This is a genomic window from Variovorax sp. GW821-FHT10B04 (assembly GCF_059415645.1).
The window spans coordinates 1-56,145 of record NZ_JBWKNQ010000020.1; the positions used below are offsets into that span (position 1 = coordinate 1).

Genomic DNA, 56,145 nt, shown 5'->3' on the forward strand with positions numbered 1-56,145 from the left:
GAAGGCCTGCGCTTCGCCATTCGCGAAGGCGGCAAGACCGTCGGCTCGGGCGTCGTGGCCAAGGTCCTCGCTTAATTGGTTTCCGGAGGGGTATAGCTCAATTGGCAGAGCGTCGGTCTCCAAAACCGAAGGTTGTAGGTTCGATTCCTACTGCCCCTGCCACCTGACGGTGGTGAAAAAAGAACTCACCGGCCTCTCCGGTGAGGCCAAAAAGGCCCGTCGCAACCCGACGGGCTTCGGCGTCTCCAGAAGACGCATTGAATTCAGGGCCGCTATGGCCGCAGGAACTTGCCCAAGATGGCTGCATCTCAAATCGAAACCGTGAGCACCGGGGCCGACAAGGCCAAGCTGGCCGCATCCGTGGTGTTGGCGGTGGGCGCCATCGTGGCGTACTACCTGCTGGCACGCCAAGGTTCGTTGGCGCAGTGGGCTGCGTTGCTGGTGCTTCTGGCCCTCGCGGTGGGTACGTTCGCGAGTTCCGAAAATGGCCGGCAGCTGTGGGCCTTCGGTCGTGATTCCTGGCGTGAAGTTCGCAAGGTTGTCTGGCCGAGTCGCAAGGAGGCCATCCAGATGACGGCCTACGTGTTCGCCTTCGTGGCGATCATGTCGGTATTCCTCTGGCTGACCGACAAGACGCTCGAATGGGTGTTTTTTGACCTCATTCTGGGCTGGAGAAAATAATGACTGACGAAGCTGTCGAAGTAACGTCCGAGACCAATCCGCTGCTGGCGCCTGCATCCAATCCGGATCTGCGCTGGTACGTGGTCCATGCGTATTCCGGCATGGAAAAGGCGGTTGAGCGCAACATCACCGAGCGCATCAATCGCGCGGGCATGCAGGACAAGTTCGGCCGCATCCTCGTGCCAACCGAGGAAGTCGTCGAAATCAAGAATGGCCAGAAGCGTACGACCGAGCGTCGCTTCTTCCCGGGCTACGTGCTGGTCGAAATGATCATGGACGACGAAAGCTGGCACTTGGTGAAGCACACCAACAAGGTGACCGGCTTCGTCGGTGGCGCCAAGAACCGTCCGGCCCCGATTTCCCAAAAGGAAGTCGAAGACATCGTGAACCAGATGCAGCAAGGCACCGAAAAGCCGCGCCACAAGGTCGAGTTCATGGTCGGCGAGTTCGTGCGTGTCAAGGAAGGTCCTTTCACCGACTTCAACGGCACCGTTGAGGAAGTCAACTACGAGAAGAGCAAGGTGCGCGTGTCGGTCATGATTTTTGGTCGCGCAACGCCCGTCGAGCTCGAGTTCAGCCAGGTCGAAAAGACCTGATCCAGTTTTTCGACGAAGTTCGGGTAACGGATTTCGTCTTTGGTTCCTTGCCTCCCGACTCGGCAAGGAGCGTCACTCCAGAGTCGTCAACCCCCGGGGAGCCCTGGCGAATGCCGAGGCGTCATCACCCGCAAGGAGTAAGTCATGGCGAAAAAAATCGTCGGCTTCATCAAGCTGCAAGTGCCAGCTGGTAAGGCCAATCCGTCACCGCCGATCGGTCCCGCACTGGGTCAGCGCGGCCTGAACATCATGGAGTTCTGCAAGGCGTTCAACGCCCAGACCCAAGGCGTCGAGCCGGGTCTGCCGCTGCCGGTGGTCATCACCGCGTTCGCGGACAAGAGCTTCACCTTCATCATCAAGACGCCGCCGGCGATCACCTTGATCAAGAAGGCCATCAAGCTGGACAAGGGCTCGGCCCGTCCGCACCTCGACAAGGTCGGCAAGATCACGCGCGCACAGCTCGAAGAGATCGCCAAGACCAAGATGAAGGACCTGACGGCAGCCGATCTGGACGCCGCAGTTCGCACCATCGCCGGCTCTGCCCGTTCGATGGGCGTCAATGTGGAGGGCGTGTGAGATGGCAAAGCTGACCAAGAAGGCCAAGAGCCTGCAAGGCAAGGTGGACACCACCAAGCTGTATCCGCTCGCTGATGCGATCGGCCTCGTGAAGGAAGCCGCCACCGCCAAGTTCGATGAGTCCATCGACGTGGCCGTGCAACTCGGCATCGACGCGAAGAAGTCGGACCAGGTCGTTCGTGGCGCCGTCGTGCTGCCCAACGGTACCGGCAAGACCAAGCGCGTCGCCGTGTTCGCCCAAGGCGCCAAGGCTGAAGAAGCCAAGGCTGCTGGCGCCGACATCGTCGGCATGGATGATCTGGCTGCGATGGTGAAGGCTGGCGACATGCCCTTCGATGTCGTGATCGCTGCACCGGACGCCATGCGCGTCGTCGGTACGCTGGGTCAGATCCTTGGCCCGCGTGGTTTGATGCCAAACCCGAAGGTCGGTACGGTCACCCCGGACGTCGCCACGGCAGTCAAGAACGCCAAGGCCGGCCAAGTGCAGTTCCGCGTCGACAAGGCCGGCATCATCCACGGCACGATCGGTCGTCGTTCGTTCGACACCGACAAGCTGCAGAGCAATCTGGCCGCACTGGTCGATGCGCTGGTGAAGGCCAAGCCTGCAACGAGCAAGGGCGTGTACCTGCGCAAGGTCGCTGTGTCGTCGACCATGGGCCTCGGCGTTCGCGTCGACACCCAGACGATCGCATCGGCCTGATGAGAATTTGCCGTACCCCTCGGGGCGCGGCGATGTGGTGGGCCGGCGTGGCTCCGTCGCAAGACGGAAAGCGCGTCGGGCCATCCAAGACCGCTGGCGTGCAGTCCGCTGCACTTAATCGAATTCCTCGTGAATTCACCAGCGCAGATGGCGATCCCGCTGCAAGGAATCTTGTTTCCGAAACAGTTGGTCGCTGCATGAAGCGTGTCTCGAGGCTTCGGCCGAAGGACACATTAAAAGGAGTAGACCTTGAGTCTGAATCGCAGTGAGAAAGAAGCGGTCATCAGTGATGTGACCAGCCTCGCCGCAAAAGCTCAAACGCTCGTGATGGCGGAATACCGTGGTATCACGGTGGCTGACATGACCAAATTGCGCAATGTCGCGCGCAGCCAGGGCGTGACGCTCAGCGTGTTGAAGAACACGCTGGCACGCCGTGCTGTCGCAGGCAGCGCATTTGAGATCGTCGGCGACCAGATGACCGGTCCGCTGATCTATGGCTTCTCCGAAGACGCTGTGGCCGCCGCCAAGGTGGTGGCCGATTTCGCGAAGACCAACGACAAGTTGGTGATTCGCGGTGGCGCATTCGGTGGCAAGGCCCTGGACGTCGAAGGCGTGAAGCAACTGGCCAACATCCCTTCCAAGGAAGTGTTGCTGGCGCAATTGCTGGGCTTGTTGCAATCCCCGATCTCGCGCACGGCCCGTGTTCTGGCCGCGCTCGCCGAGAAGCGTGGTGGTGGCGAAGCACCGGCCGAGGCTCCGGCCGAAGCGCAAGCAGCCTGATGGCCTTGCGTTTGAATATTTCAACCCAATTGTTAGGAAACAAAAATGGCATTCGATAAAGACGCATTTCTGACCGCGCTCGACAGCATGACGGTCCTGGAACTCAACGACCTGGTCAAGGCCATCGAAGAGAAGTTTGGCGTGAGCGCCGCAGCGATGTCGGCTCCCGCAGCTGGCGGTGGTGCTGCTGCTGCCGTGGTCGAAGAGAAGACCGAATTCAACGTCGTGCTGGTGGAAGCCGGCGCGAACAAGGTTTCGGCGATCAAGGCCGTGCGCGAAATCACCGGCCTGGGCCTCAAGGAAGCCAAGGACCTGGTGGAAGCCGCTCCCAAGGCTGTCAAGGAAGGCCTGTCGAAGGCTGACGCTGAAGCTGCCAAGAAGAAGCTGGAAGATGCCGGCGCCAAGGTGGAACTGAAGTAATTCAGTCCCCCTCGAGGGCTGGAGGTGCCTGAAAAGGCCCTCCAGCCTTTGCCGCTTTCAGAGCGCACCCAAAAGCTGGTTCGATTCCGGTTTTCCTGCAGGCCTTCAAGCCAGCGGAAAAGCGAGAACCGAGACGATTTTTGAGTGTCTTCTGACCCCGACTGCAGAAGACCCCTTGGTTCGGGTGATGTGCAATGCATCACTGTCCGCCAACGGCTGGTAGTGGCCAGCCGCCAAGCAGTGGCGCGAGAGCGTTGCTGACAAGTCGCTGAAGATCTCAAGCACCGGAGCTCTCATGGCCCAAACGTCCACGTACAGTTACACCGAACGCAAGCGCATCCGAAAGAATTTCGGTAGCCGCGACAGCGTCGTTGAAATCCCCTACCTGCTGCAGATGCAGAAGGACGCGTACACCGCGTTCCTGCAAGCTGGCATTGCGCCCCAGAAGCGGACCATCGAAGGCCTGCAGGCCGCGTTCACCGCGGCTTTCCCCATCGTCTCGCACAACGGTTTTGTCGAGATGAAGTTTCTCGAGTACAACCTCGCGAAGCCTGCGTTCGACGTGCGTGAATGCCAGACCCGGGGCCTGACCTTCGCGTCGGCCGTGCGTGCCAAGGTTCAGCTGATCATCTATGACCGTGAATCGTCGACCTCGCAGTCGAAGGTGGTCAAGGAAGTGAAGGAGCAAGAGGTCTACATGGGCGAAGTGCCGCTCATGACCGACAAGGGCTCGTTCATCATCAACGGTACCGAGCGCGTCATCGTGTCGCAGCTGCACCGTTCGCCGGGCGTGTTCTTCGAACACGACAAGGGCAAGACCCACAGCTCGGGCAAGCTGTTGTTCTCGGCTCGCGTGATTCCCTACCGCGGTTCGTGGCTCGACTTCGAGTTCGATCCGAAGGACATGCTGTACTTCCGCGTGGACCGTCGCCGCAAGATGCCGGTCACGATCCTGCTGAAGGCCATCGGCCTGAACCCGGAATCGATCCTGGCGAACTTCTTCGTCAACGACAACTTCCGCCTGATGGACAGCGGCGCGCAAATGGAGTTCGTCTCCGAGCGCCTGCGCGGCGAAGTCGCGCGCTTCGACATCACCGACAAGTCGGGCAAGGTCGTTGTCGCCAAGGACAAGCGCGTCACCGCACGCCACACGCGTGAGCTGGAGCAGGGCGGCACGACGCACATCAGCGTGCCGGAAGACTTCCTGGTCGGCCGCGTGGTTGCGCGCAACATCGTCGACGGCGATTCCGGCGAGATCCTGGCCAAGGCCAACGACGAGCTGACCGAAGCGCTGCTGAAGAAGCTGCGCACGGCAGGCGTGCAGGACATCCAGGTCATCTACACGAACGAACTGGACCAGGGCGCATACATCTCGCAGACCCTGCGCATCGACGAAACGGTCGACGAATTCGCCGCCCGCGTGGCCATCTACCGCATGATGCGTCCCGGCGAGCCGCCGACGGAAGACGCGGTGCAGGCCCTGTTCCAGCGCCTGTTCTACAACCCGGACACGTACGACCTGTCGCGCGTCGGCCGCATGAAGTTCAACGCCAAGGTCGGTCGCGACGAATCGACCGGCCCGATGGTGCTGTCCAACGAAGACATCCTGGCCGTGGTCAAGATCCTCGTCGATCTGCGCAACGGCAACGGTGAAGTCGACGACATCGACCATCTGGGCAACCGTCGCGTGCGCTGCGTCGGCGAACTGGCCGAGAACCAGTACCGCACCGGCCTGGCTCGCATCGAGAAGGCCGTCAAGGAACGTCTGGGTCAGGCCGAGCAAGAGCCGCTGATGCCGCACGACCTGATCAACTCCAAGCCGATTTCCGCGGCGCTCAAGGAGTTCTTCGGTGCGTCGCAGCTGTCGCAGTTCATGGACCAAACGAACCCGCTGGCCGAAATCACCCACAAGCGCCGCGTGTCGGCTCTTGGCCCGGGCGGTTTGACCCGCGAACGTGCCGGCTTCGAAGTGCGCGACGTGCACGTGACCCACTACGGTCGCGTGTGCCCGATCGAAACGCCTGAAGGCCCGAACATCGGCCTGATCAACTCGCTGGCACTGTACGCACGCCTGAACGAGTACGGTTTCATCGAAACCCCGTACCGTCGCGTGGCGGACGGCAAGGTGACCGACCAGATCGACTACCTGTCGGCCATCGAGGAAGGCAAGTACGTGATCGCGCAGGCCAACGCTGCGCTCGACAAGGAAGGCCGTCTGACGGGTGACCTGGTGTCGGCTCGCGAACAGGGCGAATCCACGCTGCTGAGCGCCGAACGCGTGCAGTACATGGACGTGTCGCCGGCGCAGATCGTGTCGGTGGCTGCTTCCCTCGTGCCGTTTCTGGAGCACGACGATGCGAACCGCGCACTGATGGGCGCCAACATGTCGCGTCAGGCCGTGCCCGTGCTGCGTCCCGAGAAGCCGATGGTCGGCACCGGGATCGAGCGCGTGGCTGCGGTGGACTCGGGCACCGTGGTCACCGCGACCCGCGGCGGCGTGGTCGACTATGTCGACGCGACCCGCATCGTGGTGCGCGTGAACGATGCCGAAGCGACGGCCGGTGAAGTGGGTGTGGACATCTACAACCTCATCAAGTATCAGCGTTCCAACCAGAACACGAATATCCACCAGCGCCCGATCGTCAAGCGTGGCGACCTGCTGGCCAAGGGTGACGTGATCGCCGACGGCGCATCGACCGACCTCGGCGAAATCGCCATCGGCCAGAACATGCTGATCGGCTTCATGCCGTGGAACGGCTACAACTTCGAAGACTCGATCCTGATCTCCGAACGCGTCGTCGCCGAAGACCGCTACACCTCGATCCACATCGAGGAACTGGTGGTCATGGCCCGCGACACCAAGCTGGGTGCCGAGGAAATCACCCGCGACATCCCGAACCTGGCCGAGCAGCAGCTCAACCGCCTGGACGAGTCCGGCATCATCTACGTCGGCGCCGAAGTGCAGCCGGGCGATACGCTGGTGGGCAAGGTCACGCCGAAGGGCGAGACCACGCTGACGCCGGAAGAGAAGCTGCTTCGCGCCATCTTCGGCGAGAAGGCTTCCGACGTGAAGGACACCTCGCTGCGCGTGAGCCAGGGTTCGCAAGGCACCGTGATCGACGTGCAGGTCTTCACCCGCGAAGGCATCACGCGCGACAAGCGCGCCCAGCAGATCATCGACGACGAACTCAAGCGCTTCCGCCTGGACTTGAACGACCAGCTGCGCATCGTCGAAGCCGACGCGTTCGACCGGATCGAGAAGCTGCTGACCGGCAAGGCCGCCAACGGCGGCCCGAACAAGCTGGCCAAGGGCACCAAGCTCGACAAGGCCTATCTGTCGTCGATCGAGAAGTTCCACTGGTTCGACATCCGCCCGGCGGAAGACGAAGTGGCTTCGCAGCTCGAGTCGATCAAGAACTCGCTGGAGCAGACGCGCCACAGCTTCGACCTCGCGTTCGAGGAAAAGCGCAAGAAGCTCACGCAGGGCGACGAGCTGCCCGCGGGCGTGCTCAAGATGGTCAAGGTGTACCTGGCCGTCAAGCGCCGCCTGCAGCCTGGCGACAAGATGGCCGGCCGTCACGGCAACAAGGGTGTGGTGTCCAAGATCGTTCCGGTCGAAGACATGCCGCACATGGCCGACGGTACGCCGTGCGACGTCTGCCTGAATCCGCTGGGCGTGCCTTCGCGGATGAACGTGGGTCAGGTGCTGGAAGTGCATCTGGGCTGGGCCGGCAAGGGCATCGGTCAGCGCATCGGCGACATGCTCCAGGCCGAAGCGAAGATCGCAGAACTCCGCGCCTTCCTCGACAAGCTCTACAACGGCGCCGGCCGCAAGGAAGACCTGAGCAAGCTCAGCGACACCGACGTGATCGAGATGGCCAAGAACCTGTCTGCGGGTGTGACCTTCGCAACGCCGGTGTTCGATGGCGCGACCGAGGAAGAGATCAGCGGCATGCTGCAGCTCGCCTACCCGGAAGAGATCGCCAAGCTCAAGGGCCTGACCGAGACGCGCACGCAGGCCTACCTGTACGACGGCCGCACCGGCGACCAGTTCGAGCGTCCGGTCACGGTCGGCTACATGCACTTCTTGAAGCTGCACCATCTGGTGGACGACAAGATGCACGCGCGCTCGACGGGTCCGTACTCGCTGGTCACGCAGCAACCGCTCGGCGGCAAGGCCCAGTTCGGTGGCCAGCGCTTCGGGGAAATGGAAGTGTGGGCGCTCGAGGCCTACGGCGCGGCTTACGTCCTGCAGGAAATGCTGACGGTGAAGTCCGACGACGTGCAAGGCCGTACCAAGGTGTACGAGAGCATCGTCAAGGGCGAACACTCCATCGAAGCCGGCATGCCGGAATCGTTCAACGTGCTGGTCAAGGAAATCCGTTCCCTTGGCCTGGACATTGAACTCGAACGTTCATAAGCAGAAAAGGAAAGAGTCACATGAAGTCTTTACTCGACCTGTTCAAGCAATTCACGCCGGATGAGCATTTCGATGCCATCAAGATCGGCATGGCTTCGCCCGAGAAGATCCGTTCGTGGTCTTTCGGCGAGGTGAAGAAGCCCGAGACGATCAACTACCGCACTTTCAAGCCCGAACGCGACGGCCTGTTCTGCGCCAAGATCTTCGGGCCCATCAAGGACTACGAATGCCTGTGCGGCAAGTACAAGCGCCTGAAGCATCGCGGCGTCATCTGCGAGAAGTGCGGCGTTGAAGTCACGCAGACCAAGGTGCGCCGCGAGCGCATGGGCCACATCGACCTGGCTGCGCCCTGCGCGCACATCTGGTTCCTGAAGTCGCTGCCGTCGCGCCTGGGCCTGGTGCTCGACATGACGCTGCGCGACATCGAACGCGTGCTGTATTTCGAAGCCTACGTGATCACCGATCCGGGCATGACCCCGCTGAAGAAGTTCGGCATCATGTCCGAGGACGACTACGACGCGAAGCGCAAGGAATTCGGTGACGAATTCGTCGCCAAGATGGGCGCCGAAGGCATCAAGGACCTGCTCGAAGGCATCGAACTCGACAGCGAGATCGAACGCCTGCGTGGCGACCTGACCGGTTCCGAAGTCAAGGTCAAGAAGAACTCCAAGCGCCTCAAGGTGCTGGAAGCCTTCAAGAAGTCCGGCATCAAGCCGGGCTGGATGGTGCTGGACGTGCTGCCCGTGCTGCCGCCGGACCTGCGTCCGCTGGTGCCGCTGGACGGCGGCCGCTTCGCGACCTCCGACCTGAACGACCTGTACCGCCGCGTCATCAACCGCAACTCGCGTCTGCGCCGCCTGCTGGAGCTGAAGGCTCCGGAAATCATCGCGCGCAACGAAAAGCGGATGCTGCAGGAAGCCGTCGACTCGCTGCTGGACAACGGTCGCCGCGGCAAGGCCATGACGGGCGCCAACAAGCGTGCACTCAAGTCGCTGGCCGACATGATCAAGGGCAAGTCGGGTCGTTTCCGCCAGAACTTGCTGGGCAAGCGCGTCGACTATTCGGGTCGTTCGGTCATTACCGTGGGCCCGACGCTCAAGCTGCATCAGTGCGGTCTGCCGAAGCTGATGGCGCTCGAATTGTTCAAGCCTTTCATCTTCTCGCGCCTCGAAGCCATGGGCATCGCGACGACGATCAAGGCCGCCAAGAAGGAAGTCGAATCCGGTACGCCGGTGGTCTGGGACATCCTGGAAGAGGTCATCAAGGAGCACCCGGTCATGCTGAACCGCGCTCCGACGTTGCACCGTCTGGGCATCCAGGCCTTCGAACCCATCCTGATCGAAGGCAAGGCGATCCAGCTGCATCCGCTCGTCTGCGCGGCATTCAACGCCGACTTCGACGGTGACCAGATGGCCGTCCACGTGCCGCTGTCGGTCGAAGCGCAGATGGAAGCCCGCACGCTGATGCTGGCCTCCAACAACGTGCTGTTCCCGGCTTCGGGCGAGCCGTCGATCGTGCCGTCCCAGGACGTGGTGCTGGGTCTGTACTACACGACCCGCGACCGCATCAACGCCAAGGGCGAAGGCCTGATCTTCTCCGACATCGGCGAAGTCCAGCGCGCGCTCGACGCCAACGTGGTCGAACTCACCGCCAAGGTGGCCGTGCGCATCACCGAGTACACGAAGAACAAGGAAACCGGCGAATTCACGCCGTCGACCTCGCTCGTGGACACGACCGTGGGCCGTGCGCTGCTGTCCGAGATCCTGCCGAAGGGCCTGCCGTTCTCCAACCTGAACAAGGCGCTGAAGAAGAAGGAAATCTCGAAGCTCATCAACGTCTCGTTCCGCAAGTGCGGTCTGAAAGAGACCGTGGTGTTCGCCGACAAGCTGCTGCAGAACGGTTTCCGTCTCGCGACGAAGGCCGGTATCTCGATCGCCATCGGCGACATGCTGGTGCCTGCCGAGAAGCACGGCATCATCGAGCGCTCCGCCAAGGAAGTGAAAGAGATCGAACAGCAGTACGTGTCCGGTCTCGTGACCTCCGGCGAGCGTTACAACAAGGTCGTGGACATCTGGGGCAAGGCCGGCGACGAAGTGTCGAAGGTCATGATGGCCAAGCTGTCGAAGCAGCGCGTCATCGACCGCCACGGCAAGGACGTCGAGCAGGAATCCTTCAACTCGATCTACATGATGGCCGACTCCGGTGCCCGCGGTTCCGCGGCCCAGATCCGCCAGGTGGCCGGCATGCGGGGCCTGATGGCCAAGCCGGACGGCTCGATCATCGAGACCCCGATCACCGCGAACTTCCGCGAAGGTCTGAACGTGCTGGAGTACTTCATCTCCACCCACGGTGCCCGTAAGGGTCTGGCCGACACCGCGCTGAAGACCGCGAACTCGGGTTACCTGACGCGCCGCCTGGTCGACGTGACGCAGGATCTGGTCGTGATCGAACAGGACTGCGACACCCACCAGGGTTCGATGATGCGCGCCATCGTCGAAGGCGGTGAAGTGATCGAGTCTCTGCGCGACCGTATCCTGGGCCGTACTGCGGCCGAGGACGTGCTGCACCCCGAGAACCGTTCGGTGCTGCTGAAGTCCGGCGAGATGTTCGACGAAGACAACATCGAGGAGCTCGAGGCGCAAGGCGTCGACGAGGTCAAGGTGCGTACGGCGCTGACCTGCGAAACCCGCTTCGGCATCTGCGCCAAGTGCTACGGCCGCGACCTGGGCCGCGGCGGCCTGATCAACATCGGCGAAGCCGTCGGTGTGATCGCTGCCCAGTCCATCGGCGAACCCGGCACGCAGCTGACGATGCGGACCTTCCACATCGGTGGCGCGGCATCGCGTGCAGCCATCGCATCCAGCGTCGAAGCCAAGTCGAATGGTTCGATCGGCTTCAACGCCACGATGCGCTACGTGACCAACAGCAAGAACGAGCTGGTCGTCATTTCGCGTTCGGGCGAAATCGTGATCCACGACGAGCATGGCCGTGAGCGCGAACGCCACAAGGTGCCGTACGGCGCCACGCTGGCGGTCAAGGCCGACCAGGCGATCAAGGCGGGTCACATCCTCGCCAACTGGGATCCGCTGACGCGCCCCATCATCACGGAATTCGCCGGCCAGACGAAGTTCGAGAACGTCGAGGAAGGCCTCACGGTGGCCAAGCAGGTCGACGAAGTGACCGGCCTGTCGACCCTGGTCGTGATCGACCCGAAGCGCCGCGGCGCCGCCAAGGTCGTGCGTCCGCAGGTCAAGCTGATCGACGCGCAAGGCCATGAGGTGAAGATCCCCGGCACCGACCATTCGGTGACGATCGGCTTCCCGATCGGCTCGCTGGTCCAGATCCGCGACGGTCAGGACGTGGGCCCCGGCGAAGTGCTGGCGCGTATTCCGGTCGAAGGCCAGAAGACGCGGGACATCACCGGCGGTCTGCCGCGTGTGGCCGAGCTGTTCGAAGCCCGTTCGCCGAAGGACAAGGGCATGCTGGCCGAAATGACCGGTACCGTGTCGTTCGGCAAGGAGACCAAGGGCAAGATCCGTCTGCAGATCACCGACCCGGAAGGCGGCGTTTACGAGGAACTCGTGCCGAAGGAAAAGAACATCCTGGTGCACGAAGGCCAGGTGGTGAACAAGGGCGAGTCCGTGGTGGACGGCCCGGCGGATCCGCAGGACATCCTGCGCCTGCTGGGTTCGGAAGAACTGGCGCGCTACATCGTCGACGAAGTGCAGGACGTGTACCGCCTGCAAGGCGTGAAGATCAACGACAAGCACATCGAGGTGATCGTTCGCCAGATGCTGCGTCGCGTCGTGGTGGACAACATCGGTGACACCGCCTACATCTCCGGCGAACAGGTCGAACGCAGCGAAATGCTCAACACCAACGACGCCCTGCGCGCCGAAGGCAAGATCCCTGCGACGTTCACCAACCTGCTGCTGGGTATCACGAAGGCATCGCTCTCGACCGACTCGTTCATCTCGGCAGCGTCGTTCCAGGAAACGACGCGCGTGCTGACCGAAGCCGCGATCATGGGCAAGCGCGACGAGCTGCGCGGTCTGAAGGAAAACGTCATCGTCGGTCGCCTGATCCCCGCAGGCACCGGCATGGCTTACCACCAGGCCCGCAAGGTCAAGGACGCGATGGACGAGGCCGAACGCCGCGCCATCGCCGAATCCGAAGCCGCCGAACTGGCTGGCACGACCGACGACGCGAGCACTGCGGACGCCAGCGAAGGCGCTGCGACGGAGTAATGTCCGTCCCCCGTCGGCCATGAACGGCCTGATGCGCCTCCCTTCCCTCGCCGGAAGGGAGGCGTTTTTTCTGTGGAGGCCGCGGTGAGCCTCTTTCGCGATTCGCTCGTGTACTGGGTGGTGGGTGCAATCCTGCTGTTCTGGTTCGTGGGCGCCTACAACCGGCTGATGCGGCTGCGCGCGAGCGCGCTGCAGGCCTATGCCACGCTGGACGCAGCCCTGCTGCGCCAGCTCGATTTCGTGCAGATGCACAGCCTGAAGAAGCCGGCCGAAGGTGTCGATCCTCCGGATCCGGCGCTCGTGTCGTTGCACGCGACCACCGCCCAGCTGACCACGCTGCTTGCCGTCACGCGGCAAAAGCCGCTCACGGCCGCCAACATCGCCGCACTGGCGACCGCGCTGCATGTGATGCTCGCGGCGTGGCAACGCCTTCATCCGGACGCCGTCATGCGCTTCGAGCCCGACGGCACGTTGGCACGGGTCGTGGTGCCGCAGGCAGGCACGGAGAGTGCATCAGTACCGGCGGCGCCGATTGAACTGACACCGTGGCCTGAACCATCGGCCGCAGCGGAGATCGCGCGTGGCCAGTTCAATCAGGCAGTGACGCACTACAACGCGGCGATCCGGCAGTTCCCTGCGGTGCTCGTGGCATGGGTGATGCAATTGCATCCCGCTGCAGCACTGGGCTGAACGCGGCGAATGCCGCAGACCTTGGGGATGCCGGCTCTGCGTCCCGCTCCCGGCCCGTCTTGCCCCTGACTTACCATCGATCCAAGTTGCTAAACGAACACCCCGAATCCTCCCGCGATGCATCGTTGCAGCCGCCCCTGTGGCGACAGCTGCAACTCACCGCCGCGGCTCTTGCCTCGATCCGCAGCGGGGTCTCCGGCGCCGTTGCGTTCGAGGACGTCGAGCCCGCCCTTCGCCCCGGTGTGCAGGCGATTGGTTTCCAGGTCCTTCGCTGGCTCGGGCGTGCAGAGGCGCTGCGCCGGCATCTGGCCAAGCGCACGCCGCCGCCGCCAGCCGACGCGTTGCTGTGCACCGCGCTGGCGCTCGCCTGGAACGGCGACGACGCGCCCTATGAGACGTTCACGCTGGTCGACCAGACGGTCGAAGCGGCCAAGCGCAATCCGGTGACCCGGGCGCAAGCCAGTTTCATCAATGCATGTCTGCGGCGTTTCCTGCGCGAACGCGACGCGCTCGTCGCCGCGACCGATACGGAGCCGGTGGCGCAGTGGAACCATCCGCGCTGGTGGATCGAACGCCTCAAGCGCGACCATCCGCGCGAGTGGCAGCGCGTTCTGCGCGCAGACAACATGCAGGCGCCGATGACCCTGCGCGTCAATGCGCGCAAGACCGACAGGCGTGCCTATCTCGCAGCCCTCGAGGCCGTGGATCTGGATGCCTGCGCGGTTGGCGAAAGCGGCATCCAGCTGGTGCGCGCGCGTCCGGTGCATCAGCTCCCGGGCTTTGCCGAGGGGTTGGCGTCGGTACAGGATGCGGCGGCGCAACTCGCTGCGCCGCTCCTGCTTGCCGGTCTCCAGCACCCGGCCGGTGACGCGCCCTGGCGCGTGCTCGATGCCTGCGCCGCGCCGGGCGGCAAGACGGCGCACCTGCTCGAATGGGCGGGTCCGGGTGCCGCCGAAGTGACCGCGCTCGAAGTCGATGCGAAGCGCAGCCGCCGTATCGGCGACACGCTGGCACGCCTCGGTCTGCAGGCCGAAGTGGTGGTGGCCGACGCCGGCCGGACGGCCGCGTGGTGGAATGGCGTCCCGTTCGATGCCATCCTGCTCGACGCGCCCTGCACGGCGTCGGGCATCGTGCGCCGACATCCCGACGTGCGATGGCTGCGCCGCGAGAGCGACATTGCGCAGCTTGCGATCCAGCAGGCGATGCTGCTGGCCTCGCTCTGGCCATTGGTGCGGCCCGGCGGGCGGCTGCTCTATTGCACTTGTTCCGTGTTCCGCGAAGAAGGCTCGCACCAGATTGATGCGTTCCTTGCACACAACACTGATGTCCGATTGATGGCATCACCGGGCCATTTGCTGCCTCAAAGCGGCGGGATTGACCGTGGCGTCCCGGACAATCCCTTAGGTGACCACGACGGTTTCTATTACGCGCTGCTCGAAAAGATCCCCCGCTGAGTCAGTCGGGCGGATTCGCCGTGCCATGGCGCGGTATCTCGGCGGATGGCGCGGTTTGGCGGTCGTCGTCTGTCTGCTGTTGTTGATCTGCCCTGCCGTCTTGCTGGCGCAGGAGCATGCGGCGACGGTCACGCAGATGCGTCTGGAGCAGGACGACGACGGCGTCTATCTGAGCGCCGCCGTCGAATTCGGCGTGCCGCCGTTGGTCGAGGATGTGCTCGACAAGGGCATCGCGATTCACTTCGTGGCCGAGGCGGAGCTCTACCGCGAGCGCTGGTACTGGACGGACCGGAAGATCGCCCAGGCGGTGCGGCACATGCGCCTGGCCTACCAGCCTCTCACGCGGCGTTGGCGGCTCAATGTGGCGCCGGTACCGATCACCGGCAACACCGGCTTCGGCGTGCTCGTGAATCAACAGACCTTCGACAGCCTCGACGAGGCACTCGATGCCGTCAAGCGGATCGGCCGGATGCGCCTGGGCGATTTCTCCGCGATTGGCGATGACGCCTCGAATTCCGTCGTCTTCCGCTTCCGGCTCGATACATCGCAGCTCCCGCGGCCGATCCAGATCGGTGTCGTCGGGCTGCCCGACTGGAACATTTCCACCGAACGCAGCGCTCGGCTGCCGCTGGAGAAGCCCAGGTGAGCACGTCCGCGCGGCCCGCCGGCGTGCCGCCGCGCCGCTCGCGAGCGATGCGCTGGGCCATCGGCGTCGGGGCGGCGCTGGTCGTCGCCATCGGCCTCGTGCTGATGTTCCTGCTGGCCGTGGCCACCAACAACCGGGTGCTCTACGAAGAGAATTACGCGAAGCTCTTCGGCATCAACGTGGTCGTGGCGATGCTGCTTCTGCTGGTGCTGTGCTGGGTGGCCTTCCGGCTGTTGCGGCGGCTGCGCCAGGGCAAATTCGGCAGCCGGCTGCTGATCCGGCTCGCCGCGATCTTTGCGCTGGTCGGCGTCGTGCCGGGCGTGCTGGTCTACGTCGTTTCCTATCAGTTCGTGGCGCGGTCGATCGAGAGCTGGTTCGACGTCAAGGTCGAGGGCGCTCTCGACGCGGGCCTGAATCTGGGGCGCGCGACACTGGATTCGCTCGCCGAAGACCTCGCCGCAAAGACACGCACGGCCAGCAATCAGCTCGCGGGCGTACCGGACGCCAGCGCCGGTCTGGTGCTCGAGCGCATCCGCGATCAGCTGGGTGCGACCGATGTCGTGCTGTGGACCGGCTCCGGCCAGCTCATTGCCGGTGCCGGCGCGTCGCGTTTTCAGCTCAATCCCGAGCGGCCGACACAGCAGCAACTGCGGCAGGTGAGGGCCGATCGTGCGGTGGCCCACATCGACGGGCTGGACGAAACGTTGATGGCCGGCCCGACGCCGCCTCCTGCCAGCGTGCGCGCACTCGCACTGGTGCAGCGCCCGGGATTCGACTTCAACACCGAACAGCGATTCCTGCAGGTGACGCAGCCCCTGCCGACCGCGGTCGTCGCCAATGCGCTCGCCGTGCAGGAAGCCAATCGCGAATACCAGGAGCGTGCCCTCGCACGCGATGGCCTGCGCCGCATGTACATCGGCACGCTTACGCTGAGCCTGTTCCTGGCGGTGTTTGGCGCCGTGCTGCTGGCGGTGCTGTTCGGCAACGGGCTGGCGCGGCCGCTGCTCGTGCTCGCCGAAGGCGTGCGGCAGGTGGCGGCAGGGGACCTTCGTCCGACCGCCGTGCTGCACGGCAAGGACGAACTCGGCGGCCTGACGCGGTCCTTCGCCGTCATGACGCAGCAGCTCGCCGACGCGCGAGGGGCGGTCGAAAAGACCGTGGGAGAGCTGGACGCCGCACGTGCCAACCTCCAGACCATCCTGGACAACCTGACCTCCGGCGTGATCGTCCTCGATGGCGCAGGCACCGTGCTGTCGACCAATCCGGGTGCCACCCGCGTCCTGCGCGCGCCGCTGGCCGCCTACGAGGGACGGGCTCTGGCCGAAGTGCCGGGCCTCGCATCGTTCGCCCAGAACATCCAGCAGCAGTTCGACGAACTCGAGGTCGAGTTCGCGCAGCATGGCCTGGACCACTGGCAGCATGCGTTCGAACTCAACGGGAGCAGCACCGGCTTTTCGAAAGACGCGATCAGCATCGTCGCGCGGGGTGCGCAACTGCCGAATGCCGAGCGGCTGCTGGTGTTCGACGACATTTCCGAGATCGTCTCGGCGCAGCGTGCCCAGGCCTGGGGCGAGGTCGCGCGGCGCCTGGCGCATGAAATCAAGAATCCGCTCACGCCGATCCAGTTGTCCGCCGAGCGGCTGGAAATGAAGTTGACCGGCAAGGTGAGCGGGCCGGAGCAAGCGATCCTGACCAAATCGGTGAAGACCATCGTGGATCAGGTCGATGCGATGAAAAGGCTGGTCAACGAGTTTCGCGACTATGCCCGGCTGCCGGCCGCCGAGCTCAAACCCGTCGACCTGAATTCGCTGGTCACCGACGTGTTGCAGCTCTATGGTGCAGACAGCACTCCGATTGCGCTGCGCTGCGAGCTGGATGCGCGGTGCCCGCCGATTCGCGGCGATGCACAGCAGATCCGGCAGGTCATCCACAACCTGTTGCAGAACGCGCAGGACGCGGCCGAAGCCGTGGCCGGCACCGGGCGGACCGGCGAGGTCGTCATCCGCACCCGCCTTGCAGATTCAGGCCAGCGGGTACGGCTGACGGTGCAGGACAGCGGGCCGGGATTCGCCGAGAACATCCTCAAGCGTGCGTTCGAACCGTACGTCACGACCAAGACCAAAGGGACGGGCCTGGGTCTTGCGGTGGTGAAGAAGATCGCGGACGAGCATGGTGCACGCATCGAACTTTCCAACCGCATCGTCGAGGGTGCCGTGGCCGGTGCCCAAGTCTCGCTATCATTCGCATTGGCACGCGAACCGCAGGGAGCGGTCGTTCACACCGAAGATTCGAAGCCATCCGCCTGAGGTCACCGCCTGGCCGAGGCTGGCAAGCGAACGGTCACACCCAGGTACAACGCAGCAACAAGCATTCAATGGCAAATATCCTCGTGGTCGACGACGAGCTGGGCATCCGTGACCTGCTGTTCGAAATTCTGAATGACGAAGGCCACAACGTCGAACTCGCAGAAAACGCAGCCGAAGCCCGGGCGGCTCGCCTGCGGGCACGCCCCGATCTCGTGCTGCTGGATATCTGGATGCCCGACACCGACGGCGTGTCTCTGCTCAAGGAGTGGTCAACCGCCGGCCTGCTGACGATGCCGGTGATCATGATGAGCGGCCATGCCACCATCGACACGGCCGTCGACGCCACGCGGATCGGTGCTTTCGCCTTTCTCGAAAAGCCCATCACCCTGCAGAAATTACTGAAAGCCGTCGAGCAAGGACTGGCGCGCGAGAGCGCCCGCCGTGTGGCCGCCGCCGCCGTTCTTCCGAGTGCAGCCGCTTCGCCGGTGACAGGCGTCACCACCGTGGCCAGCAGCGATCACTCGGTTCTTGCGCCGCCAGCGGCTGTCAGCGCGGTGGTCGACACGGGCCCGCGTGCGACGCAGAGCTTCGATCTCGATCGTCCGCTGCGCGATGCCCGCGATGGTTTCGAAAAGGCGTACTTCGAGTTCCACCTCGCGATGGAAAACGGCTCCATGACCCGCGTGGCGGAAAAAACCGGCCTGGAACGCACGCACCTGTATCGAAAGCTCAAGCAACTTGGCGTCGATCTTTCGAGAGGACGAAAAAGCGCTGTATAATCTAGGGCTGCACTAACGCGAAAGCGTCAGTTCATGGCCCGGTAGCTCAGTTGGTAGAGCAGCGGATTGAAAATCCGCGTGTCGTTGGTTCGATTCCGACCCAGGCCACCAGCATACATGCGCCCCAGCACCGTCAAGGTTCTGGGGCGTTTCTGTTTCTGCTGGCGTCGGAATGCTGCCCGACGACCGGCGCAATCTCCACCCTGCCTCCGCCCGACGAACAAAAGCCCCTGATCCTTCGATCAAGGGCTTCGTGTCTGGTCGGGCTGCCGTCGTACTTCCCAACGCGCCCGTCGCCAGCCGCAACGCGGCGGATTTGCGGCGCCAGCGCGCGGACTCAGTTCTTCTGCGCGATCAGGTCTTCTGGCTTCAACGTCACGCCGTGCCACTTCTTGTAGATGTCGACCAGCTTGCCGTTCTTCAGGTTGGCTTCGACCCAGGTGTTCAGGAAGGACTGCAACTGCGGTTCGTTCTTGCGCAGCGCGATGCCCAGCGGAAAGCCGTTCATCACGAACTTCACCTGGAGGTCGACGTTGGGATTGGTCTTCTTCAACTGGTTGAGCAGCGGCAGCGACGTTGCATAGATCTGCAATTGGCCGCTGGTGATGGCCGTCGTGGAGGTCGGGTCGTCCTCGAAGCGCGTGATCTTCACGTCCGACACGCCTTCGGAGCCTTTGGTCAGCCATTGATCGTTCACGGTGCCGCGCGTCACGGCAACGCCACCCTTGCCGGCCAGGTCGGCGTAGGTCGTGATCTTCATGGCGGCCGGGGCGGCCACGATGCAGTTCAGCTCGGCGTAGGGGATCGAGAAATCGATGACCTTCTTGCGCTCGGGCGTGATCGACAGTGCCGAGATCACGAGGTCGGCCTTGTTCGTGAGCAGGTACTGCACGCGGTTCGGCGTAGCGACCTGCACGATCTCGAGTTCGACGCCCATGTCCTTGGCCAGCAGCCGGGCCGTGTCGACATCGGAGCCGACGGTCTCGAATTTCTCGTCCTTGAATCCATGCGGCGGATTGCCGAGATCGATGGCGACCATCAGCTTGCCGCGGCTCTTGATCGTCGACAGCGCATCGGCATAGACAGCGTGCGACATGATGGCGAGGCTCGCTGCAATGGCGATGCCCTTGATCAGTTTCTTCAACATGAAAGTCTCCTGCTAGTTGTTGTGGTGTCGACCGGACACCGTCGGAAAAACTGCAATTCCTCCAGGCTCAGAGGCCGCTGCCGACAAAGCGCTGCAACTCGGCCGTGCGCGGTGCATCCAGCATCGCGGCGGGGCCCATCTCGTGCACGCGTCCTTCGTGCATGAAGACAACCGTGTCCGCCACGCGGCGTGCGAAGGCCATCTCGTGCGTGACCAGCAGCATCGTCATGCCTTCGCGCGCGAGCTCCTCGATGACCTTCAGCACTTCGCCGGTGAGCGTCGGGTCGAGTGCCGACGTCACCTCGTCGAACAGCATCACCTTCGGCTGCATCGCGAGCGAGCGCGCGATCGCCGCACGCTGCTGCTGGCCGCCCGACAACTGCTCGGGATAGGCGTCGAGCTTGGCGAGCAGGCCGACGCGGTCGAGCGTCTTCGTGGCGAGCGCGTGCGCCTCGGCGCGACTCATCTTCTTGACCCAGCGCGGCGCCAGCATGATGTTTTCCGCCACCGTCAGGTGCGGAAAGAGGTTGTAGCTCTGGAACACGATGCCGACGTCCTGGCGCATGCGCCGCAGGTCGATGCCGGGGTCGCTCACCCGGTGGCCGCAGACCACGATCTCGCCCTTGTCGATGCGCTCCAGCCCGTCCACGCAGCGCAGCGCCGTGCTCTTGCCGGATCCGCTGGGGCCGATCAGCGCGAGCACCTCGCCCTTCTGCATCTCGAACGACACGCCGCGCAGCACCTGGATGGCGCCGAAGTTCTTGCCGACCTCATGCAGCCGGACGATGGTAGACATTCAGTTTCCTCTCGAGACGCCGTGCGAGCCACGACAGCGGATAGCACAGGCCAAAATAAAGCACCGCGATGACCAGGTAAGTGGTGAATGGCCGGAACGTGGAGTTGTTGATCAGCTTGCCGATGTAGGTCATCTCGGCCAGCCCGATGACCGACGCCAGCGAGGTGCTCTTCACGATCTGCACCATGAAGCCCACGGTCGATGGCGTGGCGATCCGCAGCGCCTGTGGCAGCACCACCAGGAAGAGCCGCTGCACGCGCGTGAGCGCGAGGCAGTCGGCGGCCTCCCATTGCGTGAGCGGGACCGACTGCAGGCTGGCGCGCCAGATCTCGCCGAGGTAGGCGCTCGCATAGATGGTCATGGCGACGCTCGCGGCCAGCAGCGGCGGAACGTCCAGGCCGAACAGCGACAGCCCGAAGTACAGGACGAACATCAGGATCAGCACCGGCGTGCCCTGCACCAGCTGCACGTAGACGCTGCTGATGAAGCGGACGACGCGGTTGCCCGAGATGCGCGACAACGCCACCACGAAGCCGACCAGGCCACCGCCGACGAAGCTCAGCAGCGACAGGCCGATCGTCCAGGCGAGCCCGTTCATCAATGCCGCGAAATGGGCGGGAGACAGCAGCAACTCGTTCTCCCGTTCAGATCGGGGTGCCCAGCACGCGGCGGCGCTTGAACACCACGCGGCTGAGTACCCAGAAGATCCCGCGCATCACGAAGGACAGCGCCAGATACAGCGCCGCAGCGACCAGGAACACCTCGAACGACCGGAAGGTCTCCGAATTGATCATGTTCGATACGGCGGTGAGTTCTTCGGCCGAGATCTGCGACGCGGTGCTGGTGCCGAGCATCAGCAGCACGTACTGGCTGGTGAGCGCCGGGTACACCCGTTCGATCGCGGTCGGCAGCACCACGCGATGCAGCACCTGCCAGCGCGTCAGCGCCAGGCATTCCGCCGCTTCGATCTGGCCTTGCTTGATGGACTCGATGCCGGCCCGCACGATCTCCGTCGAGTAGGCCCCGATGTTGATGACGAGCCCGATCACGGCCGAGGTCGTGACCGACAGCTTCAGGCCGAGCGAGGCGAGTCCGAAGAAGACGAGAAAGAGCTGCACCAGCATCGGCGTGTTGCGGATGATCTCCACGTACACGCCGACGGCACCGCGCAGCCACTTGCTGCGGCTGGTGCTGCCGAGCGCGCAGGCCGTGCCCAGCAGGAACCCGAGCACGGTCGAGCTCGCCGCGAGCTCCGCCGTGACGAGTGCGCCCTGCAGGAAGCGCGGCCAGTACTCGGCAACGAAACTGAAGTCGAACTGGTAGGTCATGAATGGCTCAAGCCATGAACTGCCCGCCGTTCACCTCCAGCACCTGGCCCGTGATGTAGCTGCTCAACTGGTCCGAGGCGAAGAAGATGTAGGCGCCGGTGCAGTCGATCGGGTCGCCGATGCGTGCCATCGGAATCGTCTTGCGCATGTTCTCGAGGATCTCGGGCGTCGAATAACGATCGTGGAACGGCGTGCTGATCACGCCCGGCGAGACGCCGTTGACGCGGATGTTGTTGCCCGCGAACTCCTTGGCCATGTTGCGCGTGGCGTTCAGCACGAAGGCCTTGGCGCCTGCGTAGAGCAGGGCGCCGGGGCCGCCGCCGTTGCGCGCCGCCACCGAGCTGGTGTGGATGATGCTGCCGCGGCCGCCGGCCTTCATGTGCTTCACGGCGGCTTGCGAAGCCACCACCACGGAGCGCACGTTCAGGTCCATGACCTGGTCGTACAGCGCGTCGTCGACCTGTTCCAGCGGCGCGCGCTTCACCAGCGCGCCGGCGTTGTTGACGAGCACGTCGAGGCCGCCCATGGCCGCCGCGGCTTCGTCGACGATGCGCGTGGCCTCGGCCGAGCGCGACACGTCGCCGCCGACCAGGTGTACGCGGCCACCGTCTGCGCGGATGGCCTGCACCAGCGTCTCGGCCTGCTCGCGGCTGGCGTTGTAGTGCACCGTCACGATGGCGCCGAGGCGCGCATAGGCCTGCGCCACGGCGGCGCCGATGCCGGTGCTCGAACCGGTGATGAGGATGCGGCGGTCTTGAAGGTCTGTGACCATGAATATGTCTCCTTGATGCGAATGAATGGCCGCCGATGAGCGGCCGATGCGGATTCAGGTGGGTTCAGGCAAATGCGGCGTATTCCGCAGGGAAGCCGAGCCCGGCCGAGGCCAGCGACGGCGCACCGGCAAAGGCGGGGGCGGCGTTCCACGGGTGTGCGAGCTGGTCCGTCATGTCGTTGATCTGCTTCATGTAGCGCAGGCCTTCCTCGGCAAGCTGGGCTTCCATGCCGGCGAGGTCGGGGTATTTCTGCGTGAAGGCCGGCCACCAGATCGCGCGGCCCGCGAGGAAGCCGCTGGCGCCTGCGTGGAACGCGTAGTGCAGCACCCGGCGGAACTCTTCCATGCCGGCGCCCGCGCTCAGCATGACCCACGGCTTGTCGATCAGCTTGCCCATCTCGGTGAACCACTGCTGTGCTTCTGCGACGGCCGCGTCGCCATCCTCCGGCGCCGGCAGGTCACGTGCCGCCAGCGGGCTTTCGAGCTTGTAGATGTCGACGCCGTACTTCGGATCGGCGAAGTCGCGCACGCTCTGCAGCACCAGCTCCGGGCGCTTGTCCTTGTGCTCGATGTAGTCGGTGGTGTGGCCCGCCGTGCCTGCGAACGGGAACACCAGCAGTTCCAGCAGGAACGCGAGGTCGTAGCGCTTGCAGGCGTCGCCGACTTCCTGCACCAGGCGTTGCTGGTGCGCGATGACGTCGGCCGCTGCGTCGGGGCGGTACCAGAGCAGCAGCTTCACGCCATCGGCGCCGGCGCGCTTGATCTTCTCGACGCTCCAGCCCTTCATCAGGCGGGTCTTGCGGCCACCGGGACTTTCCTCGAAATTGAAGTCTTCCAGCGTCAGCAGCAGGCCGGGGCCGGACGGCAGCGCGTCGAAGGATGCGCCGTAGCCGTAGTCCGGGTCGATCAGCAGCGCGGAGCCTTCGTGCGCAAGCGCCTTGACCAGCGAGCGCTTGACCGCGCCGACACGTTCGGGCGTGGCCTGGCCGGCGCCCAGCTTTTCATTGAGCGCCTTGATGATGGGCGGCCGCTGGTCGACGGCGACCATCTTGAATCGGCCGTTGGCGTCGGCCAGCCGGCGCATCGTCCGGTACTTGCCGGCGGAGAGAAGCGTTGTCATAGGTTCTTTCGAGGAGTCAGACCGGTGCGTCGCAGCTGAGATCCACTGCGGTCCGGTAGCGGGGTTGAAATCGATCCAGTTCGTCCACCGTCGGGATGCCGGTGCCGCCACCCCATCGCGTGCACTTGAGTGCGGCGACGCGGTTCGCGAAGTCCAGTGCTTCGGCGGGGTGTTGTCGGCGCGCGATGGCCAATGCGAAGGCGCCGTGGAATGTGTCGCCTGCGGCCAGCGTGTCGACGACCTGCACGTCGATCCCGGGCAGCGCGCGGCTGACGTGGCCGTCGTACCAGACGCAACCTTGTTCGCCGAGCGTGACGGCCAGCAGCGTGTGGATGTCGGGTCGCCAGAGTTCGGCGAGCGCGCGGTGCAGGTCCTTGCCGGCGCCCGGCCGAAGCTGCTCGAGCGCGGGCATCGAGAAGACCACCTGCTGGGCCAGCGGCACGAATTCGGCCAGCGTGCCGTCGGACGTCAGGTCGGCGTCGAGCACGCTCGGCACGCCGGCGTTGCGTGCGGCGGCGAGCACCGCGCGGGTCGCCGCCGGCCAGCGCACGTCGCACAGCACGGCGTCATGCGCAGCCACCTGGCCGAGCGGCAGCCAGCTCGCATCGCGATCGAGCTGCGGGTCGGCGAAGGCCAGGATCAGCCGCTCGCCCGCATCGTTGATCGCGACGGCCGACGTGCCCGAGCGGCCGCCTTCGACGCGGCGCACGGCGCTCACGTCCACGCCCGCCTCGCCGAGTTCCTGCACGATGCGTGCGCCCTGCGCATCGGCGCCGACGCGCGCCCACAGCGTGGCGCGCCCACCCTGGCGCGCGACCGTCACCGCAGCGTTGGCTGCAGGGCCGCCCGCGGCCGATGCGAAGGCCGTGCAGAACACCTTGGTCGGTGTGGACGGGAATTCCGGCAGCGCGAAGATCTGGTCGTACACGGCGACACCCACGCACAGCACCGAGGCTGCGGCGGCGCTCATGCCCGCGCTCCCATCAGATTGCGTTCATGCAGATTGGCGTAGAGCGCGCGCACACCGAAAGTCCATGGCGGGATCTGCGTGGACAACTGCACCGTGTTGATGAGCCGTCCGAGTTGCGCGGTATGGATCGAGACGCGGTCGCCGAGCTTGTGCGTGAAGCCCGCACCCGGCGCACCGCGATCCTGGATCGGCGAGAACATCGTGCCGAGGAACAGCATGAAGCCGTCCGGATACTGATGGTGCGCGCCGCAGGTCTGCGCCACGAGGTCGAGCGGATCGCGGCTGATCTCGCGCATGTTGCTCATCCCGTGCAGCACGAAGTCGTCGATCTCGCCGGCGATCTCCAGGGCGACTTCCGCGTTGCGCACCGAATCGATGTCGAAGTGCGCATCGAACAGCCGGATGAACGGGCCGATGGCGCAGGAGCCGTTGTTGTCCTTCGCCTTGCCGAGCAGCAGGGCGCTGCGGCCTTCGATGTCGCGCAGGTTGACGTCGTTGCCGAGCGATGCGCCCACGGTCTGGCCGTGGCCGTTGATGGCCAGCACGATCTCCGGCTCCGGGTTGTTCCATTGCGATGCCGGCGACAGGCCGACCTGCGCACCGAAGCCGAGCGCCGACATCGGCTGCGACTTGGAGAACACCTCCGCATCGGTGCCGAGCCCGACTTCCATGTATTGCGACCAGGTGCCGCGCGCCAGCATCTCGTCGCGCAGGTGCAATGCCGCAGGCGACCCGGGGCGGATGTGCGCCAGATCGATGTCGATCGAGCTCTGCAGTTGCGCGCGGAGTTCGCGGGCCCTGGATGCATCGCCGTTCGCCTGTTCCTCGAGCACGCGTTCGAGCAGGCTGACGGCGAAGGTGACGCCGCAGGCCTTGATCGCCTGCACATCGTTGGGCGCCAGCAGGAACGGCCGGTTGGCGTCGCGATGGCCTTCGATGCTGTTGGCGAGCAGCGCCTCGACGCTGCCGAGGGAATCTCCGGGTGCGTTTCTCGCCAACTCGACGGCATCCTTCCGGTCCAGCAGATCGGCGGTGGTCGGCGTCACGGCGCTGATGTCGATCACCTCGCCATGGCGAATCGCGACCACGCTGGGCCCGCCCGTCGGTTCGGGGCGCCAGGCGCGCCCGACCAGCGCCGCCAACGGCAGGTCCGCCGGCAGGCAGGAAGAGAAATCAACAGGCGTCATGCGTTTTTCAGTGCGTCGAAGGGGAGCGCGAGATTAGCAGCGGCGAACCACATCGTCCATAATATTGGTCATCAATCCAACCTGTTGGACGTGCTGTGCACAGTCCGGCGTTTGTCGAAACGACAATCAGGACCATGACCGAACCCTACGATGTCCCTGCGCTGAGACGTACCGAAGATGTTCTGCAGCACCTCGCGGCGAGCCGCTCGCCGTTGAAGGCGTCCGATCTGCTGGCGGCGACCGGGCTGTCCAAGAGCACGCTGTACCTGTTGCTCGAATCCCTGGAGCGTCGACGCTGGATCGAGCGATCGGGCGATGGCTACATCGTCGGCGTGCGGCTGTTCGAGCTGGGCAGCGCCTACCTCCGTCACGACGGGCTGCAGGACGCGTTTCGCACCGCGGCTTCCACGTTCGTGGGAAAGCACAACGAGGTGGTGCAGATGGCCGTGCTGGACGGCGCCGAGGTCGTCTACATGGCGCGCGAAGACCCCAAGCGCCCGGTGCGGCTGGTGTCCGATATCGGCACGCGCCTGCCGGCCCATTGCAGTGCGCTGGGCAAGGCCATCCTGGCGCAGATGGACGACGCCGACGTGATCGCGCTGCTTCCGCCGACGTTGAGCGCGTTCACGGAACACACCATCACACGCTTGCCTCAGCTGCTCAAGGTGCTGACCCAGGTGCGCAGTGCCGGCATGGCCGTCGACGTCGAGGAGGTGTCGGCCGGCCTGCATTGCTTCGCCGCGTATGTCGGCATGACGGCCATGGGTCGCCGTGTGGCCGTCAGCACGTCGGTGCCGGTCGAGCGCATCGACGCCCGGCGCGAAAAGCAGCTGGCCGTCGGCATCGTCCAGCTTGCACAGCAGATCGGCGCGCGCATCGCGCGCTGAGGCGTTCTCTCTCGCTCCCTCTTTCTCCCGACTCCCAAGCCTTCCAAAAGGAATTGAAGATGACCGATGTTCCCGTTCTCCCCCTCGACGACCGTCTGGCCGATGCCCTGCGGGGCATCAGCACCGCCACGCTGACGACCGTGCTGCTGAAGAAGGGTTTGCGCACGACATGGATGCGCGGTACCCGGCCGCTGCGTCCGGATCAGGGGCGCCAGGTCGGACGCGCCTTCACGCTGCGCTTCGTACCGGCGCGGGAAGATCTCGCGACGCCCGCGTCCTGGGCGTCGCCGATCTCGACACGCGCAGCGATCGAGGCGATGCCCGCCGGTGTCATTGCCGTCGTCGATGCGATGGGATTGACGGGCGCGGGCATCTTCGGCGACATCCTCTGCGAGCGCATGGCGCGGCGCGGGGTGAGCGCATTGGTCACCGACGGTGCGGTGCGTGATGCGGACGGCGTGCTGGGAACGGGGCTGCCGGTCTGGTGCGATGGCGTCGCGGCGCCGGCGTCGGTTGCCGCGCTGACCTTCGTGAGCTGGCAGGAGCCGATCGGTTGCGGCGGCGTGGCGGTGTTTCCGAACGACGTGGTCGTGGTCGACACCGATGGCGCCGTCCTGATCCCGGCCGGACTGGTGGAGGCCGTGGTGGAAGCCGCCATCGAGCAGGAGCGGCTGGAGTCCTGGATCATGCAGGAGGTCAGGCAGGGTGCATCGCTGCCCGGCCTCTACCCACCCAATGCCGACAACCTGGCGCGTTTCGAAGCATCGAAGAACGCCGCCCAGTCATGAGGCAGGCGCTGCGTGCCGCCGCAGCGGCGCGCAGGCCCGTGGCAGTCCGCCTCAGAAGTCCACGAGACTCAGCCCGATGCTGAGCACGGTGCGCTTGCGGTTGTAGTCGACCAGTGTGTCGCCGTAGCCATGGAACAGCTGCGTGTGGAAGCGCAGGTTGCTCTTCACCGGGTCGCCGATCACCTTCATCCATTCGAGGCGGATCGAACCGTGGCCGCTGCTGCGCAGGTTGTTGCGCAGCGTCGCGCTGAAGCTGTTGTCGCGGTTGTAGTTCCAGCGGCCGGTGAACTCGGCGCGGCCGATGTAGTCGGCGATGTCCGGGTTGTCGTCGTCTTCCGCGTCTTCCTTGATGCGGTTCCAGAAGCGCGTGGTGAACTGGAAGCGGTCGTCGAGTTCCATGCCTCCCATCAGGAAGGTGCGGTTCCAGCTGCGCGACAGCGGCAGCGTCTGGCCGTTCGACTGGTGCACGATCCCCACGCCGGTATAGCGCCAGCGCCAGCCGAAGGGCAGCTTGAAGTCCGTCGGATAGACGTACATCAGTTCCGGCTCGTGGTCGGTGGTGCGGAAGGGCCGCGAGATCGCCGAATTGAACACCTGCCAGGTCGACAGCTGCGAATACGCGAACCACAGCGAGTCCTTCTTGTCCGGGTCGTTGCCGGTCAGCATGCCCTGGGCGAGCTTGGTGCGTACCGACAGGCCGATGCGCATCTCGTTGGCCTGGTAGTTGATGTAGGTGCCTTCATGGCCGGCAGCCGGCGAGTTCGGCACGGACGGGTCGCTCGTGGCGGCCGAAATCGACACGTTCAGCGGGCGGTAGCCGCGGAAGCCGAAGGTGCCGCAGTCGCTGCCGTTCTCGAGTTCCCAGAAGCGCGACAACGCCGAATACTGACGGTCGCGGCAACCTTCCTCGGTGGCGACCGAAATGACGCGCGTGGCCGGCAGGCTGGCGTCGACCGGCGGCGTCGGAGTCGACGCCAGCACCGGTGGTGCCGCGGGCACTGCGGTGCCGGGCAGCGTCTGCTGCTGGGACCAGCGGTCGAAGCAGGCAAGGCGCGCATCCTTGGCGGCTACCTGCTGGCATTGCTGCCAGGTCAGCTGCGACTCGGCCAGCGGGCTCGGCGGCTTGTCGACCGCCTGAGCGCTCGCGCCCGTCGCGCCGAGACCCGCGAACAACACCAGCACAGCATGCCGTGCCTTGATCGTCATTTCGGGCTGCCGATCTTGTCCAGTACGAAGTTGCGTGTGCGGTCGTCGATTGCGTTTCGCCATGTTCCCTTGAATTCCCTGCCGCATGAGGCGGCTTGCATGTCTCCCGACCAGACCGCGCTGATGCTGCGGCCGTCGCGGGATTCGTCCAGTGTCAACAGGCCATCGTCCGCGATGTCGCCTGCAAGTTGTGCGCCCGTGTCGCCTGCGCCGCCCTGGCCGTCGCGCACGATGGTGCCGCGCACGCTGCCTGCGTAATCCGGATGCGGTGCGAAGGTCACGCGCGCCACGCCGGGGACGCCGTCGAAACGCGCTTCCCACGTGCCGTACAGCGCCTGGACCGGAAGCTCGTCGGCGGCTTCCGGGCAGCCCGGAGGCGCAGCGGGCCGAGGCTTCGCCGCCGCCGCCGTCGTCGTGGAAGAGGTGACGGGCGGTGCGGATTGCGGCTGTGCCGCGCAAGCCGAGAGCAGCAGTGCCGCGACGAGCAGTCCGACGCGGCGTGTCCACCTCACGTGTGTTGCCTTCATGGCGTCTGGGCGGCCGCCGCGGCAGCTGCGGCAGCGCTCTCGGCCGCGCGTTTCGCGAACTCCGCACGCAGCGCCTTGATCTTCTCGCGCGGGTCTTCCTTGGCCGTGCTGCGGTCGAGACCCATCTCGGCGATGAAGCGACTCGGCTGCGCCGCGACCATCTCGCGGCCTTTCTTGCGGCGCTTGGTCCAGCTCACGGCAAGGCTGCGCTGCGCGCGCGTGATGCCCACATACATCAGGCGGCGTTCTTCCTGCAGCCGGGTCAGGATGTCGTCGCTCACCTTTTCCTGCTTGCCGTTGTCGTCGTCCAGCTTGAAGGGCAGCAGCCCCTCGTTCACGCCGACCAGCAGCACGTGCGGCCATTCGAGGCCCTTGGACGCATGCAGCGTCGACAGCGTGACCACGTTCTGGTCCTGCTCGCGTTCGCTGATGGTCGACAGCAGCGAGATGGTCTGCGCGACTTCCAGCAGGCTCTTGCGTTCACTTCCGGTGATGGCGCCGGAGGTGTCGTCGATCTCGCCGCCGGCGCGTTGCGACATCCAGTCGACGAACTCCAGCACGTTGGTCCAGCGCGAGGCGGCGGCGGCTTCGCTGTCCTCGCCGTCGTAGAGGTGCTGCTCGTAGCCGATCTCCTTGAGCCAGTCGAGCATGAAGGTGCGCGAGTCCTCCGCGCCGATGGTCTGGCGCGCGCGGAATTCGAGGTCGTTGATGTAGCGGCCGAACTCGTGGATGCCTTCGAGCGCGCGCTTGGGCAGCACGCTCGGCAGCGACGAACTGAAAAGCGCCTCGAACAGGCTCAGCTTGTACTGGCTCGCGAAGGAGCCCAGCGCGGCCAGCGTCGTGTGGCCGATGCCGCGCTTGGGCGTGGTGATGGCGCGCAGGAAGGCCGGATCGTCGTCGTTGTTGACCCACAGCCGGAACCAGCCGCAGAGGTCCTTGATTTCTGCGCGATCGAAGAAGCTCTGGCCGCCCGACACCTTGTACGGGATCTGCGCCTTGCGCAGCGCCTGCTCGAACACGCGCGCCTGATGGTTGGCGCGATAGAGGATCGCGAAATCGCGGAACTCCTTGTGCTGGTCGCCCTGCGTCACGATGCCGCCTGCGCGCAGGCTGACGATGCGTGCGACGGCGCGCTCGGCTTCGTGCGCCTCGTTGTCGGCGTCGACGATGCGCACCGGTTCGCCTTCGCCCAGTTCGGAGAACAGCGTCTTCGGAAAAAGCTTGGGGTTCGGCCCGATCACGTTGTTGGCCGCGCGCAGGATGGCGCTGGTGGAGCGGTAGTTCTGCTCCAGCTTGACGACCTTCAGATTCGGATAGTCGACCGGCAGTTTGCGCAGGTTGTCCAGCGTGGCGCCGCGCCAGCCGTAGATCGACTGGTCGTCGTCGCCCACCGCCGTGAAGCGGCCGCGCTCGCCGACCAGTGCCTTCAGCACTTCGTATTGCGTGGCGTTGGTGTCCTGGTATTCGTCGACCAGCACGTGGCCGAGCGTTTCCTGCCACTTGCTGCGCACCGACTCGTGCTGCTGCAGCAGCTTGAGCGGCATGCCGATCAGGTCGTCGAAGTCGACGCTCTGGTAGGCCGACAGGCGCTCCTCGTAGCGCGCCATGATGCGTGCGGTGATGCGCTCGTTGTCGTCTTCCGCCAGCGCTTCGGCCTGGGCCGAATTCAGGCCCATGTTCTTCCACTTGCTGATGGTCCACTGCCAGATGCGTGCGGTCGCCACGTCGCTGGTGCCGCCGGCGTCCTTCAGGATCCGGGTGACGTCGTCGCTGTCCAGAATGCTGAAGGCCGGCTTCAGCCCGAGCACCGCGCCGTCTTCCCGCATCATGCGGACGCCGAGCGCGTGGAAGGTGCAGACCACCACCTGCTTGGCGTCGCGGCCGATCAGCCCCTTGGCGCGTTCGCGCATTTCTGCCGCGGCCTTGTTCGTGAAGGTGATGGCGGCGATGCGCTTCGGCGCCAGGCCCGACTGGATCAGCCGCGCGATCTTGTGGGTGATCACGCGCGTCTTGCCCGAACCGGCACCTGCCAGCACGAGGCAGGGCCCATGCAGATAGTTGACGGCTTCCTGTTGGGCGAGATTCAGGCCGGAAGACATGGTGGTCGGGAGTGGATCGGCAGCAAGAAGGGGCGACGCAGGCCGCGGCGGATCGAGGAAGCGCGCAATGATACCGGGCCGCTTCCCGCGCGTTTTCTGCGCCTTGCGGGATACCCGAGCCCCGGCGCCGGAGTGCGCCGGTGGCGACAATCGCCGCCGTGCTCCAGATCCTCGCCGTCACCCTGCCTTTCTTTGCCTTGATCGCCGCGGGCTACCTCGCCGCCCGCCGCCGGGTGCTTCCACTGGAAGCGATCCCGGGCCTCAATGTCTTCGTGCTGTACTTTGCGCTGCCCTGCATGCTGTACCGCTTCGGTGCCGGCACGCCACTGGCGCAGTTGTTCGACGGCACCGTCGGGCTGATCTGGGCGCTCAGTGCGCTGTGCGTGATCGGTGCGGTGGTGGCTTTCACCCGCCGCGGCCGCATCGGCTGGAACGACGCCGCCTTCGGCGCCCTGGTTGCGGCCTTTCCCAATACCGGCTTCATGGGCGTGCCGCTGCTCGCGGCGGTGCTCGGGTCGCAGGCGGTCGGGCCGGTGATCCTCACGGTCCTCTTCGACATGGTGCTCACCTCGTCGGTGTGCATCGCACTGTCGCGGCTGGACGGTTCGGGCGGTGGCGGTGCGTCGCGCGCGCTTCGCCAGGCACTGCGTGGCGTGGTGCTGAATCCGTTGCCGTGGTCGATGTTGCTGGGCGCACTGGCCTCTTATCTCCAGTACCGGCTGCCGGCACCGGTCGAACGGACCATCGGCATGCTGGCGGATGCGGCCTCGCCGACCGCGTTGTTCACCATTGGCGCCGTGCTGGCCCGTTCGGCGCTGCACGCGCGGCAGTTGCAGCGTCGCGCGCCGGTCGGCGAGGTGCTGGCCGTCGTCGTGGTCAAGCTGGCGCTGCATCCGATGCTGGTCTATGCGCTGGGCCTTGCCGCGATCACGCTGGGATTGCCGCTGAGCCAGGCCGCACTTGTAACCATCGTGCTGGTTGCGGCGCTGCCCAGTGCCAGTAACGTTTCGATGCTGGCGGAGCGCTTCGGCGCGGACAACGGCCGCATCGCACGCATCATCCTGTGGACGACGGTGGGCGCGTTCTTTACTTTTCCGCTGCTGACGGCCTGGCTTCACTGAGCCCCGATCATCCCCGGGGCGTCCACAGATCAGGGCGTCAGAACGCCCAGCTTGTACGGATCAGCGTCCGTCAGGATCTCGCAGCGCGACAGGTCGCGCCCCTGGGTGCCATCGCAGTAGTACGCGTTGTAGACCCGGCCGAACAGCGTCGGCAGCGAGGTGAAAAGCACGCCCTGTTCGGCCTGCCAGAGATCTCTCTGCGGCGTCACGGGCGGGGCTGCGGGGGAGGCGGTCGTGTTGAATTCGGCCAGCGTCTTCTGGCCGTCATCGTCGCGCCAACGGGTGGCCAGCTCTTCCGGCCGGGGCCGGGCCGGCACGGGAATCAGCAGCCCGTTCACTTGCGCACCACGGCCGAATCGCCTGTCCTTTCCAGCCAGGAAGGCATAGGCGCAGGCCGCGTGGCACTGCCCTGTCACTTCGGTCTGCACACCGCTTGCATGGATGGCGGTGGCATAGGTTTCCGCCGCAGCGAGCGTGCCGCCGAAGGAATCATGGAATCGCACGACGCGCACCTTGCCGGAGGCCAGGTGCGCTGCAAAGGCGTCGACGGCACTGCCGTCCAGCGTGCCGGAGACTTCGAGACGGTCGCCTTCGACTTCGAGCTCGGCAGCCGGCAAGGCGCCTGCTGCGAGTGCCAGCATGAAAACGGACAGGATTCGGGACAACGCGTTCACGGGGACACACTCCGCTACGGAGCCATGGCGAAGGCTCGATGGCCGGAGCTTCGCAGCGCGGCGCCGTCGGCGTCAACAGCTGTTTCAGAATATTTCCTACACGCCGCCTTGGAAACAGCAGCGACATTCCGATGTACTACCTACGGATAGTTTCTTGGTTACCCTTTTTTACGTACGCTGCGAAGGCGGCGTTGGACCGCAACGAGGAGCACGATGACCTATTTGATTCGCCTCCTGCTTGGAGTCGCCTGGATCGCAGGCATTGCCTGGCTCTGGCATGCCGACATGCTGAGGCCGCTGAGCGCCGTGCTTGCAGGTGCGGCCGGGCTGGTACTGGTCGCCTGGCCGACCGGAAACGCAAGGCGCCGCCGGAGCGCCGCCCTGCAATATGTCGAGATGAGCAAGCAGCCGCTGGGGCTGCCCTGATACTTTGGATGTCGCCCGGCCCGCTGGTTTCTGGCGCGGGATCTGAATTCAGGGCGTACCGCTCTGCATGCGTTTGAATTCTTTTTGCTTCATCGCGAGATAGTCGGCGCGATCGACCTCGTGCAACTGTCGCGCATACCGTTCGGTGGCGTCGAACCACGCAGCAAGCCGCTGGTCGAGCTGAGGTGCACCGGGTGCATCGAGGTAGGCATCGATCGCCAGGTAGTAGCGCATGGTGTTGCGTTCCACCACACCCCGAACCCCGCCCACATAGACAGGCTGCCCATCGGCCGACTTGCCCGTTGCCGTGAAGCCGACCTTGTCGCTGCCCAGCGTGGCCAGGTAACCCTTCATCGCCAGCCGTGCCGCGGTGCCGTAGGCATAGGAATAGCCCAGGTGGATGAACGTTCGGTTGCCGTCGATCGGCACGGCTTCGAGCACGATGCGGTAGTTGCGCGTCGACAGCGGTCCTTCGTCGGCATCCAGCCGCGCGTTGAGGTAATTGGCAACCGCGCTGTCGGCATGGAAGGCGAAGTCGATGCGCTGTGCATCCGCGATGGGCTGGTCGAACTTCCGTCCGACCGCGACCGTCAGCCCGCTGGTATTGCCGCTGTCGTGCACGGCGCAGTGCTTGGTGTTCAGGTGGAGCATCAAGACTTCGCACCAGGCATCCGGCCGTTTGAGCGCGCGGTCCACATCGGCGTACGGGTGGTCGATGACCGCGTAGATGCTGCCGCTCAGTTGGCCCGACGTCTCCGTCGACTCCAGCACCAGCTTGCGGCCGAACGCGTTGCGCTCGAGCTGCGGGCCGAGCGTCGTGTATTTCGTGAGAAGCGTGCCGGGCCCTTCGCTCGACTGGGCCGCGGCGAGGAGCGGCACCAGCGCGGCGGCGAGCAGCGCGAGACTGCGTGCAATGAAGTTTGTCATGGTTGGTTCACGCTAGAACGACGGTGCGCCGGCCGTGCAGGACATCGGCTTCAGATGCTGTGCGGGTCAACGTCGACCAGCCAGCGGATCACGCCCTTGCCTTCGGGCTCGCGTCGCAGCGCGTGCAACAGCGGCTGCCATTGGGCGAGCAGTTGCTGCAGCGCAGCCCGCGACGGGCTTTCGATCAGCATCTGCGCGCGCTCGACATTGGCCACGCGCTGGATCGCCAGCGGCACGGCGGGGTAGCGCGTCACGCGCTCGGCGCCGGGCAGCGACGCCGCCTGCTGATCTGCCGCATTCAGGAAGGCCTGGGCCGCTTCCTGCGTGCGCGCGTCGGCGCGCAGCAAGGCCTGGAACGCGAAGGGCGGCATGCCGGCCGCGCGCCGGTCCGCCAGTTCCTGGGCGGCAAAAGCCGTGTAGTCGTGGCGACGCAGCGCGGCGAACAGCGGGTGCTGCGGATGGTGCGTCTGGATCCACATCTCCGCGGTCGCGCCTTGCGCGGCCAGATAGGCGGCGTCGCGGCCCGCTCGGCCGGCCGATTGCATCAACAGGCTGAAGAGCCGCTCCGGCGCACGGAAGTCGCTCGAAAAGAGCGCGCCGTCCGGATTGATCGCCGCCACCAGCGTGATGCGGCGGAAGTCATGGCCCTTGGCGATCATCTGCGTGCCGACCAGCACATCGACGTCGCCCGCATGCACCGCGGCCAGTTGCGACTGCAGGGCGCCCTGTGCGCGGGTGCTGTCGGCGTCGATCCGCGCCACGCGCACGGGGCTGCCATCCGGCCGCGTGACGCCCGCGAACAGCTCGCCCAGATGTTCCTCGAGCCGTTCGGTGCCCCGCCCGACCGGCGCGATGTCCAGGTTGCCGCAGGCCGGGCAGGCGCGCGGCACCCGCTCGGCAAAGCCGCAGTGGTGGCAGCGCAGTGTGCGGTCGATCTTGTGGAACACCCGGTAGGCGCTGCAGTGCGGGCACTCGCTCTTCCAGCCGCAATCACCGCAGGCCAGCACCGGCGCATAGCCGCGCCGGTTCAGGAACACCATGCTCTGCTCGCCGCGCGCGATCCGCTGGCCGATGGCGTCGAGCAACGTGCCCGAAAGCACGGTGCGCGCCGGTTGCAGGTTCATGTCGACCGTGCGAACGGTGGGCAGTGCACCGGCGCCGACCCGGCTCGGCATCGCGAGCCGCAGGTAGTTGCCGCCCGGGTCGACGCCTTCGGCTGGCCGGCTGCGATACCAACTCTCGAGCGACGGCGTGGCCGAGCCGAGGATGACCTTCGCGCTTTCGCGCCGGCCGCGCCAGACGGCGAGGTCGCGCGCCGAATAGCGCGCGCCTTCCTGCTGCTTGTAGCTGGGGTCGTGTTCCTCGTCGACCACGATCAGCCGCAGCGTCGGCATCGACGCGAAAACCGCCATGCGCGTGCCCAGCACGATGCGCGCCGTGCCGCTGTGCGCGCCGAGCCAGCTGGCGAGCCGTTGCGGGTTCGTCATGCCGCTGTGCAGTGACACCACCGCGCCGGCGCCGAAACCGGTCTCGAACCGTTCGCGAAACCGTGCTTCGAGTTGCGGCGTGAGATTGATCTCCGGCACCATCACAAGGGCCTGCGCCGTCGGGTCGCGCGCCAGCAATTCGGCCACGCATCGCAGGTACACCTCGGTCTTGCCGCTGCCGGTGCTGCCGAACAGCAGGAACGGGCCGGTGGCCGCGTTGATCTCCGCCATCGCCGTGTGCTGTTCCGGCGTGAGATCGGGGACTTCGGCTTCGTCGGATGCGGCGGCGGTCTCCGCATCGGCCGCGGCGGAGGGCGAGCCGCGTCGCTTCAGGCGCCTCGCCAGTTGCACGCCGGTCAGGTCCCGGAGTTGCGGCGGCAGCGCCGACAGCGCGATTTCTCCCAGCGACCGCTGGTAGTAGCGCGCAGCGAACACCACCAGGTCGCGCCAGGCATCGCCCAGCGGAACGAGCGCGTCGAGGGCCGCACCGATCGGCTTGAGCACAGGCGCCTCGCCCAGGGCGGCCGCATCTATATCCGCATCCGATGGCGCCTCGGACTGCCACACCACGCCCAGCACTTCACGCCGGCCCAGCGGCACGCGCACCAGGGTGCCGCCCGGCAGGGCGACATCGTGCCGGTAGCTCAGCAGGTCACCCAGCGCGCTGTGTGCTGGCGTGTGCACGGCTACGTCGACACGCCAGTTCATGAATGTTCACCCTTTTGAAGGATTCTTAACGCAACTTGGAGCAAGGGAACTTAAGTCGTTGATTTTCTTGGAATTTGCACGTCGTCCAGAGTTTCTGTGGATAACTTTGTTGATATCCATGCTGGACGGCCCGGAAGGCCTTTCAAATCAAGGCTTGCGTCAGATTGCCCGGAAAAAAAGCACTGTTTGATTTCTATATGAATCAATGACTTAGCGACGCTATCGCTTTAGGAGCGAGAGACGGGTCCGGCTTGCCATTTTTCTGCACCGCAACAAAGCTTTTGTGCATAAGTCAGCCTACATAGGCCACTTTTGACTTGACAAACGGCGCAACGGCCGTTCCTCCGAATCCGGCCTTCGCTGTCGTCGGCCCCGGCTTTCGTCAGCCGGTTGTCTCGCGGGCTCAAGCCCGCAGGGCGCGGGACTGGGCGTGCACGGCCCGAACGAGCGCTGCGACATGGTCCGGCGGCGTGAACTGGCTGATGCCATGGCCGAGATTGAAGATATGCGTGGCGCCTGGCGTTGCCGGGTCCGCATGCGGCCGGCCGAAGCTTGCCAACACCTTGGCGACTTCGGCCTCGATGCGCTCGGGCGGTGCAAACAGCACATTGGGGTCGATGTTGCCCTGCAGCGCCTTGCCTTGCGGACCCTCGCCGACACGCGCCCGCGCGTCCGCGAGGTTCACGGTCCAGTCGACGCCCAGCACTTCGCAGTCGAGCGCGCGCATCGTGTCGAGCCAGAGCCCGCCACCCTTGGTGAAGACGATGCGCGGGACCGGCTGGCCGTCCGCGCCATCGCGCTTCAGCTGCGACAGCACGCGCGCCGTGTAGGCCTGGCTGAATTCCTGGAACGCACCGTGTGCCAGAACGCCGCCCCAGCTGTCGAAGATCATCACGGCCTGCGCGCCGGCATCGATCTGCGCATTCAGGTAGGTCGCCACCGCGTCGGCGTTGACCGCGAGCAGCCGGTGCATCAGGTCGGGCCGGCTGTACATCAGCGACTTGACCAGCCGGTAGTCGCTCGAACCGGCGCCTTCGACCATGTAGCAGGCCAGCGTCCAGGGGCTTCCGGAGAAGCCGATCAGCGGAACGCGGCCGTCGAGTGCGCGGCGAATCGAGGCAACGGCGTCGAACACGTAGCGCAGCTTTTCCATGTCCGGCACTTCGAGTGCCGCGATGGCGGCTTCATCGCGCACCGGCCGTGCGAACCGTGGCCCTTCGCCGGCTTCGAACGACAGTCCCAGGCCCATCGCGTCGGGCACCGTCAGGATGTCGGAAAACAGGATCGCGGCATCGAGCGGAAAGCGTTCCAGCGGTTGCAGCGTGACTTCGGTCGCGAAGTCGACGTTGGTGGCCAGGCCCATGAAGCTGCCGGCCCGGGCGCGCGTTGCGACGTACTCGGGCAGGTAGCGGCCGGCCTGGCGCATCAGCCAGATGGGCGTGTGGTCGGTGGCCTGGCGCCAGCAGGCGCGCAGGAAGGTGTCGTTTTGCAGAGGAGCGAAGGCCATGCCGGATTGTCGCCTCCCTCTGCACGGCGCTCCTTGACGACCGTCGTCGCTAGCTCTTGTACTTGATCGAGCAGCCGTAGGCCTTGGTCGCCGCCAGGGTCACCGGCTTGCCGCCGGAGGCCTCGCCCAGCGCCTGCGTCACATAGTTGGTCGCGCTCTTGATGTCGTCCGGCCGCGCCGACGGGATGCTGTCGATGCCGCCCGCATACACCAGCACGCCTTGCGGATCGATGATGAACAGGTGCGGCGTGGTGCGCGCACCGTAGGCCTTGCCGATCATCCCGGTCTCATCCATCAGCACGGCGGTCGGTGTGGCGGCGTGCTGCTGCATCCAGCCGTCGAGCGCGGCGGGTGTCAGGTAGTCGCTGGCGCCGCGCTCGGTCGAGTTGACCGACAGCCAGACCGCGCCCAGCGCTGCCGCTGTCTTTTGGGTGGCCGGCATGTTGCCGCTGCCGTAGTGCTTGCGCACGAAGGGGCAGCCGGGGTTGGTCCATTCGAGGACCACGAAGCGGCCGGCGAAATCCGACAGCTTGTGCGTATTGCCGCGGGTGTCGACGGCGACGAAGTCGGGCGCCTTCTGGCCGATGGCCGGTGCGGCTTCGGCGGGCAGGCCGGCCAGCAGCGTGGCGCCGAGGGCGACAGCGGCGGCCATCACGGCGCGACGGGACGCGCGCGACAGCGCGGCGCCGGCATTGCGCGCCGCACGCGCCGAGCGCGATGCGGATGATGAAAATGTGGACATGACCTGTGGCTCCAGGTAGCTAAAAACGAATGACGGCCACAGCTTAGGCCGCTTTTCTCACGCGGCGGTGACAACCCGTATTCGTTGAGGGGCATGCGCCGGCGCCTGCAGCCGGATGGCCGCCGTGCTTGGATGCGCGGTGTCCGCGACCGCGGCGCCGGTGCCGGCGCAGGGCCCTCAAAGTGCGGCCAGCACGCCCTTCAGGTCGTCCTTGCGCAGAATTTCCGTCAGCACCATCGGCGGCTTGCCGGGCGCCTGCAGCACATACACCGGCACGCCGTTGCGGCCGAGCGCGCCCAGCGCCTTGGTGATCCTCGGGTCCTGCCGCGTCCAGTCGGCACGCAGCATCGCGACCTGGCGCGCGTCGAAGCCCGCCAGCACCGACGCATCGGACAGCGTGGTCTTCTTGTTGTACTGGCAGGTGACGCACCAGGCGGCCGTGAAATCGATGAAGACCGGGCGGCCCGCCGCGTTCAGTTCGGCCACCCGTTCGGGCGACCAGGCCTGCCAGCGATCGCCGGCCGCCGCCACCGCCGGCTCGGCACCGCGCAGCAGGTTGTGGCCGATCGCGCCGGCGAGCAACGCGGTGCCTGCGACCAGCACGCTCGCGAGCACCACCCGCGTACGGCCGCTGAGCGTGAAGGCCCAGACCACCGCGGCCAGGCACACGAGCAAGGCGAGCAGCGTGCCGGCGCCGTCGATGCCGGCCTGCTGACCAAGCACCCAGACCAGCCAGGCGACCGTCGCGAACATCGGGAAGGCCATCAGGCGGCGCAGCGTGTCCATCCAGGCACCGGGCTTCGGCAGCAGGCGCGCCACTGCCGGAACGAAGCCGGCCGCCAGATAGGGCAGGGCCAATCCAAAACCCATCACCGCGAACAGCAGCAGCGCCTCGGCGGCCGGCAGCCCGATCGCGAAACCGAGCGATGCGCCCATGAATGGCGCGGTGCAGGGCGAGGCAATCACCACCGCCAGCACGCCCGACAGGAAGTCGTTGGCGACAGGATGCTTCAACTGTGCCGAACAGAGCGCCGCCGGTGCCGCGATGCCGAACTCGAACATCCCGGCCAGGTTCAGCCCGATCAGCGTGAAAAGCGCCGCCAGCGCCGCCACCACGACGGGCGACTGCAGTTGGAAGCCCCAGCCCAGTTGCGTGCCGGCCGCGCGCAGCGCCAGCATCGTCGCGCCGAGCGCCAGGAAGGCCGCCATGACGCCGGCCGTGTAGGCCGCCGCGGCGGTGCGGTGGCCCTTGCGGTCGCCAGCCTGTCGCGCGAAGCCCAGCACCTTGATGGCGAGCACGGGAAACACGCAGGGCATCAGGTTCAGCAGCAAGCCGCCGAGCAGCGCGCCCAGCAGCGCAGCGACGAAGGTGCCGCTCGGTTGCGGCAACGATGCCGACGTGTTGGCCTCGAGCGCCGCCTGCAATGCGGGCGACACGGTGGCGGGCGCCGCCGTGGCCGGCCAGGTGCCGCTGACCGGCGTCTCTGCGCGCCAGGCGATCGGCTGTCCGGCATGGCGATCGGCCTCGGCCAGCGCCACCACGATCGGCATCATCGACGGGCTCGCGCTGCGCTGGTCGGCAAGCGGCAACGTCGCGGTCCAGGTCGTGCCTTGCCAGGACTGGGTCCAGTCCTTGCCCGATGTCGCGCCGTTGTGGATCACGTCGCCGGTCTCGGGGAAGAACTCGAGCGTCTTGCCTTGCGCCGCGGCCGGCAGGCCGTCGAGCCGCACGCGGATCGACTTGTCGGCAATCTCGACGGCGCCGGGCTGCGCCAGCGCGACCGGTTGCGCGGCGAGCGCGGCATCGAAATCGGCCTTGTGCAGCGCGGTCGAGCCCTGCAGCGGCAGCTTCAGCGCGAAGTCGCCTTCCTCCGGGATGCATTCCTGTCGGCAGACCAGCCACGACGCCTTGAGCCGGATGTCCATCGACGCCTCGCCGGTCAGCGAAGTCGTCGGCTTGAAGTCCGGCGCGACCTGCAGCGGCACCGGCAGCAGCACCGTGCCTTCATAGCCGTAGTTGGCCAGCGAGCCGATCGGGATCTTCTTCGGCGTCGGCCAGGCGATCTCGCCTGCGTTCACGCCGGCCGGCAGCGTCCACGCCAATTCGGTCGGCAGCCCCGAATCGCCGGCGTTCTTCCAGTACGTGTGCCATTCCGGCTGATGCGTGATCTGCAGGCCGACCCACACCGGCGCACCCGGCGCCACACCGTCCGGCGCATGTGCCACCAGCTCGGCACGCACGTGCGACGTCGTCACCACGCTGCCGGCGCGTGGCGCCAGCTGGGCCGTCGCCGGCAACGCGAGCGCGACACCGGCCACCAATCCGGCCGCCCACCGAAGCGCGCGCATGCCCAACGCTCGTGTGCTCATGACCATCCAAGTACGACGCGCCGGCTGGTCGCGCTCTTCTTCTCGATCTTCGTGACCACCACCCCGCCGATTTCCGACGTGTTCGCGACATGGGTGCCGCCGCAGGGCTGGAAGTCGATGGCCTGGGCATCGCTGCCGATGCGGATGGTGCGGACCATGCCCGTGCCGCGCGGCGGCTGCACGCTCATGCTCTTGACCAGCGAGGGGTCGGCGTCGAGTTCGGCATCGGTGATCGCACCCACGGCCAGCGGATGGGCCGCCGTGATCAGGCCGGCGAGTCCGTGGGTGAGCGCGTCCTTGTCGAGCGGCTCCGTCATGTGGAAGTCGAGCCGTGCGTAATCGGGCGTGATCGAGCAGCCGTTCACGGGTTGCGCGACCAGATGGCACAGCAGATGCGTGGCGGTGTGAAAGCGCATCAGCCGGTGGCGGCGCTCCCAGTCGATGCGCGCGACCACGGCATCGCCCGGCGTGAGGCCGGCCCACTGCGCTTCCTGGCCTGCCGCGGGCACATGCAGGATGTCGGCCGTCGGGTTGCCTTCGGCGTCCTTGGCCTTGCGCGTGTCGGCGATGGCGATGCTGCGGCCGTCCGCCAGCACCAGCGTGCCGCTGTCGCCCGCCTGCCCGCCGCCGAGCGGATAGAACACGGTGCGATCGAGCACCAGGCCGGCGTCGTCGACGCGCACGATGCGCGCTTCGCATTCGCGCAGATAGGCATCGGCGCGGAACAGGTCGTGGGTCATGATGATCCCGATGGTAGCGGCGCCTTCGGCCGGGGGTGCGCCCACGCCGGAAAGCGCCTACAGCCGACAGGCGCGATCGGCGCCGCACGGCATGCTCCGCACCAACCGCCGGCCCCGTGCCTGCCCTCATCCAGGAGATCCGAAGAATGAAGTTCCCTCGCCGATCCGCCGGAATCGCCGCTGTTTCACTGGCCGCGCTGCTGCTCGCCGCTTGCGGAGAAACGGCCAAGCTGCCGTTCGAGGCCGGTGTCGGCCCCACGCCGCAACTGCCGCCGCCCAACAAGACGCTGATCCCCACGCTCAAGATCGCCGAGGCGGTCGGCTGGACCGACACCGCCGGCCCGGTGGCGCCGAACGGCTTCAAGGTCACGGCGCTGGCTCGCAACCTCGACCATCCGCGCTGGGTCTACACGCTGCCGAACGGCGACGTGCTCGTCGCCGAAAGCAACAAGCCGCCGAAGCCAGAAGGCAGCCACGACGGCGGCAACGGCCTGTTCGCGCGTGCCAAGCAGATCGTTCAGGGCATGGTCATGAAGCGCGCTGGCGCGCAGGCCGCCAGCGCCAACCGCATCACCCTGCTGCGCGACGTCGACGGCGACGGCACCGCCGAGATCCGCACCGTGTTCATCAAGGACCTGATGTCGCCCTTCGGCATGACGCTGGTCGGCGGCGAGCTCTTCATCGCCAATGCCGACGCGATCGTGAAGGTGCCTTACCAGGACGGGCAGACCGAAATCAGTGCCGTGCCGGTGAAGGTCACCGACCTGCCGGCGGGCATCAACCACCACTGGACGAAGAACATCATCGCCAACGGCGACGGTTCCAAGCTCTACGCCACGGTCGGCTCCAACAGCAACGTCGGCGAGAACGGCCTGCCCGCGGAAGAGGGCCGCGCCGCGATCTGGGAAGTCGACGTGAAGACCGGTGAGAAGCGTCTCTTCGCCAGCGGCCTGCGCAACCCGAACGGCATGGGCTGGGACCCGGACACCCAGGTGCTGTGGACCGTGGTGAACGAGCGCGATGAAATCGGCAGCGACCTGGTGCCCGACTACCTGACGTCGGTGAAGGACGGCGCCTTCTACGGATGGCCGTGGAGCTACTACGGCGGCCACGTCGACGCGCGCGTCGAGCCGCAGCGGCCGGAGATGGTCGCCAAGGCGATCGCGCCCGACTACGCGCTGGGTACGCACGTGGCGCCGCTCGGCATGAGCTTCTCGCATCCGCGTGGCATGCCGGCAGAGTTCGCGAACGGGGTCTTCATCGGCGAGCACGGCTCGTGGAACCGCCAGCCGCCGTCGGGCTACAAGGTCGTGTTCGTGCCTTTCATCGCCGGCCGGCCGAGCGGCTCGCCGGTCGATTTCCTCACCGGCTTCCTCGACGCGCAAGGCAAGGCGCAAGGGCGGCCGGTCGGCGTCGCACTCGACAAGTCGGGTGCGCTGCTGGTGGCCGACGACGTCGGCAACGTTGTCTGGCGCGTCAAGCACTAGGCTGGGTTCTCCGTTCTAAGATCGCGGGATGAGCACCCACTCCCGCCGCTTCTGGTCCGAACTCGGCACGCGCGACTTCGCTGCGCTCGACCCCGCGACCACCGTCGCGGTTCTGCCGCTCGGCGCCACCGAACAGCATGGACCGCACCTGCCGCTGGGTGTCGACACGACGCTGGTCGACGGCATCGTCGCCGCCGCGCTGCCGCTGATTCCGGCGGGCGTGCCGGCGCTGTTCCTGCCGACGCAGCAGATCGGCCTGAGCCCCGAACACGCCAACTTCCCCGGCACGCTGACCTTGTCGTCCGAGACGCTGATCCGGCTCTGGCGCGAGATCGGTGCGGGCGTGGCGCGTGCCGGCGTGCGCAAGCTGGTGCTCTTCAATGCGCATGGCGGCCATGTGGGTGCGATGGACATCGTGGCGCGCGAACTGCGTGCCGCGCACGGTCTGATCGTCTACAGCGTCAGCTGGTTCAATCTGCCGCTCGGCGACGCGGGTGATGGATTCAGCGCCGACGAACACCGCTTCGGCGTGCATGCCGGCGAGATCGAGACCTCGATGATGCTGGCGCTGGCGCCGCAGCAGGTCACGATGGCCGCGGCGCGCGACTTCGGCTCGACATCGCGCACACGCGCCGGCACCTACGCGCTGCTCGGCGATGGCCGCAGCGCCAAGCTTGGCTGGGCGATGGAGGACTACAACCCCGAAGGCGCCGCCGGCAACGCGGCGGCGGCGACCGCCGAGAAGGGCGTGGCCGTCATCGATGCCGCCGCGCGCCAGTTGGCGCTGCTGCTCGCCGAGGTGTCCCTGCTGCCGCTGAGCACCGTCGGCACACCCGTCGCCGGAGCCTGATCAGCCAGCGACCGCGGGTCCGGCCGGCACGGTCCCTTCGATGCGGATCGAGCCGTCAGAGCGCTCGCACGTGCCGATCAGCAAACCGCTAGCCAGGGCGTGTTCACGCAGCTGGGCGATGACTTCGTCGCGGCCAGGGGCGTCGGAGAACACCGGCGCGGCGTCGAGCGCGAACAGCTGAAAGGCATAGCGGTGCACGCCGTGGCCGGGCGGCGGATCGGGCGGCAGCCAGCCGGATTGCAGATAGGAGTTCAGGCCGGCATGCAGACCCGTGCCATCCTGGCCGGCGCTGGCGAAGGCGGCTTCGGGCAAGCCGCCATCGCCGGCCGGCAAACCGACCGCGATCGCGTGCACCAGCGGATTCGGCGTGGGCGAATCGGCGTCTTCCACCAGCAGCACGAGCGACACGGCTTCGGCGGGAACGCCGGTCCATTGCAGCGGTGGTGAAAGGCCGGGGCCGTCGGCCGTGTAGCGCGACGGGATCGGCGCATGGTCGGCGAAGGCGAGACTGGCGACCTGCAGCGTGCCCATGCCGGCACGCAGGCCCAGCGTGTTGAACACGACCTCGTCGAGTCCGGCACGCACGCCCTGCAGCACATGGCCGATGGCATCGGGAAGTTTTTCGAGCATTCGTCCGGTATAGCCGTGTGGCGCTGTCACGCATGTAGGACGGCGCAGGACAGCCAGCGACGCTCTGGTGCCGCAAAATCCACGGACTTCGTGTTCAGGTGGATGAACCTTCCCACGGCCCTTCCGAAATTCGGTTTTCCTCAAGTCCCCCATGCCACCAGCCACCGACTCTTCCGCCCCCGTCCATCAGTCGCGTGCCGCCACAGGCATCGATGGTCTCGACAACGTTCTCGGCGGCGGTTTGCCGCGCGGGCATCTCTATCTGGTGGAAGGAACGCCGGGCGCCGGCAAGACCACGCTGGGCCTGCAGTTCCTGCTCGAAGGGCGGGCGCGCGGCGAGCGCGGCCTGTACGTCACGCTGTCCGAGACCGCGACGGAACTCGGCATCGTCGCCAGTTCGCATGGCTGGACGCTCGAAGGCATCGAGCTGTTCGAGCTGGTCAACGAAGAGGGGCTGAGCCCGTCGGCCGAGCAATCCATCCTGTATCCCGCCGAAGTCGAGCTCGGCGAGACCACGCGCGGCGTGATGACCGCGGTGGAGCGGTTGTCGCCGGCCCGGCTGGTGTTCGACAGCCTGTCCGAGATGCGCCTGCTGGCGCAGGATCCGCTGCGTTACCGGCGCCAGATCCTGGCGCTCAAGCACTTCTTCGCGACGCGCGACTGCACGGTGCTGATGCTCGACGACATGAGTTCGGCCGGCGGCGACCTGCAACTGCACAGCATCGCCCACGGCGTGCTCGGCCTCGATCAGGCGACCGGCGACTACGGTCCGGTCCGCCGTCATCTGCGCATCGTCAAGATGCGCGGCGTGCGCTACCGGGGCGGCGAGCACGACGTGAACCTCGACACCGGCGGCCTGCAGGTCTTCCCGCGGCTGATCGCGGCCGAACACCGCACCGAGTTCGAATCGACGTCGACGTCCACCGGCACGGAACAGCTCGACACGCTGTTGGGTGGCGGCCTGGCGCGCGGCAGCAATACGCTGTTCATCGGCCCCTCGGGCGTCGGCAAGACGACCACGGCGATGTCGGCCGTGGTGGCTGCGCTGAAGCGCGGCGAGAAAGCGTCGTACTACCTGTTCGACGAGGGGTTGGGCACGCTGCTGCACCGTTGCACCGCACTGGGTCTGCCGCTGCAGCGATACATCGACAGCGGCCAGCTCGAGGTGCTGCCGCTCGATCCGGCCGAGGTGTCGCCGGGCCAGTTCTCGAACATGGTGCGGCGCGCGGTGCAGCAGCGTGGCGCGGGCATGGTCGTGATCGACAGCCTGAACGCCTACCTGCAGGCGATGCCGGGCGCCAAGTTCCTGCTGCTGCAGATGCACGAACTGCTCAACTTCCTGAACCAGCAGGGCGTGGTCACGCTGCTGGTGCTGGGGCAGCACGGCATCATCGGCGACGTGCGCAGCGACCTCGACCTGAGCTACCTGTCGGATGCGATCGTGCTGTTCCGCTTCTTCGAGGCGCGTGGCCTGTTGCGCAAGGCGGTGTCGGTCGTCAAGAGCCGCACCAGCGAGCACGAACTGAGCATCCGCGAGTTCCGGCTGGGCGCGAGCGGTGTCGAGGTCGGCGAGGCGCTCACGGACTTCGAAGGCGTGCTCGGCGGCGTGGCGCGCTACACGGGTGGCATGGCGCTGCTTGGCGACAAGGTCTGACGGTGGAGCGCCGAGTACTGATCCATGCGCCGCGCGGGCGTGATGCGGCGGTGGTCCAGCGTGTGCTGCAGAACATGGAGCTGCACACGGCGATCTGCGAATCGTCCGAGCAACTGCTCAGCGAACTCGGCGAAGGCGCCGCGGCGGCGATCCTCACCGAGGAGTCGCTGCTCGAGTTGCCCGAGGCGCCGCTGCGCGCCTGGCTGATGGCGCAGCCGAGCTGGTCGGACTTTCCCTTCATCGTGCTGGCCTCGCGCGACGCGGGCGGGCGATCGCGCAAATCGCTGGCGGTGCTGCAGACCCTGGGCAACGTGTTCGTGCTCGAACGTCCGGTCCACACCGAGACGCTGTCGCGCGCGGCCGATGCCGCCGTGCGGGCACGGCGCCGCCAGTACGCCACGCGGCTCCATCTGCGCCAGCTGGAGGACACGCGCGCCGAGGTCGAGCGGCTGAACGCCGAGCTGGAGCAGCGCATCGGTGCCCGTACGCGCGAACTGGCCGGCGCCAACGACCGGCTGATGGCCGAGATCGCCGAACGCGAGCGAGCCCAGGCCGCGCTGATCCAGGTGCAGAAGATGGAAGCGATCGGCCGGCTGACCGGCGGCATCGCGCACGACTTCAACAACCTGCTGCACGTGATCAACATGAACCTCGACCTGGTCGCGCGGGTGGCGCGCGACGAGAAGGTGCTGGGCATCGCCTCGCGTGCCAAGGGCGCGGTCGGGCGCGGCGCCAAGCTCACGGGGCAGCTGCTTTCGTTTGCACGCAACCAGTCGCTGCTGCCGCGGCTGACCGACATCAACGCGCTGGTCGAAGGCATGCGGGAGCTGATCGTGGTGTCGGCCGGCGCGTCGGTGCAGGTCGAACTCGCGTTCAGCGAGCAAGCGGCCTGGGCGGTGCTCGACGCCAACCAGCTCGAGATGGCCGTGCTGAACCTGGCGGTGAACGCGCGCGACGCCATGCCGTCCGGCGGCACGCTGACGATCTCGACCTCGGTGGCGCGCGAGGCCGGTGGTGAACTGCCGGACGGCGACTACGTCACCGTGTCGGCCGCCGACACGGGCGTGGGCATTGCGCCGCATCTGGTCACGAAGGTGTTCGACCCGTTCTTCACGACCAAGCCGGTCGGCAGCGGCACGGGCCTCGGCCTGAGCCAGGTCTATGGCTTTGCGCGCCAGTCCGGCGGCCTGGCTCGCCTGCGCAGCGAGGAGGGCCGCGGCACCGTGGTGGCGATGAGCTTTCCGCTGTCGCTGCAACGCGCCGAGGCCGTGCCCGAGCTGGTCATCGCGATGGCCGAGCAGGGGACGCAGCGTCAGAAGGTGCTGGTGATCGAGGACGATGCCGAAGTCCGGCGCGCGATCGTCGAAAGCCTGTCGATGCTCGGCTACGTCGTGAGTGAAGCCGCCGACGGCGTCAGCGGCCTGGCGGCGTTGTCCGCCGCGCCGCAGGACCTGCTGGTGGTCGACTACGCGATGCCAGGCCTGAACGGTGCCGAGGTGATCGCCCGTGCGCGCGAGATGGTGGGCGACATTCCGGTGATCCTCGCGACCGGCTATGCCGACATGGCGGAGGTCGGGCGGGTGCTGGGCACGCAGTCGATCCTGATCAAGCCCTTCGACATCTCGACGCTCGCGAGCGCGGTGGCCAAGGCCTTGCCCGCACCGTCATGCCAAGACGCGGCCATTACCACGTCTATGTGATCGAGCTCGACGATCGCGTGTGGAACGCCGCACGCTTTCGCCGCGCCAATCCGGACTACGTGCTGGGCAAGCCTTTTGTCTATGTCGGCATGACGGGGCTCGATCCGGACGTGCGCTTCGACAAGCACAAGGCCGGCATCCAGGCCAACGCCTTCGTGCGCGACCACGGGCTGCACCTGCTGCCGAAGCTCTATGAACGCTACAACCCGATGCCCTACGACGCGGCACGGCTGATGGAAGTCGAACTTGGCATCCATCTGCGCAGCGCGGGCTATGGCGTCTGGCAGGCCTGACCGAGCGCACGCTCCGGCGCGCGCCGCGCGTCTGTGCAAATGCTCAGGAGTAGGTGATCCAGTCGGCGTAAGCCGGGTCGTCGAGGTGCGGCAGCGTGTTGTAGGTCAGCAGCATGTGGCGCTTCGGCGTGAAGGCGAACTCCGTGACGGCCGTGTTGCGGATGCGCATGTTCAGCTCGATCGTGGTCTCGGGGCTGGTGCCCAGCACATGGCCGACGGCGGTGCTGATCGGCCCGCCGCTCGACACCACCAGCACCTTGGCGCCGTGGTGGTTGCCGCGCACATGGTCGAGCGCCGTCGTCACGCCGGACAGGAAGTCGACGTAGCTCGGCATGCCGACCGGTGCGGTGCGGCCCTGCATCCAGGCGCCGAGGCCTTCGCGCAGCAGCCGGAAATGGTGGCGGTACAGCTCGGGCGTGGTGGCCTTTTCGAGCTTCCCGGGGTGGATCGTCGCGATCACCGCCTCGCTGTCGTACTCGTTGAGTCCCGGCCAGGGCAGCACGTCCTTCGCGCCCAGCTGCAGGCCTCGCGCGATGCCTTCCCAGGTCTGGCGGTGGCGCTTGAGCGTGCCGGTGATGACGGCGTCGAAGGTCATGCCGCGTTCGCGCCAGTACTCGCCCAGCCGCACCGCCTGGCGGTGGCCGAGTTCGCTCAGGTTGTCGTAATCGGCCGCGCCGAAGCTGGCCTGTCCGTGGCGCACGAGGTAGAGGGTTCCCATGCGTCGATTCTGGCAAGAAGCCGCCGCGCCGCGGGTCGCGGCTGCGACGGAACGCGCGGCGGCTGTCGCGCGGGTGTCCGGCGCTTCAGGGCCGCCGCGCCAGGGCTGGTGGGCAGAGCCGGCGGATCAGGCCGACAGCACGCCCGAGAACACCGCCGCGTCGACGTTGCCGCCACTCACCGTGATGCCGACCGTCTTGCCGCGCCAGCGTTCCTGCTGCTGCAGCGCGCCGGCCAGTGCCGCGGCGCCGGCTCCTTCGGCGACGTTGTGGGTGTCGGTGAAGAGCGCGCGCATCGCCGCGGCCACTTCGTCGTCGGTCACCGCGATCACGTCGTCCGCCTCGCGCAGGACCAGGTCCAGCGCGGCCGCGTCCGGCGTGCGGCAGGCCATGCCGTCCGCCAGGCGCGTGGTGACGGGTGCGTCGACCGCGCGGCCGGCCCGGAAGGAGTCGCGGTAGGCGGTGGCATGCGCCGAAACCACGCCGATCAGCCGCGTCTGCACGCCGCAGTGCGCACGCGCCACCGCCGCGCCCGCGAAGCCGGAACCCAGCCCGATCGGCACGAAGACCACGTCCGGCACCTGGCCGGCGCGTTGCAGTGCCTCGAAGAATTCGACCCAGTAGGTCGCGACGCCGCAGACCAGTTCGGGCGCGAAGGACGGCACGCGGTGCAGTCCTTGCGCGGCGGCCAGCACGGCCGCGTGCTCGCTGGCGGCCTGGAAGTCGTCGCCGTGCTCGACGAGCTGCACGCCCAGCGCGCGCATCGCTGCGTTCTTCTCGATCGAATTGCCGTGCGGCACCACGATGGTCGCGGCCAGCCCGTGGTGCCGCGCCGCAAAGCCGATCGATTGGCCATGGTTGCCGCGCGTGGCGCTGATCACGTGGCGCACCTGCGGTTGACGTTCGACCAGCGCCGCCATGTAGGTGAGCCCGCCGCGGATCTTGAATGCGCCGACCGGCGTGTGGTTCTCGTGCTTCGCCCACAGCGTGCAGCCGAGCCGCTCGCCCAGCAACGGCCAGGCGTACTGCGGCGTCGGCGGCATCGTCGCGTAGACGGTGCGCTGCGCGGCGGCGATCTGCTCGCGCGTGAAGCGCAGCGCGGGCGACGGGGCGTCGGCGCGCGTGTTCATTTGCGCTCCGTGAACGCGATGCGCAGCGCCAGCGCGGCCAGCACGCTGCCCATCACGTAGCGCTGCGCGCGCAGCCAGCCCTGGCTGCGCGACAGCACGGCCGTGATGCCGGCGGCACCAAAGATCAGCGTGCCGTTGACCGCTGCGCTGCTCGCAATCTGCAGCGCCCCCAGCGTGGCGCTCTGCCACAGCACCGAGCCGCGCTCGGGATGGATGAACTGCGGAAAGAACGAGAGATAGAACATCGCGACCTTCGGGTTCAGCAGGTTCGTGACGAAGCCCATGCGGAACAGCCGGCCCGGCGGGTCGGCCGGCAGCGCGCGCGGCGCGAAGGGCGCCTCGCCGCCGGGCTTCACCGCCTGCCAGGCCAGCCACAGCAGGTAGGCCGCGCCGGCCAGCCGGATGGCGTCGAAGGCGAAGGGCACGGCGATCAGCAGCGCGGTCAGGCCGAGCGCCGCCGCCACCAGGTGCACGAGGAACGCGAGCAGCACGCCGCCCAGCGACGTGAGGCCGGCGCGGCGTCCCTGCACCAGCGTGCGCGAGACGCAATAGATCATGTTGGGCCCGGGCGTCAGCGCGAGCAGCAGCGTCGCGAGCGTGAACCAGGCGAGTTCGGCGAGGGTGAACATGGGTCAGAGTCCTTTCGAATCGAGCGTGACCGGGCCGCGCGGCGTGTCCAGCGTGGCGCCGAGATGGGGCGCGCCGTGCCGCAGCGCGATGCCGTCGTGCAGGCCGATGCATCGCAGCGCCTCGCGCAGCACCTCGACGCGCGGGTGCATGGCCGAGAGGCCGGTGAGCCGCAGGCCCGACGGCGGCATGCTGTCGAGCGGATGCACCGGCCCCCACTGGATCAGCGTCGGCATTGCGCCGTAGAACAGCCGCTGGCCGTCGTCGCGCACCGTGATCTGCCATTCGAGCCGGCCGGCCGGCGTGTCGCGGCTGGCGGCGATCACCTGGCCGCGGTCGAGATGCGTCGGCTCGTGCGCGAGCGCGCGCACCGCAGCCTGGGCGTCGGGCACGCGCGCGACGAAGTGCACCAGCCGCGGCCCGTGCTGGGCGAGCCCGGCCTGCAGCGCCGGGTCGTCCAGGTCGAACCAGCGGTGCTGGCCCGGTGGTCGCGTCGGGCGCCGGCCGGGTTCGATCGCGATGATCTCCAGGTAGCAGCGGGAGAAGGCGCCCGCGCCGTCGAGCGCCAGCAACCGGTTGTGCGTGCCCATGAGCGGATGCGCGCCGCCAGGGCCGGGCACCACGCCGAGCGTGGCTTCGCACCACTGCACGCCCTCGTCGAGGCTGCGTGCGGCGATCACCAGATGGTCGAGGTCGGCGCGCATCCGCGGTCGATCGGCTGCGGGAGTTAGAGCGCGACCTGTCCGTCGATGCAGGTCACCGAGTCGCCGCCGACCCAGACCTGGCCGTCGGCGTCGCGTTCGATGTGGACGCGGCCGTCCCGGCCGAGGCACTGGCCTTGCGCGGCCAGGTAACGCTCCGGCAGATGGCCGTCGGCGATCAGCCACTGCGCCAGGCTGGCGTTGAAGCTGCCGGTCACCGGGTCTTCCTCGATGCCGACCGGCGCCGCGAAGGCGCGCACTTCGACGGCCGCCGTCTCGCCCGCCGGCGCGGCCGATGCGAAGGCGCGTGCCTCGCGGTTCGAGCGCGAGATCAGCAGCGACGGCTCCGGTGCCACCGGCATGCCGGCCACGCCGACCTTCTGGCCGAGCTCCTTCAGCGCGCGGTGATCGGGCTGCAGCGTCAGCACGGTGTCGGCGTCGGCCAGCAGCAGCCCGAGCCAGACCGGGCCGTTGTCGAGCAATTGCGCCGCGACGATCTGCGAGGCCTTGAGTTTCAGCGCCGCCGCGACCTTGGCGAGCAGTGTCGGGCTCGGCGCGCTGCGCCGCAGCGCCGGTGCAGCGAACGCGAAGTGCCCGGCGCTCCGGCGGATCGACACCAGCCCGGCCCCGCATTCCTGCACCACGCGGCCCGCGGTCTTCGGCTTGCCGCCGGCCTGCAGCCAGGCATGGCAGCTGCCCAGCGTCGGGTGGCCGGCAAAGGGCAGTTCGCTGCCGGGCGTGAAGATGCGCACGCGGTAGTCGGCGGCCGGATCGGTCGGCGGCAGCAGGAAGGTGGTTTCCGACAGGTTGGTCCACTGCGCGAAGCGCTGCATCGTGGCGTCGTCCAGGCCGGTGCCGTCGAGCACCACCGCGAGCGGATTGCCGCGGTAGGGTTCGGCCGTGAAGACGTCGACTTGCTTGAAGGGGCGGGTGGTCATGGTGTGCAGGCGGCGCGTTCCGGCGCGTCGTTGTCAGTTCATTCGAGAAGGAGGTCGAGCACGCCGCGCGCGCCGGCACGGCTGCGCAGGTCGGCGAACCAGCGTTCGACGTTCGGCCACACAGGCCGGGTGTATTCGGTCGGCGGCAGGCCGAACCAGCGGTGCGCCTCGCAGCCGACCGGGATGTCGGCCATCGTGAAGTCGTCGCCGAGCATGAAGGCGCGGTTGGCCAGGTGTGCGTCGAGCAGCGCGAACAGCGGCTCGGTCGCGTGCACCGACTGCGCGATGACGGCCGGATCGCGTTCGGCCGCGGGCGTGCGCACCCATTGCTTGAAGGCGCCGGCGCTCACCGGGTTCAGCGTGGTCTGCTGCCAGTCCATCCAGCGCTCGGCGTCGAAGCGCCGGTGCAGCAGTTCGGGGTAGAGCGTGCCGGGCGCGTGCCTGGCGCAGAGGTAGCGCACGATGACGTTCGATTCCCAGAGCGTGACGCGGTCCGGGCCTTCGCCGTCGTCGATCGTCGGCACCATCGCGTTCGGATTGAGCGCGAGGTATTCCGGCGTCTGCACGATGCCGAACCGACCGCCGGCCTCGGTGCGCTGGAAGTCGAGTTGGAGTTCCTGCGCGCACCAGACCACCTTGCGCACGTTGATCGAACTGATGCGTCCCCAGATGTTCAGCATGTCAGTGGCCCGGCGTCTCTGCCGGGTCGCGGACGGCCGCGGTCGGCAGGTAGGCTGTGATGTTGCGCAGCGTGCGTGCGACCCACTCGTCCTTCTCGCCGACCGGCGCGACGTAGTGGATGGCGCTCGCCGCCGCATCGAGCCCTTCGCTGCGCGCCACCAGCCACGCCGCGAGGTAGGTCGACGACAGGCAGCCGCCGGCGGTGGCGACGTTGCCGTCCGCGAAGAAGGGCTGGTTCAGCACCTGCACGCCGGCTTCCTGCACCCAGGGCTTGGTCGTGAGGTCGGTGCAGGCCGGCACGCTGCCCAGCAGACCGAGCTTGGCCAGCAACAGCGTGCCCGAGCACTGCGCGCCGATCAGCTGGCGCGCCGGATCGAGCTGCAGCGCCGCCATGATCGCCGCGTCGGCCGCGATCTCGCGCGTGCGGATGCCGCTGCCGACGATCACCGCATCGGCCGCCGAGGCGTCGGCCAGCGATGCGGGCGTCTGCACCGTCACGCCGTTCATCGACGTGACCTGCGGGCTCGGCGCGGCCAGGGACACGCGCCAGCCGTCCCGCTTCACGCGGTTCAGGATGCCGAGCGCGATGAAGGAGTCGAGCTCGTTGAAGCCCTCGAAGCTGAGGATGGCGATGTGCATCGTGGCGTCCTGCGGGCCGGCCTCAGAGTGCGTTGGCCGCGAGTTCGCGCGGCGCCTTCGCCGCGGCGATGCGCGCGAGCTCTTCACGCACGGTCGTCGCGATGGCGGCGATGGCGACGTCGATCTGCTCCACGCTCGCCGTCACGAAGGACAGGCGCATGGTGCGCGGGTCGCCTTCGCCCGCATAGAACGGCGCGCCCGGCACGAAGGCCACGCCGCGCTCCACGGCCTTGGCCAGCAGCGGCACGGTGTCGATGCCCTCGGGCATGCGCGCCCACAGGAACATGCCGCCGACCGGCACGTTGAACGTCACGTCCAGGCCCTTCATCTCGCGCTTCAGTGCCGAGACCATGGCGTCGCGCTGGCTCTTGTAGAGCGCGCGGATGGTCGGCACGTGGCGGGCCAGGAAGCCGTCCTTCATCACGGCCGACACCATGCGCTGCGTGAAGATCGGCGTGTGCAGGTCGACTGCCTGCTTGGCCTGCAGCAGCTTCGGGTAGATCGACTTTGGCGCCACCAGGAAGCCCAGGCGCAGGCCGGGTGCCAGCACCTTCGAGAACGAGCCGAGGTAGATGCAGCCTTCCGGATTGCGCGCGGTCAGCGGCAGCGGCGGCGCTTCGTCGAACCACAGCTCGCCGTAGGGGTTGTCCTCGATGATCGGCAGGCCCGCGGCGGCTGCGGCGGCGGACACCGCGGCGCGGCGTTCCTCCGTCATGGTGCGGCCGGTCGGGTTCTGGAAGTTCGGCAGCAGGTAGATGAAGCGCGCGTCCGGCGCCTTGGCGATCAGGTCGTCGACCAGCACGCCTTCGCTGTCGCTGGCGACCGAGACCGGCGTCGGCTCCATCGGGCCGAAGGCCTGCAGCGCGCCGAGGTAGGTCGGCGTCTCGACCAGCACGCGGCTGCCCGGATCGATCAGCACCTTGGCGACCAGGTCCAGGCCCTGCTGCGAACCGGTGGTGATCAGGACCTGCGCCGGATCGACGTTCCACGGCAGCATGTCGGCCACCGCCTGGCGCAGCGGGCCGTAGCCTTCGCTCGCCGCATACTGCAGCGCGGCCTGGCCGTCGTTCTCGAGGACTTCGGCGCAGGCGGCCGCGAAGGCCGAGATCGGGAAGGTCTTGGGCGAGGGCAGGCCGCCGGCCAGGCTGATGATCCCCGGCAGGTCCGTGACCTTGAGGATCTCGCGGAGCACGGACGGGTTCATCTTTTCGGCGCGGGCAGCCATTTTCCAGTTCATCGGTATCTCCTTGGGTAGATGTCTGTTGTGGTGAGGTCAGCGCACTGCGGCGACTGGCAACGGGCCGGTCTTCGCGGTGTGCGGGGAAGTGAATCGTTTGCCCATCAGGACGGTCGCCACGACGGCGGCCGCAAAGCCGAGCGTGACGGCGTCGAGCGGCTCGCCGAGCATCGGCACGGCCGCAAGGATAGACAGAAACGGTTGAATCAGCTGGACCTGGCTCACGCGCAGTGCGCCGCCGAGCGCCAGCCCGCGGTACCAGGCGAAGAAGCCGATCCACATCGAGAACACGCCGACGTAGGCGAAACCGACCCACGCCGAGGCCGCGATCGGCTGCCGCGGCCAGAGCCACAGCGTGGCCGGCAGCGTCACGGGCAGCGCCATCACGCAGACCCAGCAGATCACGCGTTCGGCGCCGAGCGCCGGCGTGACCTGCGCGCCGAACACATAGCCGAGCGCGCCGGCGACGACCGCGCCGACCAGCAGCAGGTCGGCCCATTCGAAGCCGAAACCGGTGCCGTGCTGCGTGGCCCGCAGCGCCGAGAACACGACGACCAGCAGGCTGCCGGCGATCGCACAGAGCCAGAAGCCGAGCCGCGCGCGCTGGTGCAGCACCCAGGCCGCGATGGCGGCCGTCGCGATCGGCATCAGCGCGGTGACGACGGCGGCGTGGCCTGAACTGACGATGCGCAGCGCGTAGCCGAGCAGCAGCGGGTAGCCGACCACATTGCCCAGGACCGCCATGCCGAGCGGCTTCCATTGCTGGCGCTGCGGTCGCGGCGAGCGCGTCAGCAGCAGGAACACGACCGAGAGCAGGCCGGCCAGCGCCGCCCGGCCGAGCGTGACGAACCAGGGCGACAGCTGCGGCGCGGCCTGCGTGCCGGTCGCGAGCCGCGTCATCGGCAGCGTGATGGCGAAGAAGGCCACGCCGAGCAGGCCCAGCCAGAGGCCCAGGGTTTCGTCGCGCAGCTTCATACCGTCACCATCCAGCCGGCGGTGAGCACGAGCACGGTGGCCATCGCGCGGTTGAACCAGAGC

Annotated in this window: 53 protein-coding genes and 2 tRNA genes (1 of these 55 only partly in view); 26 read left to right on the top strand and 29 right to left on the bottom strand. The window is 66.8% G+C overall.

All coding sequences use genetic code 11. From position 1 onward, the window contains the following. The 16 genes from AC07PZ_RS30795 to AC07PZ_RS30870 form a co-directional block, all read left to right on the top strand. Positions 1 to 75: EF-Tu C-terminal domain-related protein (locus AC07PZ_RS30795; protein WP_495297781.1), on the top strand; the 75-nt coding region annotated here is incomplete at its 5' end. An 11-nt stretch (positions 76 to 86) separates the two neighbouring features. Further along, positions 87 to 162 (top strand) — tRNA-Trp (locus AC07PZ_RS30800). Between the two features lie 135 nt (positions 163 to 297). Further along, positions 298 to 681, top strand: a complete 384-nt coding sequence (gene secE, locus AC07PZ_RS30805) for a preprotein translocase subunit SecE (RefSeq protein WP_495298993.1) — start codon at positions 298 to 300, stop codon at positions 679 to 681. Further along, positions 681 to 1,277 carry a transcription termination/antitermination protein NusG gene (gene nusG, locus AC07PZ_RS30810; protein WP_495298994.1) on the top strand — a complete coding sequence of 199 codons (597 nt, stop codon included), beginning with the start codon at positions 681 to 683 and terminating at the stop codon, positions 1,275 to 1,277. Before secE ends, nusG begins: the two co-directional genes overlap by 1 nt. A 144-nt stretch (positions 1,278 to 1,421) precedes the next feature. After that, positions 1,422 to 1,853, top strand: a complete 432-nt coding sequence (gene rplK, locus AC07PZ_RS30815) for a 50S ribosomal protein L11 (RefSeq protein ID WP_159858354.1) — start codon at positions 1,422 to 1,424, stop codon at positions 1,851 to 1,853. Position 1,854: 1 nt separating this feature from the next. Beyond that, on the top strand, positions 1,855 to 2,553 hold the full coding sequence (gene rplA, locus AC07PZ_RS30820; protein WP_495298995.1) for a 50S ribosomal protein L1: 699 nt from the start codon (positions 1,855 to 1,857) through the stop codon (positions 2,551 to 2,553). 249 nt (positions 2,554 to 2,802) lie between these two features. Then, on the top strand, positions 2,803 to 3,333 hold the full coding sequence (rplJ, locus tag AC07PZ_RS30825; protein ID WP_495298996.1) for a 50S ribosomal protein L10: 531 nt from the start codon (positions 2,803 to 2,805) through the stop codon (positions 3,331 to 3,333). A gap of 45 nt (positions 3,334 to 3,378) precedes the next feature. Continuing rightward, positions 3,379 to 3,753, top strand: coding sequence for a 50S ribosomal protein L7/L12 (rplL, locus tag AC07PZ_RS30830; RefSeq protein WP_495298997.1), 375 nt, complete (start codon positions 3,379 to 3,381; stop codon positions 3,751 to 3,753). A gap of 295 nt (positions 3,754 to 4,048) precedes the next feature. Then, positions 4,049 to 8,173, top strand: coding sequence for a DNA-directed RNA polymerase subunit beta (gene rpoB / locus AC07PZ_RS30835; RefSeq protein ID WP_495298998.1), 4,125 nt, complete (start codon positions 4,049 to 4,051; stop codon positions 8,171 to 8,173). A gap of 20 nt (positions 8,174 to 8,193) precedes the next feature. Beyond that, positions 8,194 to 12,420, top strand: coding sequence for a DNA-directed RNA polymerase subunit beta' (gene rpoC, locus AC07PZ_RS30840; protein ID WP_495298999.1), 4,227 nt, complete (start codon positions 8,194 to 8,196; stop codon positions 12,418 to 12,420). An 84-nt stretch (positions 12,421 to 12,504) separates the two neighbouring features. Continuing rightward, positions 12,505 to 13,110, top strand: coding sequence for a LemA family protein (locus AC07PZ_RS30845; RefSeq protein WP_495299000.1), 606 nt, complete (start codon positions 12,505 to 12,507; stop codon positions 13,108 to 13,110). Between the two features lie 125 nt (positions 13,111 to 13,235). Further along, positions 13,236 to 14,564: a 16S rRNA (cytosine(967)-C(5))-methyltransferase RsmB gene (rsmB, locus tag AC07PZ_RS30850; RefSeq protein WP_495299001.1), complete on the top strand. Its 1,329-nt coding sequence runs from the start codon at positions 13,236 to 13,238 to the stop codon at positions 14,562 to 14,564. Next, positions 14,515 to 15,210 carry a DUF4390 domain-containing protein gene (locus AC07PZ_RS30855; protein WP_495299002.1) on the top strand — a complete coding sequence of 232 codons (696 nt, stop codon included), beginning with the start codon at positions 14,515 to 14,517 and terminating at the stop codon, positions 15,208 to 15,210. Before rsmB ends, AC07PZ_RS30855 begins: the two co-directional genes overlap by 50 nt. Before the next feature lie 47 nt (positions 15,211 to 15,257). Continuing rightward, positions 15,258 to 17,516: a sensor histidine kinase gene (locus AC07PZ_RS30860; protein WP_495299044.1), complete on the top strand. Its 2,259-nt coding sequence runs from the start codon at positions 15,258 to 15,260 to the stop codon at positions 17,514 to 17,516. Between the two features lie 68 nt (positions 17,517 to 17,584). Beyond that, positions 17,585 to 18,295, top strand: coding sequence for a response regulator (locus AC07PZ_RS30865; protein WP_495299003.1), 711 nt, complete (start codon positions 17,585 to 17,587; stop codon positions 18,293 to 18,295). Between the two features lie 35 nt (positions 18,296 to 18,330). Then, positions 18,331 to 18,406: transfer RNA gene (locus AC07PZ_RS30870), tRNA-Phe, on the top strand. Between the two features lie 226 nt (positions 18,407 to 18,632). On the opposite strand, the gene AC07PZ_RS30875 is transcribed toward AC07PZ_RS30870, so the two are convergent. The 8 genes from AC07PZ_RS30875 to AC07PZ_RS30910 form a co-directional block, all read right to left on the bottom strand. Further along, positions 18,633 to 19,442 carry a transporter substrate-binding domain-containing protein gene (locus AC07PZ_RS30875; protein ID WP_495299004.1) on the bottom strand — a complete coding sequence of 270 codons (810 nt, stop codon included), beginning with the start codon at positions 19,440 to 19,442 and terminating at the stop codon, positions 18,633 to 18,635. A gap of 67 nt (positions 19,443 to 19,509) precedes the next feature. Beyond that, positions 19,510 to 20,238 (bottom strand): amino acid ABC transporter ATP-binding protein, encoded by a 729-nt coding sequence (locus AC07PZ_RS30880; protein ID WP_495299005.1) that lies wholly within the window; start codon positions 20,236 to 20,238, stop codon positions 19,510 to 19,512. Further along, positions 20,213 to 20,836 (bottom strand): amino acid ABC transporter permease, encoded by a 624-nt coding sequence (locus AC07PZ_RS30885; protein WP_495299045.1) that lies wholly within the window; start codon positions 20,834 to 20,836, stop codon positions 20,213 to 20,215. The genes AC07PZ_RS30880 and AC07PZ_RS30885 overlap by 26 nt, the downstream gene beginning before the upstream one ends. 46 nt (positions 20,837 to 20,882) lie before the next feature. Next, positions 20,883 to 21,566 carry an amino acid ABC transporter permease gene (locus AC07PZ_RS30890; protein WP_495299006.1) on the bottom strand — a complete coding sequence of 228 codons (684 nt, stop codon included), beginning with the start codon at positions 21,564 to 21,566 and terminating at the stop codon, positions 20,883 to 20,885. Between the two features lie 7 nt (positions 21,567 to 21,573). After that, a complete protein-coding gene (locus tag AC07PZ_RS30895; protein ID WP_495299007.1) occupies positions 21,574 to 22,338 on the bottom strand; it encodes an SDR family NAD(P)-dependent oxidoreductase in 765 nt (254 codons plus the stop codon). 64 nt (positions 22,339 to 22,402) lie between these two features. Next, a complete protein-coding gene (locus AC07PZ_RS30900; protein ID WP_495299008.1) occupies positions 22,403 to 23,458 on the bottom strand; it encodes a tagatose 1,6-diphosphate aldolase in 1,056 nt (351 codons plus the stop codon). A gap of 16 nt (positions 23,459 to 23,474) precedes the next feature. Continuing rightward, entirely contained in the window at positions 23,475 to 24,428 is a 954-nt protein-coding gene (locus AC07PZ_RS30905; RefSeq protein WP_495299009.1) for a PfkB family carbohydrate kinase, read from the bottom strand. Further along, positions 24,425 to 25,615, bottom strand: a complete 1,191-nt coding sequence (locus AC07PZ_RS30910) for a fumarylacetoacetate hydrolase family protein (protein WP_495299010.1) — start codon at positions 25,613 to 25,615, stop codon at positions 24,425 to 24,427. Before AC07PZ_RS30910 ends, AC07PZ_RS30905 begins: the two co-directional genes overlap by 4 nt. A 134-nt stretch (positions 25,616 to 25,749) precedes the next feature. Between AC07PZ_RS30910 and AC07PZ_RS30915 the strand changes: the two genes are divergently transcribed. Then, positions 25,750 to 26,502: an IclR family transcriptional regulator gene (locus AC07PZ_RS30915; protein ID WP_495299011.1), complete on the top strand. Its 753-nt coding sequence runs from the start codon at positions 25,750 to 25,752 to the stop codon at positions 26,500 to 26,502. A gap of 59 nt (positions 26,503 to 26,561) precedes the next feature. After that, positions 26,562 to 27,290 carry a ribonuclease activity regulator RraA gene (locus tag AC07PZ_RS30920; RefSeq protein ID WP_495299012.1) on the top strand — a complete coding sequence of 243 codons (729 nt, stop codon included), beginning with the start codon at positions 26,562 to 26,564 and terminating at the stop codon, positions 27,288 to 27,290. A gap of 51 nt (positions 27,291 to 27,341) precedes the next feature. On the opposite strand, the gene AC07PZ_RS30925 is transcribed toward AC07PZ_RS30920, so the two are convergent. The 3 genes from AC07PZ_RS30925 to AC07PZ_RS30935 are packed head-to-tail and all read right to left on the bottom strand — an operon-like array spanning position 27,342 to position 31,122. Further along, entirely contained in the window at positions 27,342 to 28,496 is a 1,155-nt protein-coding gene (locus AC07PZ_RS30925) for a phospholipase A (protein WP_495299013.1), read from the bottom strand. Further along, positions 28,493 to 29,008, bottom strand: coding sequence for a hypothetical protein (locus AC07PZ_RS30930; protein ID WP_495299014.1), 516 nt, complete (start codon positions 29,006 to 29,008; stop codon positions 28,493 to 28,495). The genes AC07PZ_RS30925 and AC07PZ_RS30930 overlap by 4 nt, the downstream gene beginning before the upstream one ends. 11 nt (positions 29,009 to 29,019) lie before the next feature. Continuing rightward, the gene (locus tag AC07PZ_RS30935; protein WP_495299015.1) at positions 29,020 to 31,122 is read right to left on the bottom strand and encodes an ATP-dependent helicase; all 2,103 of its coding nucleotides are present in this window, start codon (positions 31,120 to 31,122) and stop codon (positions 29,020 to 29,022) included. A 158-nt stretch (positions 31,123 to 31,280) separates the two neighbouring features. On the opposite strand from AC07PZ_RS30935, the gene AC07PZ_RS30940 reads away from it, so the two are divergent. Further along, entirely contained in the window at positions 31,281 to 32,243 is a 963-nt protein-coding gene (locus AC07PZ_RS30940) for an AEC family transporter (protein ID WP_495299046.1), read from the top strand. 29 nt (positions 32,244 to 32,272) lie between these two features. Here AC07PZ_RS30940 and AC07PZ_RS30945 read toward each other — a convergent pair whose 3' ends face one another. Then, a complete protein-coding gene (locus AC07PZ_RS30945) occupies positions 32,273 to 32,917 on the bottom strand; it encodes a hypothetical protein (RefSeq protein WP_495299016.1) in 645 nt (214 codons plus the stop codon). A gap of 213 nt (positions 32,918 to 33,130) precedes the next feature. Here AC07PZ_RS30945 and AC07PZ_RS30950 point away from each other — a divergent pair, with 213 nt between their 5' ends. Next, positions 33,131 to 33,343 (top strand): hypothetical protein, encoded by a 213-nt coding sequence (locus AC07PZ_RS30950; RefSeq protein ID WP_495299017.1) that lies wholly within the window; start codon positions 33,131 to 33,133, stop codon positions 33,341 to 33,343. A gap of 48 nt (positions 33,344 to 33,391) precedes the next feature. Here the strand turns inward: AC07PZ_RS30950 and AC07PZ_RS30955 are convergent, their stop codons facing one another. Beyond that, the gene (locus AC07PZ_RS30955) at positions 33,392 to 34,270 is read right to left on the bottom strand and encodes a hypothetical protein (RefSeq protein WP_495299018.1); all 879 of its coding nucleotides are present in this window, start codon (positions 34,268 to 34,270) and stop codon (positions 33,392 to 33,394) included. Positions 34,271 to 34,320: 50 nt separating this feature from the next. After that, entirely contained in the window at positions 34,321 to 36,465 is a 2,145-nt protein-coding gene (locus AC07PZ_RS30960; protein ID WP_495299019.1) for a primosomal protein N', read from the bottom strand. Between AC07PZ_RS30960 and AC07PZ_RS30965 the strand changes: the two genes are divergently transcribed. After that, a complete protein-coding gene (locus AC07PZ_RS30965; protein WP_495299020.1) occupies positions 36,464 to 36,655 on the top strand; it encodes a hypothetical protein in 192 nt (63 codons plus the stop codon). The two genes, AC07PZ_RS30960 and AC07PZ_RS30965, sit on opposite strands and share 2 nt — an antisense overlap. Positions 36,656 to 36,868: 213 nt before the next feature. Here AC07PZ_RS30965 and hemE read toward each other — a convergent pair whose 3' ends face one another. The 4 genes from hemE to AC07PZ_RS30985 all read right to left on the bottom strand — a co-directional run bounded on the left by hemE (position 36,869) and on the right by AC07PZ_RS30985 (position 41,824). Continuing rightward, entirely contained in the window at positions 36,869 to 37,972 is a 1,104-nt protein-coding gene (hemE, locus tag AC07PZ_RS30970) for a uroporphyrinogen decarboxylase (protein WP_495299021.1), read from the bottom strand. Between the two features lie 49 nt (positions 37,973 to 38,021). After that, complete coding sequence (locus AC07PZ_RS30975; RefSeq protein WP_495299022.1) at positions 38,022 to 38,714, bottom strand: redoxin domain-containing protein; 693 nt, start codon at positions 38,712 to 38,714, stop codon at positions 38,022 to 38,024. 177 nt (positions 38,715 to 38,891) lie between these two features. Continuing rightward, on the bottom strand, positions 38,892 to 41,063 hold the full coding sequence (locus AC07PZ_RS30980) for a protein-disulfide reductase DsbD family protein (RefSeq protein ID WP_495299023.1): 2,172 nt from the start codon (positions 41,061 to 41,063) through the stop codon (positions 38,892 to 38,894). A gap of 17 nt (positions 41,064 to 41,080) precedes the next feature. After that, the gene (locus tag AC07PZ_RS30985; RefSeq protein ID WP_495299024.1) at positions 41,081 to 41,824 is read right to left on the bottom strand and encodes an alanyl-tRNA editing protein; all 744 of its coding nucleotides are present in this window, start codon (positions 41,822 to 41,824) and stop codon (positions 41,081 to 41,083) included. Between the two features lie 146 nt (positions 41,825 to 41,970). Between AC07PZ_RS30985 and AC07PZ_RS30990 the strand changes: the two genes are divergently transcribed. Beyond that, complete coding sequence (locus AC07PZ_RS30990) at positions 41,971 to 43,311, top strand: PQQ-dependent sugar dehydrogenase (protein WP_495299025.1); 1,341 nt, start codon at positions 41,971 to 41,973, stop codon at positions 43,309 to 43,311. Between the two features lie 28 nt (positions 43,312 to 43,339). After that, positions 43,340 to 44,161: a creatininase family protein gene (locus tag AC07PZ_RS30995; protein ID WP_495299026.1), complete on the top strand. Its 822-nt coding sequence runs from the start codon at positions 43,340 to 43,342 to the stop codon at positions 44,159 to 44,161. Here the strand turns inward: AC07PZ_RS30995 and AC07PZ_RS31000 are convergent, their stop codons facing one another. Then, a complete protein-coding gene (locus tag AC07PZ_RS31000) occupies positions 44,162 to 44,791 on the bottom strand; it encodes a YbhB/YbcL family Raf kinase inhibitor-like protein (RefSeq protein ID WP_495299027.1) in 630 nt (209 codons plus the stop codon). 151 nt (positions 44,792 to 44,942) lie between these two features. Between AC07PZ_RS31000 and AC07PZ_RS31005 the strand changes: the two genes are divergently transcribed. Genes AC07PZ_RS31005 through AC07PZ_RS31015 form a run of 3 tightly spaced genes read left to right on the top strand, consistent with a single transcriptional unit; the run spans position 44,943 to position 48,438 of the window. After that, positions 44,943 to 46,445, top strand: a complete 1,503-nt coding sequence (locus tag AC07PZ_RS31005) for an ATPase domain-containing protein (protein WP_495299028.1) — start codon at positions 44,943 to 44,945, stop codon at positions 46,443 to 46,445. Positions 46,446 to 46,447: 2 nt separating this feature from the next. Next, a complete protein-coding gene (locus AC07PZ_RS31010) occupies positions 46,448 to 48,145 on the top strand; it encodes a response regulator (RefSeq protein WP_495299029.1) in 1,698 nt (565 codons plus the stop codon). After that, complete coding sequence (locus tag AC07PZ_RS31015) at positions 48,112 to 48,438, top strand: hypothetical protein (RefSeq protein ID WP_495299030.1); 327 nt, start codon at positions 48,112 to 48,114, stop codon at positions 48,436 to 48,438. Before AC07PZ_RS31010 ends, AC07PZ_RS31015 begins: the two co-directional genes overlap by 34 nt. Before the next feature lie 43 nt (positions 48,439 to 48,481). Here the strand turns inward: AC07PZ_RS31015 and AC07PZ_RS31020 are convergent, their stop codons facing one another. From AC07PZ_RS31020 to AC07PZ_RS31065, 10 genes are all read right to left on the bottom strand, one after another. After that, a complete protein-coding gene (locus AC07PZ_RS31020) occupies positions 48,482 to 49,156 on the bottom strand; it encodes a histidine phosphatase family protein (RefSeq protein WP_495299031.1) in 675 nt (224 codons plus the stop codon). Positions 49,157 to 49,282: 126 nt separating this feature from the next. Continuing rightward, the gene (locus AC07PZ_RS31025) at positions 49,283 to 50,251 is read right to left on the bottom strand and encodes a threonine dehydratase (RefSeq protein ID WP_495299047.1); all 969 of its coding nucleotides are present in this window, start codon (positions 50,249 to 50,251) and stop codon (positions 49,283 to 49,285) included. A 29-nt stretch (positions 50,252 to 50,280) separates the two neighbouring features. Further along, the gene (locus AC07PZ_RS31030) at positions 50,281 to 50,913 is read right to left on the bottom strand and encodes a LysE family translocator (protein ID WP_495299032.1); all 633 of its coding nucleotides are present in this window, start codon (positions 50,911 to 50,913) and stop codon (positions 50,281 to 50,283) included. A gap of 3 nt (positions 50,914 to 50,916) precedes the next feature. Beyond that, positions 50,917 to 51,615: a VOC family protein gene (locus AC07PZ_RS31035; protein WP_495299033.1), complete on the bottom strand. Its 699-nt coding sequence runs from the start codon at positions 51,613 to 51,615 to the stop codon at positions 50,917 to 50,919. Between the two features lie 23 nt (positions 51,616 to 51,638). Beyond that, positions 51,639 to 52,550, bottom strand: a complete 912-nt coding sequence (locus AC07PZ_RS31040; protein WP_495299034.1) for a PhzF family phenazine biosynthesis protein — start codon at positions 52,548 to 52,550, stop codon at positions 51,639 to 51,641. A gap of 38 nt (positions 52,551 to 52,588) precedes the next feature. After that, entirely contained in the window at positions 52,589 to 53,230 is a 642-nt protein-coding gene (locus tag AC07PZ_RS31045; protein ID WP_495299035.1) for a glutathione S-transferase, read from the bottom strand. 1 nt (position 53,231) lies between these two features. Continuing rightward, entirely contained in the window at positions 53,232 to 53,870 is a 639-nt protein-coding gene (locus tag AC07PZ_RS31050) for a DJ-1/PfpI family protein (protein WP_495299036.1), read from the bottom strand. Between the two features lie 22 nt (positions 53,871 to 53,892). After that, complete coding sequence (locus tag AC07PZ_RS31055; RefSeq protein WP_495299037.1) at positions 53,893 to 55,107, bottom strand: aminotransferase-like domain-containing protein; 1,215 nt, start codon at positions 55,105 to 55,107, stop codon at positions 53,893 to 53,895. A gap of 36 nt (positions 55,108 to 55,143) precedes the next feature. Continuing rightward, positions 55,144 to 56,082, bottom strand: a complete 939-nt coding sequence (locus AC07PZ_RS31060) for a DMT family transporter (protein ID WP_495299038.1) — start codon at positions 56,080 to 56,082, stop codon at positions 55,144 to 55,146. Further along, a protein-coding gene (locus AC07PZ_RS31065) for a LysE family translocator (RefSeq protein ID WP_495299039.1) crosses the window boundary here: on the bottom strand, positions 56,079 to 56,145 show its final stretch. It continues 533 nt past the right edge of the window; the window shows 67 of its 600 coding nt (coding positions 534–600); its start codon lies beyond the right edge, outside the window; the stop codon is at positions 56,079 to 56,081. Before AC07PZ_RS31065 ends, AC07PZ_RS31060 begins: the two co-directional genes overlap by 4 nt.

What these genes read in the sequence shown, in the direction of transcription:
- rplK (WP_159858354.1), top strand. Translation starts at nt 1,422, where the DNA reads ATGGCGAAAAAAATCGTCGGCTTCATCAAGCTGCAAGTGCCAGCTGGT.
- rpoC (WP_495298999.1), top strand. Translation starts at nt 8,194, where the DNA reads ATGAAGTCTTTACTCGACCTGTTCAAGCAATTCACGCCGGATGAGCAT.
- AC07PZ_RS30960 (WP_495299019.1), bottom strand. Translation starts at nt 36,465, where the DNA reads ATGAACTGGCGTGTCGACGTAGCCGTGCACACGCCAGCACACAGCGCG.
- AC07PZ_RS31015 (WP_495299030.1), top strand. Translation starts at nt 48,112, where the DNA reads ATGCCAAGACGCGGCCATTACCACGTCTATGTGATCGAGCTCGACGAT.
- AC07PZ_RS30955 (WP_495299018.1), bottom strand. Translation starts at nt 34,270, where the DNA reads ATGACAAACTTCATTGCACGCAGTCTCGCGCTGCTCGCCGCCGCGCTG.
- AC07PZ_RS30865 (WP_495299003.1), top strand. Translation starts at nt 17,585, where the DNA reads ATGGCAAATATCCTCGTGGTCGACGACGAGCTGGGCATCCGTGACCTG.
- AC07PZ_RS30900 (WP_495299008.1), bottom strand. Translation starts at nt 23,458, where the DNA reads ATGACAACGCTTCTCTCCGCCGGCAAGTACCGGACGATGCGCCGGCTG.
- hemE (WP_495299021.1), bottom strand. Translation starts at nt 37,972, where the DNA reads ATGGCCTTCGCTCCTCTGCAAAACGACACCTTCCTGCGCGCCTGCTGG.
- AC07PZ_RS31020 (WP_495299031.1), bottom strand. Translation starts at nt 49,156, where the DNA reads ATGGGAACCCTCTACCTCGTGCGCCACGGACAGGCCAGCTTCGGCGCG.
- AC07PZ_RS30935 (WP_495299015.1), bottom strand. Translation starts at nt 31,122, where the DNA reads ATGTCTTCCGGCCTGAATCTCGCCCAACAGGAAGCCGTCAACTATCTG.
- AC07PZ_RS30910 (WP_495299010.1), bottom strand. Translation starts at nt 25,615, where the DNA reads ATGACGCCTGTTGATTTCTCTTCCTGCCTGCCGGCGGACCTGCCGTTG.
- AC07PZ_RS31060 (WP_495299038.1), bottom strand. Translation starts at nt 56,082, where the DNA reads ATGAAGCTGCGCGACGAAACCCTGGGCCTCTGGCTGGGCCTGCTCGGC.
- AC07PZ_RS30920 (WP_495299012.1), top strand. Translation starts at nt 26,562, where the DNA reads ATGACCGATGTTCCCGTTCTCCCCCTCGACGACCGTCTGGCCGATGCC.
- AC07PZ_RS30925 (WP_495299013.1), bottom strand. Translation starts at nt 28,496, where the DNA reads ATGACGATCAAGGCACGGCATGCTGTGCTGGTGTTGTTCGCGGGTCTC.
- AC07PZ_RS30990 (WP_495299025.1), top strand. Translation starts at nt 41,971, where the DNA reads ATGAAGTTCCCTCGCCGATCCGCCGGAATCGCCGCTGTTTCACTGGCC.
- AC07PZ_RS31005 (WP_495299028.1), top strand. Translation starts at nt 44,943, where the DNA reads ATGCCACCAGCCACCGACTCTTCCGCCCCCGTCCATCAGTCGCGTGCC.
- nusG (WP_495298994.1), top strand. Translation starts at nt 681, where the DNA reads ATGACTGACGAAGCTGTCGAAGTAACGTCCGAGACCAATCCGCTGCTG.
- AC07PZ_RS30975 (WP_495299022.1), bottom strand. Translation starts at nt 38,714, where the DNA reads ATGTCCACATTTTCATCATCCGCATCGCGCTCGGCGCGTGCGGCGCGC.
- AC07PZ_RS31030 (WP_495299032.1), bottom strand. Translation starts at nt 50,913, where the DNA reads ATGTTCACCCTCGCCGAACTCGCCTGGTTCACGCTCGCGACGCTGCTG.
- AC07PZ_RS31055 (WP_495299037.1), bottom strand. Translation starts at nt 55,107, where the DNA reads ATGAACTGGAAAATGGCTGCCCGCGCCGAAAAGATGAACCCGTCCGTG.
- AC07PZ_RS30880 (WP_495299005.1), bottom strand. Translation starts at nt 20,238, where the DNA reads ATGTCTACCATCGTCCGGCTGCATGAGGTCGGCAAGAACTTCGGCGCC.
- AC07PZ_RS30905 (WP_495299009.1), bottom strand. Translation starts at nt 24,428, where the DNA reads ATGAGCGCCGCCGCAGCCTCGGTGCTGTGCGTGGGTGTCGCCGTGTAC.
- AC07PZ_RS30995 (WP_495299026.1), top strand. Translation starts at nt 43,340, where the DNA reads ATGAGCACCCACTCCCGCCGCTTCTGGTCCGAACTCGGCACGCGCGAC.
- AC07PZ_RS30985 (WP_495299024.1), bottom strand. Translation starts at nt 41,824, where the DNA reads ATGACCCACGACCTGTTCCGCGCCGATGCCTATCTGCGCGAATGCGAA.
- rplA (WP_495298995.1), top strand. Translation starts at nt 1,855, where the DNA reads ATGGCAAAGCTGACCAAGAAGGCCAAGAGCCTGCAAGGCAAGGTGGAC.
- rplL (WP_495298997.1), top strand. Translation starts at nt 3,379, where the DNA reads ATGGCATTCGATAAAGACGCATTTCTGACCGCGCTCGACAGCATGACG.
- AC07PZ_RS30965 (WP_495299020.1), top strand. Translation starts at nt 36,464, where the DNA reads ATGAATGTTCACCCTTTTGAAGGATTCTTAACGCAACTTGGAGCAAGG.
- AC07PZ_RS31045 (WP_495299035.1), bottom strand. Translation starts at nt 53,230, where the DNA reads ATGCTGAACATCTGGGGACGCATCAGTTCGATCAACGTGCGCAAGGTG.
- AC07PZ_RS30885 (WP_495299045.1), bottom strand. Translation starts at nt 20,836, where the DNA reads ATGAACGGGCTCGCCTGGACGATCGGCCTGTCGCTGCTGAGCTTCGTC.
- AC07PZ_RS31035 (WP_495299033.1), bottom strand. Translation starts at nt 51,615, where the DNA reads ATGCGCGCCGACCTCGACCATCTGGTGATCGCCGCACGCAGCCTCGAC.
- AC07PZ_RS30875 (WP_495299004.1), bottom strand. Translation starts at nt 19,442, where the DNA reads ATGTTGAAGAAACTGATCAAGGGCATCGCCATTGCAGCGAGCCTCGCC.
- AC07PZ_RS31040 (WP_495299034.1), bottom strand. Translation starts at nt 52,550, where the DNA reads ATGACCACCCGCCCCTTCAAGCAAGTCGACGTCTTCACGGCCGAACCC.
- AC07PZ_RS31050 (WP_495299036.1), bottom strand. Translation starts at nt 53,870, where the DNA reads ATGCACATCGCCATCCTCAGCTTCGAGGGCTTCAACGAGCTCGACTCC.
- AC07PZ_RS30895 (WP_495299007.1), bottom strand. Translation starts at nt 22,338, where the DNA reads ATGGTCACAGACCTTCAAGACCGCCGCATCCTCATCACCGGTTCGAGC.
- AC07PZ_RS30890 (WP_495299006.1), bottom strand. Translation starts at nt 21,566, where the DNA reads ATGACCTACCAGTTCGACTTCAGTTTCGTTGCCGAGTACTGGCCGCGC.
- AC07PZ_RS30915 (WP_495299011.1), top strand. Translation starts at nt 25,750, where the DNA reads ATGACCGAACCCTACGATGTCCCTGCGCTGAGACGTACCGAAGATGTT.
- AC07PZ_RS30860 (WP_495299044.1), top strand. Translation starts at nt 15,258, where the DNA reads ATGCGCTGGGCCATCGGCGTCGGGGCGGCGCTGGTCGTCGCCATCGGC.
- secE (WP_495298993.1), top strand. Translation starts at nt 298, where the DNA reads ATGGCTGCATCTCAAATCGAAACCGTGAGCACCGGGGCCGACAAGGCC.
- rpoB (WP_495298998.1), top strand. Translation starts at nt 4,049, where the DNA reads ATGGCCCAAACGTCCACGTACAGTTACACCGAACGCAAGCGCATCCGA.
- AC07PZ_RS30950 (WP_495299017.1), top strand. Translation starts at nt 33,131, where the DNA reads ATGACCTATTTGATTCGCCTCCTGCTTGGAGTCGCCTGGATCGCAGGC.
- AC07PZ_RS30980 (WP_495299023.1), bottom strand. Translation starts at nt 41,063, where the DNA reads ATGCGCGCGCTTCGGTGGGCGGCCGGATTGGTGGCCGGTGTCGCGCTC.
- AC07PZ_RS31000 (WP_495299027.1), bottom strand. Translation starts at nt 44,791, where the DNA reads ATGCTCGAAAAACTTCCCGATGCCATCGGCCATGTGCTGCAGGGCGTG.